General features: G+C 65.4%; 49 protein-coding genes (1 of these 49 running past the window's edge). 33 read left to right on the plus strand and 16 right to left on the minus strand.

Going from position 1 to position 57,671, the window contains the following annotated elements; translation table 11 throughout:
- From ACMG4O_RS07265 to ACMG4O_RS07280, 4 genes are all read left to right on the plus strand, one after another.
- Nucleotides 1-307, plus strand: the end of a protein-coding gene (locus ACMG4O_RS07265; RefSeq protein WP_414434763.1) for an aldo/keto reductase. The gene continues 656 nt to the left of window position 1, outside the view; only the last 307 of its 963 coding nucleotides appear in the window; its start codon lies off the left edge, out of view; its stop codon occupies nt 305-307.
- 4 nt (nt 308-311) lie between these two features.
- A complete protein-coding gene (locus tag ACMG4O_RS07270) occupies nt 312-1,607 on the plus strand; it encodes an NTP/NDP exchange transporter (RefSeq protein WP_335629591.1) in 1,296 nt (431 codons plus the stop codon).
- 106 nt (nt 1,608-1,713) lie between these two features.
- A complete protein-coding gene (locus ACMG4O_RS07275) occupies nt 1,714-2,169 on the plus strand; it encodes a hypothetical protein (RefSeq protein WP_414434764.1) in 456 nt (151 codons plus the stop codon).
- An 8-nt stretch (nt 2,170-2,177) separates the two neighbouring features.
- Nucleotides 2,178-3,434, plus strand: coding sequence for a cytochrome-c peroxidase (locus tag ACMG4O_RS07280; RefSeq protein ID WP_414434765.1), 1,257 nt, complete (start codon nt 2,178-2,180; stop codon nt 3,432-3,434).
- Here ACMG4O_RS07280 and ACMG4O_RS07285 read toward each other — a convergent pair.
- On the minus strand, nt 3,412-4,320 hold the full coding sequence (locus ACMG4O_RS07285) for a LysR family transcriptional regulator (protein WP_142948559.1): 909 nt from the start codon (nt 4,318-4,320) through the stop codon (nt 3,412-3,414). The two genes, ACMG4O_RS07280 and ACMG4O_RS07285, sit on opposite strands and share 23 nt — an antisense overlap.
- Nucleotides 4,321-4,497: 177 nt before the next feature.
- Here ACMG4O_RS07285 and ACMG4O_RS07290 point away from each other — a divergent pair, with 177 nt between their 5' ends.
- From ACMG4O_RS07290 to ACMG4O_RS07325, 8 genes are all read left to right on the plus strand, one after another.
- A complete protein-coding gene (locus tag ACMG4O_RS07290) occupies nt 4,498-5,685 on the plus strand; it encodes an acyl-CoA dehydrogenase (protein WP_414434766.1) in 1,188 nt (395 codons plus the stop codon).
- Complete coding sequence (locus ACMG4O_RS07295; RefSeq protein ID WP_414434767.1) at nt 5,682-6,929, plus strand: CaiB/BaiF CoA transferase family protein; 1,248 nt, start codon at nt 5,682-5,684, stop codon at nt 6,927-6,929. Before ACMG4O_RS07290 ends, ACMG4O_RS07295 begins: the two co-directional genes overlap by 4 nt.
- 49 nt (nt 6,930-6,978) lie before the next feature.
- Nucleotides 6,979-8,616, plus strand: coding sequence for a VRR-NUC domain-containing protein (locus tag ACMG4O_RS07300; RefSeq protein ID WP_414434768.1), 1,638 nt, complete (start codon nt 6,979-6,981; stop codon nt 8,614-8,616).
- The gene (locus tag ACMG4O_RS07305) at nt 8,613-10,898 is read left to right on the plus strand and encodes a helicase C-terminal domain-containing protein (RefSeq protein ID WP_414434769.1); all 2,286 of its coding nucleotides are present in this window, start codon (nt 8,613-8,615) and stop codon (nt 10,896-10,898) included. Before ACMG4O_RS07300 ends, ACMG4O_RS07305 begins: the two co-directional genes overlap by 4 nt.
- Before the next feature lie 187 nt (nt 10,899-11,085).
- Nucleotides 11,086-17,316: a carboxypeptidase regulatory-like domain-containing protein gene (locus ACMG4O_RS07310; protein ID WP_414434770.1), complete on the plus strand. Its 6,231-nt coding sequence runs from the start codon at nt 11,086-11,088 to the stop codon at nt 17,314-17,316.
- Complete coding sequence (locus tag ACMG4O_RS07315; protein WP_414434771.1) at nt 17,313-20,462, plus strand: transglutaminase domain-containing protein; 3,150 nt, start codon at nt 17,313-17,315, stop codon at nt 20,460-20,462. The genes ACMG4O_RS07310 and ACMG4O_RS07315 overlap by 4 nt, the downstream gene beginning before the upstream one ends.
- The gene (locus ACMG4O_RS07320; RefSeq protein WP_142948566.1) at nt 20,459-20,869 is read left to right on the plus strand and encodes a hypothetical protein; all 411 of its coding nucleotides are present in this window, start codon (nt 20,459-20,461) and stop codon (nt 20,867-20,869) included. Before ACMG4O_RS07315 ends, ACMG4O_RS07320 begins: the two co-directional genes overlap by 4 nt.
- 128 nt (nt 20,870-20,997) lie before the next feature.
- Nucleotides 20,998-21,432 (plus strand): DUF3617 family protein, encoded by a 435-nt coding sequence (locus ACMG4O_RS07325; RefSeq protein ID WP_228547993.1) that lies wholly within the window; start codon nt 20,998-21,000, stop codon nt 21,430-21,432.
- 20 nt (nt 21,433-21,452) lie between these two features.
- On the opposite strand, the gene ACMG4O_RS07330 is transcribed toward ACMG4O_RS07325, so the two are convergent.
- From ACMG4O_RS07330 to ACMG4O_RS07355, 6 genes are read right to left on the minus strand one after another with little or no spacing between them, the layout of a single operon-like run.
- On the minus strand, nt 21,453-22,232 hold the full coding sequence (locus ACMG4O_RS07330; RefSeq protein WP_142948568.1) for a crotonase/enoyl-CoA hydratase family protein: 780 nt from the start codon (nt 22,230-22,232) through the stop codon (nt 21,453-21,455).
- 37 nt (nt 22,233-22,269) lie between these two features.
- A complete protein-coding gene (locus ACMG4O_RS07335; RefSeq protein WP_142948569.1) occupies nt 22,270-23,547 on the minus strand; it encodes an MFS transporter in 1,278 nt (425 codons plus the stop codon).
- Entirely contained in the window at nt 23,548-24,681 is a 1,134-nt protein-coding gene (locus tag ACMG4O_RS07340) for a thiolase family protein (protein ID WP_414434772.1), read from the minus strand.
- Nucleotides 24,678-26,078: an MATE family efflux transporter gene (locus ACMG4O_RS07345; protein WP_414434773.1), complete on the minus strand. Its 1,401-nt coding sequence runs from the start codon at nt 26,076-26,078 to the stop codon at nt 24,678-24,680. Before ACMG4O_RS07345 ends, ACMG4O_RS07340 begins: the two co-directional genes overlap by 4 nt.
- A gap of 5 nt (nt 26,079-26,083) precedes the next feature.
- Complete coding sequence (locus tag ACMG4O_RS07350; RefSeq protein ID WP_067604838.1) at nt 26,084-26,518, minus strand: PaaI family thioesterase; 435 nt, start codon at nt 26,516-26,518, stop codon at nt 26,084-26,086.
- Nucleotides 26,519-26,554: 36 nt separating this feature from the next.
- Nucleotides 26,555-27,127, minus strand: a complete 573-nt coding sequence (locus ACMG4O_RS07355) for a TetR/AcrR family transcriptional regulator (RefSeq protein ID WP_142948571.1) — start codon at nt 27,125-27,127, stop codon at nt 26,555-26,557.
- 221 nt (nt 27,128-27,348) lie between these two features.
- Between ACMG4O_RS07355 and ACMG4O_RS07360 the strand changes: the two genes are divergently transcribed.
- A complete protein-coding gene (locus ACMG4O_RS07360) occupies nt 27,349-27,732 on the plus strand; it encodes a DoxX family protein (RefSeq protein ID WP_067610125.1) in 384 nt (127 codons plus the stop codon).
- 103 nt (nt 27,733-27,835) lie between these two features.
- Here ACMG4O_RS07360 and ACMG4O_RS07365 read toward each other — a convergent pair whose 3' ends face one another.
- Together ACMG4O_RS07365 and purT are read right to left on the minus strand one after the other, a co-directional pair.
- Complete coding sequence (locus tag ACMG4O_RS07365) at nt 27,836-28,237, minus strand: NINE protein (RefSeq protein ID WP_142948573.1); 402 nt, start codon at nt 28,235-28,237, stop codon at nt 27,836-27,838.
- 36 nt (nt 28,238-28,273) lie between these two features.
- Complete coding sequence (purT, locus tag ACMG4O_RS07370) at nt 28,274-29,455, minus strand: formate-dependent phosphoribosylglycinamide formyltransferase (protein WP_414434774.1); 1,182 nt, start codon at nt 29,453-29,455, stop codon at nt 28,274-28,276.
- 339 nt (nt 29,456-29,794) lie between these two features.
- On the opposite strand from purT, the gene tadA reads away from it, so the two are divergent.
- Nucleotides 29,795-30,247 (plus strand): tRNA adenosine(34) deaminase TadA, encoded by a 453-nt coding sequence (tadA, locus tag ACMG4O_RS07375; protein ID WP_414434775.1) that lies wholly within the window; start codon nt 29,795-29,797, stop codon nt 30,245-30,247.
- Here tadA and mltF read toward each other — a convergent pair.
- Complete coding sequence (mltF, locus tag ACMG4O_RS07380; protein WP_142948576.1) at nt 30,244-31,668, minus strand: membrane-bound lytic murein transglycosylase MltF; 1,425 nt, start codon at nt 31,666-31,668, stop codon at nt 30,244-30,246. The two genes, tadA and mltF, sit on opposite strands and share 4 nt — an antisense overlap.
- A gap of 290 nt (nt 31,669-31,958) precedes the next feature.
- Between mltF and purL the strand changes: the two genes are divergently transcribed.
- From purL to ACMG4O_RS07395, 3 genes are all read left to right on the plus strand, one after another.
- Entirely contained in the window at nt 31,959-35,876 is a 3,918-nt protein-coding gene (gene purL, locus ACMG4O_RS07385) for a phosphoribosylformylglycinamidine synthase (protein ID WP_414434776.1), read from the plus strand.
- 87 nt (nt 35,877-35,963) lie between these two features.
- Entirely contained in the window at nt 35,964-36,683 is a 720-nt protein-coding gene (locus ACMG4O_RS07390; protein ID WP_142948578.1) for a PaaI family thioesterase, read from the plus strand.
- Between the two features lie 27 nt (nt 36,684-36,710).
- On the plus strand, nt 36,711-37,034 hold the full coding sequence (locus ACMG4O_RS07395) for a YqfO family protein (protein ID WP_142948579.1): 324 nt from the start codon (nt 36,711-36,713) through the stop codon (nt 37,032-37,034).
- Nucleotides 37,035-37,204: 170 nt separating this feature from the next.
- On the opposite strand, the gene ACMG4O_RS07400 is transcribed toward ACMG4O_RS07395, so the two are convergent.
- Nucleotides 37,205-37,765, minus strand: a complete 561-nt coding sequence (locus ACMG4O_RS07400) for an NUDIX hydrolase (protein ID WP_067609799.1) — start codon at nt 37,763-37,765, stop codon at nt 37,205-37,207.
- A 203-nt stretch (nt 37,766-37,968) separates the two neighbouring features.
- Here ACMG4O_RS07400 and ACMG4O_RS07405 point away from each other — a divergent pair, with 203 nt between their 5' ends.
- The 4 genes from ACMG4O_RS07405 to rssA are packed head-to-tail and all read left to right on the plus strand — an operon-like array spanning nt 37,969 to nt 40,211.
- Nucleotides 37,969-38,550, plus strand: a complete 582-nt coding sequence (locus tag ACMG4O_RS07405; protein ID WP_370202275.1) for a CoA pyrophosphatase — start codon at nt 37,969-37,971, stop codon at nt 38,548-38,550.
- Complete coding sequence (locus ACMG4O_RS07410; protein ID WP_067611227.1) at nt 38,547-39,080, plus strand: gamma carbonic anhydrase family protein; 534 nt, start codon at nt 38,547-38,549, stop codon at nt 39,078-39,080. Before ACMG4O_RS07405 ends, ACMG4O_RS07410 begins: the two co-directional genes overlap by 4 nt.
- On the plus strand, nt 39,064-39,294 hold the full coding sequence (locus tag ACMG4O_RS07415) for a DUF1289 domain-containing protein (RefSeq protein ID WP_142948582.1): 231 nt from the start codon (nt 39,064-39,066) through the stop codon (nt 39,292-39,294). Before ACMG4O_RS07410 ends, ACMG4O_RS07415 begins: the two co-directional genes overlap by 17 nt.
- Complete coding sequence (gene rssA, locus ACMG4O_RS07420) at nt 39,291-40,211, plus strand: patatin-like phospholipase RssA (RefSeq protein ID WP_370202276.1); 921 nt, start codon at nt 39,291-39,293, stop codon at nt 40,209-40,211. The genes ACMG4O_RS07415 and rssA overlap by 4 nt, the downstream gene beginning before the upstream one ends.
- Nucleotides 40,212-40,283: 72 nt before the next feature.
- Here rssA and ACMG4O_RS07425 read toward each other — a convergent pair whose 3' ends face one another.
- The 3 genes from ACMG4O_RS07425 to ACMG4O_RS07435 are packed head-to-tail and all read right to left on the minus strand — an operon-like array spanning nt 40,284 to nt 43,212.
- The gene (locus ACMG4O_RS07425) at nt 40,284-41,558 is read right to left on the minus strand and encodes an HlyC/CorC family transporter (protein ID WP_414434777.1); all 1,275 of its coding nucleotides are present in this window, start codon (nt 41,556-41,558) and stop codon (nt 40,284-40,286) included.
- A gap of 57 nt (nt 41,559-41,615) precedes the next feature.
- Nucleotides 41,616-42,398: a response regulator transcription factor gene (locus ACMG4O_RS07430; protein ID WP_414434778.1), complete on the minus strand. Its 783-nt coding sequence runs from the start codon at nt 42,396-42,398 to the stop codon at nt 41,616-41,618.
- Nucleotides 42,399-42,408: 10 nt separating this feature from the next.
- Complete coding sequence (locus ACMG4O_RS07435; RefSeq protein WP_370211993.1) at nt 42,409-43,212, minus strand: cytochrome C assembly family protein; 804 nt, start codon at nt 43,210-43,212, stop codon at nt 42,409-42,411.
- A 166-nt stretch (nt 43,213-43,378) separates the two neighbouring features.
- On the opposite strand from ACMG4O_RS07435, the gene ffh reads away from it, so the two are divergent.
- The 5 genes from ffh (at nt 43,379) to rplS (ending at nt 47,015) form a co-directional block, all read left to right on the plus strand.
- The gene (gene ffh / locus ACMG4O_RS07440) at nt 43,379-44,839 is read left to right on the plus strand and encodes a signal recognition particle protein (RefSeq protein ID WP_414434779.1); all 1,461 of its coding nucleotides are present in this window, start codon (nt 43,379-43,381) and stop codon (nt 44,837-44,839) included.
- Nucleotides 44,840-44,993: 154 nt separating this feature from the next.
- A complete protein-coding gene (gene rpsP / locus ACMG4O_RS07445; protein ID WP_142948588.1) occupies nt 44,994-45,254 on the plus strand; it encodes a 30S ribosomal protein S16 in 261 nt (86 codons plus the stop codon).
- A 24-nt stretch (nt 45,255-45,278) separates the two neighbouring features.
- The gene (gene rimM, locus ACMG4O_RS07450; protein ID WP_414434780.1) at nt 45,279-45,827 is read left to right on the plus strand and encodes a ribosome maturation factor RimM; all 549 of its coding nucleotides are present in this window, start codon (nt 45,279-45,281) and stop codon (nt 45,825-45,827) included.
- A 27-nt stretch (nt 45,828-45,854) separates the two neighbouring features.
- Nucleotides 45,855-46,640 carry a tRNA (guanosine(37)-N1)-methyltransferase TrmD gene (gene trmD / locus ACMG4O_RS07455; protein WP_414434781.1) on the plus strand — a complete coding sequence of 262 codons (786 nt, stop codon included), beginning with the start codon at nt 45,855-45,857 and terminating at the stop codon, nt 46,638-46,640.
- A gap of 15 nt (nt 46,641-46,655) precedes the next feature.
- Entirely contained in the window at nt 46,656-47,015 is a 360-nt protein-coding gene (rplS, locus tag ACMG4O_RS07460; protein ID WP_142948591.1) for a 50S ribosomal protein L19, read from the plus strand.
- Between the two features lie 144 nt (nt 47,016-47,159).
- Here rplS and ACMG4O_RS07465 read toward each other — a convergent pair whose 3' ends face one another.
- Complete coding sequence (locus ACMG4O_RS07465) at nt 47,160-47,411, minus strand: GlsB/YeaQ/YmgE family stress response membrane protein (RefSeq protein WP_142948592.1); 252 nt, start codon at nt 47,409-47,411, stop codon at nt 47,160-47,162.
- 147 nt (nt 47,412-47,558) lie between these two features.
- Here ACMG4O_RS07465 and xerD point away from each other — a divergent pair, with 147 nt between their 5' ends.
- The 7 genes from xerD to ACMG4O_RS07500 all read left to right on the plus strand — a co-directional run bounded on the left by xerD (nt 47,559) and on the right by ACMG4O_RS07500 (nt 56,235).
- Nucleotides 47,559-48,479, plus strand: a complete 921-nt coding sequence (gene xerD, locus ACMG4O_RS07470) for a site-specific tyrosine recombinase XerD (RefSeq protein ID WP_194855733.1) — start codon at nt 47,559-47,561, stop codon at nt 48,477-48,479.
- A 52-nt stretch (nt 48,480-48,531) separates the two neighbouring features.
- Nucleotides 48,532-49,278, plus strand: a complete 747-nt coding sequence (locus ACMG4O_RS07475; RefSeq protein ID WP_142948594.1) for a DsbC family protein — start codon at nt 48,532-48,534, stop codon at nt 49,276-49,278.
- Between the two features lie 128 nt (nt 49,279-49,406).
- The gene (alaC, locus tag ACMG4O_RS07480; protein WP_221929743.1) at nt 49,407-50,600 is read left to right on the plus strand and encodes an alanine transaminase; all 1,194 of its coding nucleotides are present in this window, start codon (nt 49,407-49,409) and stop codon (nt 50,598-50,600) included.
- A 17-nt stretch (nt 50,601-50,617) separates the two neighbouring features.
- Nucleotides 50,618-51,919: a homoserine dehydrogenase gene (locus tag ACMG4O_RS07485; RefSeq protein WP_142948596.1), complete on the plus strand. Its 1,302-nt coding sequence runs from the start codon at nt 50,618-50,620 to the stop codon at nt 51,917-51,919.
- A 19-nt stretch (nt 51,920-51,938) separates the two neighbouring features.
- Nucleotides 51,939-53,081: a threonine synthase gene (thrC, locus tag ACMG4O_RS07490; protein WP_142948597.1), complete on the plus strand. Its 1,143-nt coding sequence runs from the start codon at nt 51,939-51,941 to the stop codon at nt 53,079-53,081.
- Between the two features lie 323 nt (nt 53,082-53,404).
- Nucleotides 53,405-54,544 (plus strand): hypothetical protein, encoded by a 1,140-nt coding sequence (locus ACMG4O_RS07495; RefSeq protein WP_414434782.1) that lies wholly within the window; start codon nt 53,405-53,407, stop codon nt 54,542-54,544.
- A gap of 122 nt (nt 54,545-54,666) precedes the next feature.
- A complete protein-coding gene (locus ACMG4O_RS07500) occupies nt 54,667-56,235 on the plus strand; it encodes a BCCT family transporter (RefSeq protein WP_414434783.1) in 1,569 nt (522 codons plus the stop codon).
- A gap of 125 nt (nt 56,236-56,360) precedes the next feature.
- Here ACMG4O_RS07500 and ACMG4O_RS07505 read toward each other — a convergent pair whose 3' ends face one another.
- Complete coding sequence (locus ACMG4O_RS07505) at nt 56,361-57,581, minus strand: serine hydrolase domain-containing protein (protein WP_370202740.1); 1,221 nt, start codon at nt 57,579-57,581, stop codon at nt 56,361-56,363.
- Between the last annotated feature and the right edge of the window lie 90 nt (nt 57,582-57,671).

Below are 57,671 nucleotides of genomic sequence, written 5' to 3' on the forward strand. Positions count from 1 at the left end.
GGCGGCGGCGGAAACCGTCCTGCCGCTGGCCCGTGACAAGGGTGTGGCGGTGCTGATCAACCGCGCCTTTGACGACGGCAAGCTGTTTGGCCGGGTGAAGGACAAGCCGCTGCCCGGCTGGGCGCCGGAAGTAGGGGTGGAATCCTGGGCGCAGATGTTCCTCAAGTTCGCCATCAGCCACCCGGCGGTGACCTCGGTGATCCCCGCCACCAGCAAACCCAAGCATCAAAAGGACAACCTGCAGGCCGGCTACGGGCCGCTGCTCAGCGAGGCACAAACCCGGGAACTGATCGCGATGGACCTGTAGCGGCGTGAGCACCTTCGCCCGCTTGTTCAATCTGCACAGCCGGGAAGCGCCTTCGGTGCTTGCCGGTCTGTTGATGTTCTTCCTGCTGTTCACCGGTTATTTCATGCTGCGCCCGGTGCGCGAGACCATGGGCGTGGCCGGCGGCGTGGACAACCTGCAGTGGCTGTTCACCGGCACCTTCGTGGCGACGCTGGCGGTGCTGCCGCTGTTTGGCTGGCTGGCCTCGAGAGTGGCGCGGCGGCGCATCATGCCCTGGGCCTACGGTTTTTTCGTCGCCAACCTGCTGCTGTTCGCCGCGGTTTTCCTGCGCTGGCCGGAAAACCCCTGGGCGGCGCGCAGTTTTTATATCTGGTTGTCGGTGTTCAACCTGGTGGCGATTTCCCTGGCCTGGAGCGTGCTCGCCGACGTGTTCTCCACCACCCAGGCCAAGCGCCTGTTCGGCATGATCGCCGGCGGCGCCAGCCTGGGCGGGCTCACCGGGCCCGGCCTGGGGGCGCTGCTGGTGGCGCCGGTGGGCCATGTGGGCCTGCTGATGCTGGCGGCCCTGTTGCTGGCGGCGAGCGCCGGCGCCGGGGTATGGCTGTACCGTTGGCGCGACCGCAATCCCTTGCCGGCCGGGACGCGGTCGCAGGAGGAAAGCCGCCATGTGCCGCTCGGCGGCAACCCCTTCGAGGGCGCCGCCGAGGTGGCCCGCACCCCGTTTCTGATCGGCATCGCCGTGTTCGTGGTGCTGCTGGCCAGCGTCAGCACCTTTCTCTACTTCGAGCAGGCGCGGCTGGTGGCGGAGCACTTCCCGGACCCCACCCGGCAGACCCAGGTGTTCGGCCTGATCGATACCGTGGTCCAGGGGCTCGCCATTCTCACCCAGATTTTCCTCACCGGGCGCATTGCCCAGCGCCTGGGCATCGGCGTGCTGCTGGTGGCGGTGCCGGTGGTGATCGCCGCCGGCTTCCTGTGGCTGGCGCTGGCGCCCACTTTCGCGGTGTTCGTGGTGATCATGGTGGCGCGCCGGGCCGGGGAATACGCGCTGGTGCGGCCCGGCCGGGAGATGCTCTACACCGTGGTGCCGCCGCAGCAGAAGTTCAAAGCCAAGAACTTCATCGACACTGTGGTCTATCGCGGCGGCGACGCGGTCAGCGGCTGGGTCAAACGGGCGCTGGATCTGCTCGGTGAGCTGCCGGGGCTGGCCATGTTCATCGGCGCCGGCATTGCCCTGACCTGGGCCGGCACCGGCTTTCTGCTGGGGCGGGCCCAGCGGCGCCGGGAAGCGGATCCGGAGGCCCCGGCGCGGCGCTCTTGAAGCGCCGGCCGGGCCGCCGAAAACCGCCAGGGTAAACACGGCGTTTCACGGAAGGCTCACGCCGCCGTGACGACGATGACGGGTTTGGATCACCGGGAGCCCGATAATGATAACAGCGCGCCGCCTGCCCCTTTTGGCCTTGCTCTTCGCGATCCTCTGGTCGCCGTCCGTACTGGCCGCCGGAGGCGATGACGCCGCCGGCGCCGTGCCCGCCCAGGTGTTGAGCGAGCAGGGACGTTACCGGGTGGAAGTGCGCCAGGTGCCCGAGCCGCTGCCCGAGGGCGAGCACTTCAGCCTGGGGTTACGGGTGGTGAGCATGGATAACCCCGACGCGCCCCTGGACGCCTCCGCCGTCTCCGTCGAGGCGGGCATGCGCCACGGCCGTGAAGACGGCTTCGCCCACGGCATGCAGTCCGAACCGCAAGTGAGCGCCCGCGACGGCCTGATCCTGGTGGAGGGGCTGTACTTCCATATGGGCGGTGCCTGGACCCTGCAGGTCGCCATCGACGGTGACGACGGCGAAGACCGGGCCTGGCTGACGCTGCCCTGCTGCGGGGGATGAGCCGGCCCTTGAGAGGCGCCGCCCTGATCGCGGCGCTGGCCCTGGCCGTGACGGTGCCCTGGCTGGCCGCCGCTGGCGCCGGTGACACCGCGTTCACGGACGCCGAGCGGGCCGCGGTGCGGGCGCTGGCGGTGCCGCCGGGCCACACCCCGCCGGAAGTTCCGGACCCGGCGCTGGCGGAGTTCGGCCAGCGCCTGTTCTTCGACCGCCGGCTGTCCGGGGACGGCCGTTTTTCCTGTGCCTCCTGCCACCAGCCGGAACGCGCCTTCACGGACGGCCTGGCCCTGCCGGAGGCGGCCGGGCGCGGCCACCGCAATACTCCGACTCTGATCAACGTGGCGGACAACCCCTGGTTTCAATGGGACGGCGCCGCCGACAGCCTCTGGTCGCAAATGCTTCTGGTGATTGAGAACCCTCGGGAGCTGGATAACGACCGTCTGAACCTGGCGCATACGCTGTATCGAAATAAGGATTTGCGCGCCGCCTACCGGCGCCGCTTCGGCCCCCTGCCGCCGATGTCCGAGGGCACGCGTTTCCCGGCCCACGGCTCGCCCCAGGCCGCATCCGACTCGCCCGAAGGCCGGGCCTGGCGGCGCATGGCGGCGGCGGACCAGGAGGCGGTCAACCGGGTGATGGCCAATCTGGGCGTGGCGCTGGCCGCCTGGCAGCGGCGGCTGGTGCGCTATGATTCGCCGTTCGACCGCTTCGCCGCCGCGCTCGCCGACAACCCGGACCCGCCGCCGGACGACGCCTTCCCCGCCGCCGCCCGGCGCGGGCTCAAGCTGTTCGTCGGCGAGGCGCAATGCACGCTCTGCCACAGCGGCCCGGATTTCAGCAACCAGGCGTTCCACAACCTGGGCGTGCCGGTCACGGACCACCGGGACACCGGCCGGGAGCAGGGGCTGCGGCGCCTCGCCGCGAGCCCGTTCAACGCCGCCGGGCCCTACGCGGGCGATGACGGCGACGCCGACCGTCTGCGTTTCCTGCCACCGCCGGCAAGCCAGCGCGGCGCCTTCAAGACTCCCAGCCTGCGCAACGTGGCGCGCACCGCGCCGTATTTCCACGACGGGCGCTTCGCCACGCTGGAACAGGCGGTGCGGTTTTACCTGGAGCCACCGGACGGCGACACCCTGGGCAAGCGCGAAGACACCCTGGACCTGATCCCCGATCTCACCGACCGCCAGGTGGCGGATCTGGTCGCCTTCCTGAAAACCCTGAACAGCGCGCCGCTGCCCGAGGCCGTTACAGCGCCGCCGTCTCCTTAAACGCGGTAACCTCCGCCACCAGCCAGTCGCTGAACGCGCTCAGGCTGGGGTCTTCCGCTTTGCGCTCCGGCAATACCAGGTGGTAGGCCTTGGCGGTGCGGTAGCTGTGCTGAAACGGCACAACCAGCCGCCCGGCCTCCAGCTCCTGGCGGATCAGGAAGGGCGGAATCAGCGCCACGCCCATGTCCTGCATGGCCGCCTCGGCGAGCATGGAGAACAGCTCGTAGCGCGGGCCGGCCATGTCCTGGTCCACCCGCAGGCCCAGCGAATCAAACCATTCCCGCCAGGCGTAGGGGCGCGTAGTCTGTTGAAGCAGGGTCTGTTCGGCGAGCTGCTGCGGAGTGCGCACGCCGTTGGCGTTGAGCAGGCGCGGGCTGCACACCGGCACCGGCTCTTCGTGCATCAGCGCGGTGGTGCGGGTGCCGGGCCACTCGCCGTCGCCGAAGTAGATGGCGGCGTCGAATTCGGTGTCCGCGAACAGGAACGGTCGGGTGCGGTTGGTCAGGTTCACGGTGATGCCCGGGTGGGCGTCGTGGAAGCCGCGCAGCCGGGGCAGCAGCCAGCGGGTGGCGAAGGTGGGCACCACCGCCAGTTCCAGGGTCTGCCCGGGGCCGTGCTGGCCCATCACCGCCAGGGTGTCGCGCTCCAGATCGTCCAGGCGCGCGGTGACCCGGCGGCTGTAGGTACGGCCGGCCTCGGTGAGCTGCACGCCGCGCCGGGTGCGCCGGAACAGCTTCACGCCCAGGAAGTCCTCCAGGTTGGCGATCTGCCGGCAGATGGCGCTCTGGGTCAGGGCCAGCTCTTCCGCCGCCTTGGTGAAACTCTGGTGGCGGGCGGCGGCCTCGAAGCCGACCAGGGCGGTGGTGGCGGGGATTTTTCGGCGCATGATTCACTCGCTTGATATCAACAAGTGACAAAATAGCACAGGTTGGTGCAATTTTATCGTTTGAAAGCGGTGCGCCGTTCTCCCTAGGATGACGCCCAAATCCAATAATGACACCGGTTTGCGGCGCCCCGGGGCGTGACAGGCCGACTTTGGTTCGGAATGAAGAGGACGAATTCCATGGCACAGAACGCATCTTTTGATTGGGCCAGCCCGCTGCTGCTGGACCAGCAACTCACCGAAGACGAGCGCATGGTGCGCCAGACCGCCGAGCAATACGCCCAGAACAAGCTGGCGCCGCGTGTCCTGGAAGCCTTCCGCCATGAGAAGACCGACCCGGAAATCTTCCGCGAAATGGGCGAGCTGGGCCTGCTCGGCGCCACCATCCCGGAAGCCTACGGCGGCGCCGGCATGAACTATGTGTGCTACGGCCTGATCGCCCGCGAAGTGGAGCGGGTGGATTCCGGCTACCGCTCGATGATGAGCGTGCAGTCCTCCCTGGTGATGGTGCCGATCAACGAATTCGGCAGCGAAGAGCAGAAGCAGAAGTACCTGCCCAAGCTGGCCAGCGGCGAGTGGATCGGCTGCTTCGGCCTGACCGAGCCGGACCACGGCTCCGACCCGGGCAGCATGGCCACCCGCGCCAAGAAAGTGGACGGCGGCTACAGCCTCACCGGCAACAAGATGTGGATCACCAACAGCCCGATCGCCGACGTGTTCGTGGTGTGGGGCAAGACCGAAGACGGCAAGATCCGCGGCTTTATTCTGGAAAAAGGCTGGGAAGGCCTGTCCGCCCCGGCGATCCACGGCAAGATGGGCCTGCGCGCCTCCATCACCGGTGAAATCGTCATGGACAATGTGTTCGTGCCGGAAGAGAACATGTTCCCCGAAGTGACCGGCCTGAAAGGTCCGTTCACCTGCCTGAACTCCGCCCGCTACGGCATCTCCTGGGGCGCGCTGGGCGCCGCCGAGGACTGCTGGCACAAGGCGCGCCAGTACACCCTGGACCGCAAGCAGTTCGGCCGCCCGCTGGCCGCCAACCAGCTGATCCAGAAAAAACTGGCTGACATGCAGACCGAGATCACCCTGGGCCTGCAAGGCTGCCTGCGCCTGGGCCGCATGAAGGACGAAGGCACCGCGGCGGTGGAAATCACCTCCATCATGAAGCGCAACTCCTGCGGCAAGGCCCTGGACATCGCGCGGATGGCCCGCGACATGCTCGGCGGCAACGGTATCTCCGACGAGTTCGGCGTGATCCGTCACCTGGTGAACCTGGAAGTGGTCAACACCTACGAAGGCACCCACGACGTGCACGCGCTGATTCTGGGCCGCGCCCAGACCGGCCTGCAGGCCTTCACCGGCGAATGACCGGGACGCAAACGGGCGCCGCCAAGGGCGCCCTGGACGGCCTCCGCGTCCTGGATTTGTCGCGGGTGCTGGCCGGCCCCTGGGCCGGTCAGATCCTCGGCGATCTGGGCGCCGAAGTGATTAAAGTCGAGCGCCCCGGCCGGGGCGACGACACCCGCGCCTGGGGCCCGCCCTATCTCAACGACGGCCAGGGCGCGCCCACCTCCGAATCCGCCTACTACCTGAGCGCCAACCGCAACAAGCAGTCGGTCACCATCGACATCACCCGCCCGGAAGGCCAGCGGCTGGTGAAAGAGCTGGTGGCGGAAAGCGACGTGCTGTTGGAGAACTTCAAGGTCGGCGGCCTCAAGCGCTACGGCCTGGATTATGCGTCCCTGGCGGCGATCAATCCGCGCCTGATCTACTGTTCGATCACCGGCTTCGGCCAGGACGGGCCCTACGCGGAGCGGCCGGGCTATGACTTTCTGATCCAGGGCCTGGGCGGCCTGATGAGCATCACCGGCCAGCCGGACGGCGAACCCGGCGGCGGTCCGGTGAAAGCCGGCGTCGCCCTCACCGACATCACCACCGGCCTGTACGCGGCCATCGCGGCGCTGGCGGCGGTGAACCATCGCCACCAAACCGGCCAGGGCCAGCACATCGACATGGCCCTGCTGGACGTGCAGGTGGCCACCCTGGCCAACCAGGCGATGAACTTCCTCACCAGCGGCACCGCCCCCGGGCGCATGGGCAACGCCCACCCCAATATCGTGCCCTACCAGACGTTCCCCGCCGCCGACGGCGACATCATTCTCACCATCGGCAACGACGGCCAGTTCGCCCGCTTCTGCGAGGTCGCCGGCCGCCCGGAGTGGGCCAGCGACGAGCGCTACGCCACCAACGCCGCCCGGGTGGCCAACCGTGATACGCTGATTCCGGCCCTGCGCCAGACCACGGTGATGAAGACCACCGCCGAGTGGCTGCGCCTGCTTGAGGAAGCCGGCGTGCCCGGCGGCCCGGTGAACACCATCGAGCAGGTATTTCAGGACCCGCAGGTGCAACACCGGGGGCTGCGCATCGATCTGTCTCACCCGTTGACGAAAAGCGTGCCCCTGGTGGGCAGCCCCCTGCGCCTGTCCGGCTCGCCGGTGCGTTACGCCAGTGCACCGCCGCTGCTCGGCGAGCACACCGGCGACGTGCTGAGCCAGGTGCTGGGCCTGGACGCGGCCGCCATCGAACAGCTGCGGCGCGACGGCGTTATCTGACCGGAACGGACTGATTGGAGCGGGCACTGTCCATTGGTATGCTAGCCAAATGGACAGTGCCCCGATCGCCAACGTCACCCTGGACGACCCGTTTTACTACCTGCACCACTTCCACGAAGTGCTGAGCTGGGTGGCGTCCCGCCATGGCGATCTGCTGAACGACGACGAGCTGGCCTTCGTGTCGGCGTTTGGCGCACTGCCCCGGCCGGCCCGGGCGCTGCTGGTGCGCATGGTGATGCGCAAGGGCGAACACTTCCGGGCCGACAAACTGGTTTACCCGGAGATCGGCGACACCCTCAGCGCCGCCGCGCCGTTGATCGATCACGGCTGGCTGGCCCCGGCCCCGGCGCTGGACCTGCCGACCCTGTTCCGGTTGTTCACCAAGGCGGAACTGCGCCCTCTGTTGCGTGAGCCGCTGGCCGCCGCCGGGGTGCCGGCCTCGGCGCGCAAGGCCGACTGGCTGGACGCGCTCTCCGCGCACGAAGAGCTGTACCTGGCGCCGCCGGACACGCCGGTGTACCGCCTCACCCTGATGCCCCTGTGCGACCGCTTCCGGCTGATGTTCTTCGGCAATCTTTACCAGGAGTGGTCCGAGTTCGTGCTCAGCGATCTGGGCACCTTCCAGTACGAGCCGGTGAGTTTCAGCCAGGGCGTGCGGCCGTTTCAGAGCCGGCGGGACGTGGACGCCTACCTGCACCTGAACGCCTGCCGGGACCGGTTCCAGGCGGGCGACGCCCTGGAGGAGGTGGAAGCGGCGCTGCCGCCGGCGCCGGATAGCCCTTGGGCCCGGGAGCGCTGGGACCGGCTGTGTTTCAAGCTGGCGCGGGAGTGGGAGCGGGCCGGCGAACTGGAACGGGCCGGCGCGCTGTATCACCACTGCCGCCACCCGGGCGCCCGGGGCCGGCACCTGCGGGTGCTGGAGCGCCGGGAACAGTATGACGCCGCCCTGACCTTGGCCCGGGAAGCGGACCAGGCCCCGGAAAGCGAAGCGGAGCGCCAGCAACTGCGGCGCCTACTGCCCCGGCTGCACCGCAAGCTGGGCCTGCCCCGGCCAACCCCGGCGGCGCCGGCCCGGCCCCAGGTGCTGCACCTGTCCCTGCCGCCGGCGGCCAGTGTGGAGCAGGCGGCGGCGCTCGCCCTGGCCACGCCCGAGGCGCCGGTCCATTACGTGGAGAACAGCCTGATCCCGGGGCTGTTCGGGCTGCTGTTTTGGGACGCGATCTTCGCGCCGGTGCCCGGCGCCTTCTTCCACCCGTTCCAGAGCGGCCCGGCGGATTTGCACCACCCGGAGTTTCGCCATCGCCGCCGGGCCGAATTCGACGCCGGCTTCCAGGCCTTGGCGGACGGCGAGCACCGGGCGCGGATCCTGGCCCGCTACCGGGAAAAGTTCGGTCGCCTGTCGCCGTTCGTGCACTGGGGCCGGCTCTCCGAAGCGCTGCTGGCACAGGCGCTGGATTGCCTGCCCGCCGATCACCTTGCCCTGTGCTTTGAACGGTTGCTGGCGGACATCGCCGCCAACCGCGCCGGCCTGCCGGACCTGATCCAGTTCTGGCCGGCGCAGCGTCGCTACCGGATGGTGGAAGTGAAAGGCCCCGGCGACCGGCTCCAGGACAACCAGCGCCGCTGGCTGGATTTTTTCATCGCCCGCGACCTGCCGGTGGCGGTCTGCCAGGTGACGTGGCGATGACCGACGCCATCGGGACGCCCAACACCTACACTGTGGCGGTGCGCGCCCTGTGCGAGTTCACCGCCAAGGCCGGCGACCTGGACCTGCGGTTCACGCCGTCGCCCACCGCCCAGGAAGGCATCGCAGGCCACGCCGTGGTGGCCGGCCGCCGGGGCGAGGGTTACGAAAACGAGGTCGCGTTGAGTGGCGAGTTCAAACACCTGAAAGTGCGCGGCCGCGTCGACGGCTACGACCCCAAGCGCAACCGATTGGAAGAGGTGAAAACCTTCCGCGGTGATCTCGACCTGATGCCCGCCAACCACCGCGCCCTGCACTGGGCCCAGGCGAAAATCTACGGCTGGCTGCTGTGCGCCGAGCGGGGGCTGGACGAACTGGAACTGGCGCTGGTCTATTTCGACATCGTCAAACAGAAGGAAACCCCGCTGCGCGAAACCCACAGCGCGGAAGACCTGCGCGCCTTCTTTGAAACCCAGTGCGAGATATTCATTCACTGGGCCGACCAGGAACTGGCGCACCGCGAGGCCCGCGATCAGGCCCTAACCGGCCTGGCGTTTCCCCACGAACGCTTCCGGCCCGGGCAACGGGAACTGGCGGAAGCGGTGTATAAAAGCGCCAGCACCGGCCGCTGCCTGCTCACCGAAGCGCCCACCGGCATCGGCAAGACCGTCGGCACCCTGTTCCCGCTGCTCAAAGCCATGCCCGGCCAGAAACTGGATAAAATCTTTTTTCTCAGCGCCAAAACCCCCGGCCGCAAGCTGGCACTGGACGCGCTGGAAACCCTGGACCCGGCGCCCCTGCGCACGCTGGAACTGGTGGCCCGCGACAAAAGCTGCGAACACCCGGACAAAGCCTGCCACGGCGAATCCTGCCCGCTGGCGCAGGGGTTCTATGACCGGCTTCCCGCCGCCCGCGCCGCCGCCGCCAAAGAAACCCGGCTGACCCAGGGGCGCCTGCGCGAACTGGCCCTCGAACACAGCGTCTGCCCCTACTACCTGAGCCAGGAAATGGCGCGCTGGAGCGACCTGGTGGTGGGCGACTACAACTACTACTTCGACCTCAGCGCGCTGCTGCACGGCCTCACCACCAGCAACCAATGGCGCGTCGCCGTGCTCGCCGACGAAGCGCACAACCTGGTGGAGCGGGGCCGGGGCATGTACTCCGCCGAGCTGGATCAGGGCGCTTTCCGCGCCGTCAAAAAACAAGCGCCGGTGGCGCTCAAAAAAGCCTTCGAAAAACTGCACCGGCAATGGAACAGCCTGAACCGGGACAGCGAAGCGGACGACCCGCACAGCGACTATCAGGTGCAGCCGGAACCGCCCATCGCTTTTCTGAACACGCTGCAAAGCACCGCCGCCGCCATCACCGATTACCTGGCCGAGCAACCCTTCGCCCTGGACAGTGATCTCACCCGTTTTTATTTCGATGCGCTGCACTTTTTAAGGGTGGCGGAACTGTTCGATGACGACGCCTTTCTGTTCGATATTACCTGGCATCAAAGCCTGAAAGGCCGGCGCGCCAGCCGTCTCTGTTTGCGCAACGTGGTCCCCGCCGCGCTGCTGCGCCCGCGCTTTGAAAGCACCCGCAGCACGGTGCTGTTCTCCGCCACCCTGCGCCCGCCGCGTTACTACGCTGATCTGCTCGGCCTGCCGGACAACACTGCCTGGAGCGAAGTGGCGTCGCCGTTCCAGGCCGATCAGTTGCAAGTGCGCGTGGCGCGCCGTATCTCCACCCGCTTTCGCGACCGCCCGGCCTCGCTGATCCCCATCGCCGACCTGATCGCCGATCAATACCAGCAACGGCCCGGCAACTACCTGGCCTTCTTCAGCAGCTACGACTACCTGGACCAGGCCCTCGCCACCCTGCGCCAGCGCCACCCGGACCTCACCGTCTGGGCCCAGGACCGGCGCATGGACGAAGCCGCCCGCGACGCCTTCCTGGAACGCTTCCAGGCCCACAGCCAGGGCATCGGCTTTGCCGTGCTCGGCGGCGCCTTCGCCGAAGGCATCGACCTGCCCGGCGCCCGCCTGATCGGCGCCTTCGTCGCCACCCTCGGCCTGCCGCAAATGAACCCGGTCAACGAGCAGTTCAAACAACGCATGGCGGCCCTGTTCGGCGACGGCTACGACTACACCTACCTCTACCCCGGCCTGCAGAAAGTGGTGCAGGCCGCCGGCCGCGTGATCCGCACCGAAACCGACCGGGGCGTGGTGCACCTGATCGACGACCGTTTCGCACGCGGCGAAGTGAAGGCGTTGCTGCCGGTGTGGTGGACGGTGCAGTAACCCGCTGCCAGAGCATTCTGGAACCGAGTTCACACTTCGTTGCCGACTGGCTGATTTCTTACAGCCGGTGTAAGCGATCTCTTATGCATCTTGTTGGTTAGCTTTGCTAGTTTTGGCGGCTCTAGGTTTGCCGCTCTCGGTCCGTGGGGGATCAAAAGCGCAAGGAATAGCAATTTGGGGGTAGGGCATGGAGACGCCTTTTGCCGGACCTGGCTTCCGGTTTCGTGTTGTGTTTTTTCTTTTTGCCGTCCTGATGACGGTAGCAACGTCATCACCGGCGCACGCTGGTCTGGCGGAAGGCCGCAGCTGGCTGGCCAGTCAGGTCACCGACAATGGCGGCATGGCCGGAGACGCCAGCCTGGCTATCGGTTTTCAGGCCACCTCGGAGGCGGTGGCACTGTGGCGCGCGGCGGAATGGTCCGGCGGTGCGCTAATCGATGGCCTTCCGGCCTATCTGCAAACCGCGGAAGCGGACGCCAGCACGGAAAATCTGGCGCGGCGTTTGTTCATGGGGCTCGCTGCCAACGGTGTCGATGGCGACCTTCGTGATCGACTGCTGCGCCGCAAGGGCGAGCGTTCCGGGTTCGGTGCCTTCCCGGGCTACCAGCCCGATCCGCTTAGCACGGCGTTCGCTCTCGCCGCGCTGCGGCAGTACAACATCACCGGTGAGCCGGCGGCCCAGGCCATCGGTTTTCTGCTTGATAGCCAGAACGAAGACGGTGGCTGGGGCCTGGACGGGGAAAGCTCCCAGGTCCAGACCAGTGCCCTGGTAATGCAATCGCTGTGGGAGTTCCGGCGTGACTTCAATATCGCCGGCGCGCTTTCCGAGGCGCGTGGGTTCTTAAGCAACCGTCTGGCCAACGGCGCCGTGACCGACACGGAGAGCCTGGCCCTAGTACTGATTCCGCTACTGAACGAAGCGGTGGACCGGTCCCCTTACGATGACTGGGTGGCGGAACTGACGAGCCGGCAGAACCCCGCCGGCGACTTTGAGAGTGACACCTACATCACGGCTCTGGCGCTTCGGGCGCTGGCCTTGTCGGCGCAACCGCCGGCCGATCTCACGGTGCTGAACGGCACGATTGTCGACGCGGACAGCGGCCAGCCCTTGCCCGATGCGCTGATCGCCTTGCAAGGTCCACAGGACATCGACGCGCGCAGCGACCAGGCGGGCGCCTTTCGTTTTACCGATCTTCAGCGCGGCCATTACCGCGTAGAAATATCCCGTTCCGGCTATCGCACGCTGATTCTTAACACCGTGTTGGAGACCGGTGACAAGCGTGACCTTGGCGAGATCCGACTGGATGTGCGTGCCACCGACCCGGACACCGGCGAGCCGGTGACCACCGGGCTGATACGCGGGCAGGTTACCGACCGCCGCAGTGGCGCGCCGCTGTCCGGGGCAACCATTGCTCTGGCCGGTGGCACGTCGGTGATTACCGGCGCGGATGGACGCTATTTGCTGGACGAGGTCGCCGCCGGAAGCGTTGCGGTGTCCGCCTCGGCGCCGGGTTACGGGCAGGCCCAGGGCCAGGCCGAGGTGGTGGCCGGCCAGACACTGATTTTTTCCCCGGCTCTGGATCCCCAGCCAGACGGTGATGTGACCCTGTCCGGTACGGTGACCGCGCAAGAGGGCGGTGAGCCTGTCGCCGGGGCGATGGTAACGGCTCAGGTCGGTAACGAGAGCAAAAGCGCCACCACCGGCGCCGACGGCTTCTATCAGCTGGACGAACTGAACGACGGCGAACTGACGGTGACGGTCAGCGCCGGTGGCTTTCAGCCGGCGTCCGGCGTGGCGCAGGCCTCACCGGGCGCCGACATCACTTTTTCTCCGCGCCTCGTCGAGGAAGGCGCCCCCGGCGGCGAACAGCCCGGCGGCTTTACCGGCACGGTGGTGGACGCCATCACCGGGCGCGGCATCGAAGGCGCCCGGGTGCTGGTGGAAGGCGACAGCTATCAGGAAGAAAGCCTGACCGACCAGGACGGTGGCTTCCAGCTTGCAGGGCTGCCGAGCGGTGACGTGAGTTTGGAAGTCAGCATGGATGGCTACCTGCCACTGACCGGATCCGGTGCGGTGGAGGCCGGCTTCATCAATGATCTGGGTGAAGTGGCCATCACGCCTCGGGACGAAGCGGTGAACAGCGTGACCGGCCGTGTGGTGGACGTGCGCACCGGTGATCCGCTTCAAGGCGTGCTGGTGCAGGTCGGGCCGCCGGGGAGTGCCACAGTGAACGGCGAAGGGCTCACCGGCCAGGACGGTGCGTTCGAGGTGCCGGGACTGCTGCTCGCGGATTATGAAATCCGCTTCTCCCTGGATGACTATCAGGACAAGGCGTTCCCACTGGTGATGACCACCGGCGGCACGCTTGATCTGGGTGAAATCCGCATGCGTCATCCCGGCGTCGATGCGCTGCTTCCGGATCTTGCCGTACAGGGCCTGGATACCGCCGCGCTGACCTCGAATCAAGCCACCTTCGCCGCCGGCGGTACGCTGGGCGTCACGCTGATTAACCGGGGTAACAGCGATCTTACCCAACCGTTCGAAGTGATCGCGTTCAGTGATCTGGATGGCGACGGCGTCTGGGGTGTCGATAACGAGCCCGTACTGGGCAGCCTGGTTGTCGCCGAAGCGGTGGAAGTGGACACCGCCCTGGACCTGGAACTGGCCATCGAGGGGGATCTGCCGTTCAGGGACGCGCCGATTTCGGTGATGCTGGATTCAGAGCAATCGATCACCGAACTTTCCGAAAGCAATAACCTGGAAAGCACCGCCGGCGAGTGCGTGAACAATCAAAAGCCCTATCTGGACCTGGGGCTGTGCATGGATTCCTCCGGCAGCGTTAGCCGTTCGGAGTTCCAGCTGCAACTCGAGGGCACCGCGCGGGCCATCGAAGACGCGGATATTGTGCCCCGGGATGGCAGTGTGCGGGTGTCGGTGACGCAGTTCGCCAGCGGCGCCTACGTGGAATTGGATCCGGTCATTGTTGAAGAAGACAACGTCGCCGAAGTGGGCGATGCGATCCGCGCGATCAACAAGCGCGGCGGCGGGACCAGCATCCACAGCTGTATCGATCGTGCTTCGGACCTGATTACCAACGCGAGCCCGGCGGCCCCATTGCGTGTGATTGATGTCTCCACGGACGGGCAATCCAACCAGTCCCGTGCGGTGGCTGCCTCCGAGCGTGCCCGCCAGGCTGGTATTAGTGTGCTAAACGCAATCGGCGTGGGGTCTGGTGCGAACGAAAATCTGCTGAACACTATTGTCTTCCCCCAGCCCGCGGGCGGCGAGCGTGGTTTCGTCCTCACGGTGGATGGCTATGAAGAGTACATGGAAGGCATCGCCGGCAAGATTTCCAGAGAGACGCGCATCGCCGACCTTACGGTGGGTGCGCTGACCCTCCTCGACAACGGTAACGGGCAAACCGTCAGCCTCAGTGCCGTGTTGGGCAACGCCGGCTCGGCGGATATCTCCGAAACGGTCACGTTGACATTCTACAACGGCGATCCATCGGCAGGGCAGGTGATCGGTGACGTTGAGTATACCGGCGGCCTGGAATCCGGTACCCGTCAGACGGTGGTGTTGGAGGATATCGACGCGACCCTGTTGTCCGATGACGAGGTACAGGTCCGCGCGCAAATCAGCGGAGAGGTCTCCGAGTGCAACACCGGCAACAATACCGCCTCCGAGACCGTGTCCGCGCGCCTCGGCGAGGTCTCGCTTATGTTGTCGAGCCACACCCTGGCGCCGGGCGAGCAGCTGGAGCTGGACGCTTTGGTCACCAACAGCGGAGCGCTGCCGGCGGGCTACCAGGTGGCCTTGCATATCGAGGACAGCGACGGCGTCCGCGTGATCGGCTTCCCGGAACAAGGGGTCGCCGAGCTCGCCGCCGGCGAGGCGCAACGGGTGGTCGATCAATGGAACACCGGCGTTACCGTGGCCGGCCCTTACCGCGCGGTGGCTGTTCTTTACGCGGCCGATGGCCGCACGCTTGATACCGACAGCGCGGACCTGGTGATCCGGGAGGGCGGTGACTCACCCGTGCCGGTGGCTGATGTGCGCGTGGGTGCCGAGCGGGCGTCCTACCGGCTGGACGAGACCGCCGCTCTGGAGAGTCTGCTCGAAAATACCAGCGCCAGCACCCTGATCCAGAATGCCCGCTATCGGCTTGTGGTCAGCGGCCCTGATGGTGCCGTGCTTCTCAACGAGGAGCGACCGGTAAGTAGCCTGGCCGTGGCGCAGGTGCTGCCGTTCAGCGACGCGGTGTCGCTGGATAACACGCAACCCGGCACCCACAGCGTAGCCGGGACTCTGCTTAACGCCGATGGGGAAACGCTGGCGCGGGATCAGGCGACGTTTGATGTGGTCAGGGACCCGTTGGCTGCCGTGTCCGGCGAAGTCACCCTGGCGCAAGAGTGGGTGTATCAGGGCGACAGCCAGACCTGCCGCTACCGTGTCTCGTTCCCCGAAGGCGCCGATCTCCGCACCGTGACGGTCACGCGCACCCGACTTGATGTGGACAACCGTGAAACCCTGGCTACTGAAAGCGCCTCGGTCACCCTGAGTGGCGATGAACCTCTGACCTTCACGGATTCGTTCAGTACCGCGGGACGAACCCTGACCCGGCATGCCTGTGCATTGAGCGTAAGCCTGGACGGCGAGGTCCGGGAACTGGATCAGGCGTTGTTCCAGATTAAGGAGAAGCCGCTGTCGATCGAGACCGGTTTATACGCCTCCGATGCACCACGACTGCTGGTGCTGGCGGATCCGGTTCGTTCCACCTGTGAAGCCGTCACCGGTATCACTCTGAAGGCGGATTTCGAACAGCCGGTCCGGCCGCTGGATACGGTTAACGCCAAGGCGCTGGAAAGTCCGTTCCTGATTCGGGACCTGGAAACCGCCACCCCGCGCTTCTTCGACGGCGAGATGGATAACGACGGCGAGCGCCGCCTTGATCTGACGATCAGCGATCTCGATGCCGAGGGCGTTGAGGTGCGAATCGAGGGTGAGGACCTGGTGGAACGATTCGAGAGCAAGCACAGCCTTGAGGTGATGGTGGATTACCCGCGCTTCCTCTGGTTCCGGAACACTCTGACCACCGGAAAGCGGAAGTTTCATTGCGGCAAACCACCGGAGCCCGGCGATAACCTGGGCGATTTCCAGGTGGTGGACGTCTCGCTGGAGGAACGCGCCAGGAACGATCAGCGCGACAATAAGCTGGAGCAACCCGCGCTCGCCGAGCAGCGCGCCCGTCTGGACACCTTCCTGGCAAGCCGCGCACATACCCTGGTGGATTCATCAAAGGCGTTCCGGCGGCAGCTCCATGCCGGTCAGCACCACCAGTATCTACTGCTCGCCGATCGTGTGCCGCTGAATCACTGGGACGCCAAGTACCTGCGCGAAGCGGCAAACCGCGGCGAGGGCGTCATCCAGGCTTCCGGCGACCGGCCGCACCCGCTGCTTCTGACCACGGCCCTGGGCCTGAAGTCCGGTCACGGGCCGGGCCATAAGCCGCATCGCCCCCACACCATCACCTTGTTGGACAGCGCTCTGGCCCAGGCCGGTGAGCTGCCACTGCTTTTGCAGCGCCAGGTGCCGGCGACCCGTCTGCGCGGGGCGGATCTGGCCGGTTACTTCAAGTCGTCATCGCATCACAAAGGACGTCACGGCGGTCATCACCACGGTTGGCCGCATCCGGATCCCAACACCCCAGCGGTCACGCTCAATGAATACGGGGAAGGGCGCACGGTGTTCCTGGCCTTTGACTGGCTCGCGGAAATGACTGCCTCCGACCCCACCGGCGATGAACCCGGCGCCATGACCGCATTGATGGAGCAGGCCCTCGCCCACACCGCGCCGTCAATCCAAGAACCTGTGGCCGGTGAGCCGTTGCCGGTGCGTCTGACGGTTGAGAACACCGGCGCGGCCCTGGCTATGACCGTCAGCCTGGCCTGGGACAACGGCGCTGAGTTGTTGGACGCCGTGCCCGCCATGGGTAGCGATAACCAATGGCACTTCGACCTGGCCGCCGGGGAAAGCCGTGTCCTGCGAGCCTGGATCGGCTCCGGCAAGGATGATGAACATGTCCAGGTTGAAGCCGTCTTTGAAGGCCAAGATGCATCCGGCAACTCGGTGACGGCTTCAGAGCAGCTCACCCTGTCGTTGGACGACAGTGAGGCCAGCCTTGTGCAGGTCTATCGAGACGTTGGTACCGCGTACTGGCAGAGGCCCTGGGACATCGCTTTGAAGAAGGCGCTGATGGAACTGGGCGCCGCCAAGCATGCGTTGCACCACGGAAAGCGGGATAAGGCGCTGCGCTTCGCACTGAAAGCCACCTCGTCACTGGCGGCGTCACACCATTCGGAGGCCAGTGCGCTGCGGCTTGAGCTCGACCGGGCGATTCGGGGGATTCGCCCATGAAAACCACATACGGAAAAGGACCTTCTCTGGGGGAGACCATCATGGAACAGATTCGTCGCGCCGGTGCGCTGTGCCGCACCGTGGCCCTGGCAACCACTATTCTGCTACTTAACGCCGTGATCTGGCCGTCCTGGGCGATCGCCATCGAAACCGAGCGCCATAAGGAGCAGCAGGAACAGGCCCGCTGGGAAGCCCGGCATCAAACCTTCGATCAGGTCTTGCGCGGCATTCGTGACCAGGCGCGTGAGCAACAACAGACTATCAACGAGCGACTCGGCGAGAACTCCGGAATCATGGCACGCGCTGCCCGGGCGCTGGGGCTTGGCGACGAAGCGCTGGCTACGGAGCGCCTTGTCTGGCTGCAGGAAAAAGCGAAGGTGATGCACCAGCAAGCGTTGGCCGGTTTTGAAGAAACCGGGGCCCGGCTGGAGAAAACCAACGCCAGTGCTCGAATTCGCGACCGGCATGAGCGCGCAGTGGCGGACTATCGCCAGCGTTATCAACGTTTGCAGGAGCAACTGCGGTCGGTAACCGGCTCAGCGTCACTCGCCGCCCAGAGCGACGCCGCCGCGGAGCTGGTCGGTTTCCTGGAGCCGTTCCGCATGGAGAAGCCCCGTGACCCCTTCGACCCGAACAAGCTCCCCTGGCGAACCCCGGACCCGGACCAGACCCGCGCCCCCGCGAACAGCGCTTCCGAGTTAAGCCGCAGAACCGGGCTGCCCCTTTTCGATATGGGGACCCAGGTCGCCAGTTCATCGGCGTCCATGGACGGCATCCTGTTGGAAAGCGCGGTGGCCCCCGACGAGGAGCATCTGGCGAGCACCCTGGACGCGGATATCACGCCGGCCATCGAAGCGCTGGCGGAAGAGCTGAATCACGAGCCCGTGGCGATCTACCAGTGGGTGCGCAATAACATCGAGTTCGTTCCCAGCTACGGCTCCATCCAGGGTGCCGAATACACCTTGGAAAGCCGTCGCGGTAACGCTTTCGACACCGCCAGCCTTCTGATTGCGCTGCTGCGTGCCTCTGAAATACCGGCGCGCTACGCCATGGGCACCGTGGAAATACCCGCGGACCAGGTAATGAACTGGGTGGGTGGCGTCCGTGCTCCCGGCGCGGCCGGCAACCTGCTCGGCCAGGGCGGCATCCCGAATACAGCCATGACCCGTGGCGGCCGTGTCGACAGCTTCCGCTTGGAGCATGTCTGGGTGGAAGCCTGGGTGGACTTCCACCCGAGCCGTGGCGCGGACCATCGCCAGGGCGATAGCTGGATCCCAATGGATGCCAGCTTCAAGCAGTACGACTACGGTGACGGCATGGCGCTGGACCAGGAGGTGCCTTTCGATGCACAAGCGCTGGCCGACACCATCGAACAGCAAAGCACCATCAACGAAGAAGAAGGCTGGGTGCAGGGCGTGCCCGGCGGCGCCATTGAAGACAGCCTCGAAGACTATCGCGCGGAAGTGGAAGCCTACATCGACAGCCAGGCCCCGGACGCCACCGTAGGTGAAGTATTGGGGAGCAAAGGCATCAAGGAAGTGATTCACGAACAACTGGCCCCTTCACTGCCCTACCAGCGGATCACTCGCCAACTGACCACGCCGGAACTCTCGGATTCACTGCGCTGGAAGTTCAAGTACCAACTGCACACCGACGCCAACGGCTACAAAGGCACCGAGCTGTTCACTATTGAGGAGCCCACCGTGGGGCTCGCCGGCAGAAAGCTCTCCGTATCGTTCTCCCCGGCCACGCAGGAGGACGAAGACACCCTGGCCGGCTATTTGCCGCAACCGGATGAAAACGGCGACCTGGACCCGGGTGAACTTCCGGAGACCCTGCCCGGCTACCTGATCAACCTGAAAGCCGAGTTCGCCGTCGACGAAGACATCGTCGTCAACCCGGACGTGGAAGTTACCATGGGCTCCGGCCTGATCTCCGAGATGGGCTACTGGCAACCGGGCCGGGGCTGGGACACCTCGGAAAACAACCCGGTCGCCGGTGAATACCGCGCGCTCGCCCTGGACCTGCAAGGCATCAGCGCCCAGGCCGCGGACGATCTCGAAACCAGCCTGGAAGCCACCCGGGCCAAGCTGGATGCCGAGGACTACGCCGGCCTCACCAAGCAACAACTGGTGGGTGACATGCTTTACAGCACCATCCTCGGCTACTTCGCACTCAACGACATGCAGGACCAGATCGGCGAACGGCAAGCCAACAGCGTCGGCTACAGAGCGCCCAGCTACGGCCTTTTCAAAACCAGCCTGCAACCGCAATACTGGTTCGGCATGCCCCGCGACGTAAAAGCCAGCGGCCTGACCATGGATGTGGACCATATGAGCAGCATCCGCGTCGACAAGGACAATAACCGCGACCGCTGGGTCGCCGTGAACCGCGCCAATGGCGCCCGCATGTCCGCCATGGAGCACTTGGTGCCGGAAGAGATGTACAGCACCGACGACAACCCGGCCCACGGCATCAGCGCCGTAAAAGCCCTACAGCTGGCCGCGGCGGAAGGCCAGAAAATATGGACCATCACCCAGAGCAACCTGAGTCAGGCCATGGCCGCCCTCAACCTGAGCAGCTCCGTGGAAGCAGACATCCGCAACGCCGTCCGCACCGGCAAGGAAGTCACCGCCCACGAGGACACCATCAACTTCCACGGCCGTCCCTCCGCCGGCTACATGGTCATCGACCCCAAAACCGGCGCCGGCGGCTACCTTATCGCCGGCGGCGAGAACGGCGGATTCCTATCTGTAATCATAGCTGCTCTGTTGGGTTTCTTAGGGGGGATTACTATGAGTGGAAAAACTGGCCAGCCAGTTTTCTCAGAAAGACTAAGGACTTTGGCTAGGCAAGCAAGATACGTTTCTATACTCGGAGTGATATCCCTTTTTGTCGAGACTTTGGGCGCGCTGGGGGATGATTCGTTAAGTATTTCTAGCAAGATTGGTCGTATTTCAACCGCGATGTTTGCTTATGCGTCAACATCCATTGTGACGGCGGCTGCGTTTAGTGTTATTGGAGGGCCTGTTGCTGCTGCGATCGCGGGCCTAGTCTTTGCTGCTATCATAACAGTGCTTCTTATTAACTTTAATAGTAGGTATTTTTCGTCTAATCATATTAGATTTTTCAGAGGTTATGCGTGATATACGAAATAATCGCTTTTTTTTTGGCGGCCATTTCTTCACTCTCTCTCGTGATTTTTATGACTATGTGCTGGGCTAGATTCTGGCCCAGGGTTCCAAGTAAAGACACTGAAAAATTAGTAAACGAGGTGAAGGTTGGTGATCGTAGGGTTTGGATTGTTACTGTTAAATACCACTATTTTCATCAAGGTGAAAAATACGAAGGTAATACGTATTTTCTTTTTGGAGGACGTCCCTTTTCATCAAAAGAAAAGGCGGAGGAAGCGGAAATGCCAGATCGTGTATTCGTTTGCCCGGTCAGTGCGAATATCAGCTATCTAAGGCAGGACCAGAGGACATTTTGGTTCTTTTTGGGAGCTGCCATTTTCGGCTATATCGTGACTCCATTTATATTTTTATTGTCATGAAGGGCCATTGGAGCCGTGTGGGACAGACGTTTTCCGCACGTGGGCTGCCTCGTTCGGGGGATACTATGCGACGTTCGGCGGACCTACGATTGATTACATGATATACCGAAAGGAGAACAACCATGAGGATGTCGATTTCAAAGGCTTGTGTCGTGGCCCTGCTGATCACTGCGCCTGCACTGGTTTCGGCGGAAACGCCCAACATTAACCCTGGCCAGTGGGAATATGAGACCACCATGACGATGAGCGCCGGTGGCCAGGCGATGCCGGCCCGGACCATGAAGAACAAGGACTGCGTGCGCCAGGAAGACGTGACCGATCCGGACCTGTTCGGCGGTGATGAGCTGAAGGACTGTGAGGTGTCCGAGCTGGAGCAGAGCCGGTCACGGTTGCGTTATACGCTGAGCTGTCCGGGGCCGGACGGTTCGCCCTATACGATGTCGGCGGACCTCAAGCTCCAGGGCGACACCATGGAGGGCACCATGACGGGTGATATGAAGAGCCCCATGGGGCCGATGAACATGCGCATGGAGCTGAGCGGCAAGCGCATCGGCGACTGCTGAGTGTCGGCTGCTTCGGGGTTTTATTCGAACTCGCCGTGGCGGCCGGCGCCTTTGGCGAAGCGTTCGGCGCCGGCGATGGCTTCTTCGAAGACGATCGGGTAGCCGCCGGCGCCTTCGCGGGCCAGCGCGTCCGCCAGGGGCTGGTCCCATTGCTGGTAGGCGGAGAGCCGGTCGGCGCGCAGGCAGCGTTGTGGGAAGCCGGCGATGCTGTGGGCCAGGGCCTGGGCGCTTTCCAGGCCTTCGCCGTCGTCGACCACGCGGTTGGCGAGGCCCATGCGCAGGGCTTCGTCGGCGTGCACCGGGCGGCCGGTGAGGATCATGTCCATAGCGTGGCCCTGGCCGACGATACGCGGCAGGCGTACGGTGCCGCCGTCGATCAGCGGTACGCCCCAGCGTCGGCAGAACACGCCGAACACGGCGGAGGCCTCCGCCACCCGCAGGTCACAGAACAGCGCCAGCTCCAGGCCGCCGGCCACGGCGTAGCCGGAGACCGCGGCGATCACCGGTTTGCTGAGCAACATGCGCGACGGGCCCATGGGGCCGGGGCCGGTGCCTTTCGGTTCGACTTCGTTGCGGCGTTGCGGGTCGCCCAGGGCGGCCAGGTCGGCGCCGGCGCAGAAGTTGCCGCCGGCGCCGGCGAGCACCGCCACGCTGACGGTGTCGTCGTCCTCGAACGCCTGAAAGGCGTCGCGCAGGGCGTCGGCGGTGGGGCGGTCCACGGCGTTACGCTTGTCCGGCCGGTTAATAATGATCGTGCGGACCGGGCCGTCGGTTTCGACAAGGATCGGGGAAGCGGACACAAGGTTCTCCTGTTTCTGGGCTCCGCCGCAGTATCGCCTATCCGGCGCCCTTGGTGTACGCCGGGGGCGGCGAGGTTTCCGATTTGCGGATCAGGAACACCGCCAGGGCGGCGAGCACGCAGGCGGCGCCGGCGGCGAACAGCGCGGGGGTGTAGGTGAGCAGCAGGGTGCGCGACAGGCCCGCGCCGTAGGCCGCCACGGCGCCGCCGAGCTGGTGGCCGGCGAAGATCCAGCCGAACAGCATGCCGGCTTTTTGCGGGCCGAACGCCTGGCCGGCCAGCTTGATGGTGGGCGGCACGGTGGCGATCCAGTCGAGGCCGTAGAACATGGCGAACAGGCCCAGCCCGTACAGGGTGAAGTCGGAGTAGGGCAGCCAGAACAGGCTCAGGCCGCGCAGGCCGTAATACCAGAACAGCAGTTTGCGGCAGTCGAAGCGGTCGGACAGCCAGCCGGAGAGGATGGTGCCCACCAGGTCGAAGGCGCCCATCATCGCCAGCACCGAGGCGGCGGGCAGCGGCGCCATGCCGAAGTCGCCGCACAGGGCGATGAAGTGGGTCTGGATCAGGCCGTTGGTGCTCAGCCCGCAGATAAAGAAGGTGCCGAACAGCACCCAGAACACCCGGTTCTTAAGCGCGCCGCGCAGCAGCCGCAGCGGCTCCAGGAAAGACATCGGCGCGACGCCGGCGGCGGGCGGCGCTTCCACCGAGGTGTCGGCATGGGCGCCGAAGGGGCGCAGGCCCAGGTCGCGGGGATGGTCGCGCACCAGCAGCCATACCAGCGCCGCCACCAGCAGGCAGCACAGCACCACCGGCATCAGCGCCCAGCGCCAGCCCACCACCTCGATCAGCCAGGTGGCCAGGGGCAGGAACAACAACTGGCCGGTGGCGACGCTGGCGGTGAGCATGCCCAGCACCAGGCCGCGCCGCTGCTCGAACCAGCGGTTGGCGACCACCGCGCCCAGCACCAGGGCGATCAGCCCGGAGCCCAGGCCCAGCAGCACGCCCCACAGCAGAATCAGATGCCAGACTTCGCTCATTTGCGTGGACAGGCCCAGCCCGCCGGCCACGGACAGCAGCGCCCCGGCCATAATCGGGCGCAGCCCGAAGCGTTCTATAAACAGGGCCGAGAACGGCCCCATCAGCCCGAACAGCACGAAGCGGATCGCCAGCGCGGTGGAAATCTGCTCCGTGTTCCAGCCGAACTCTTCCCCCAGGGGGCGCAGAAACGCCCCCGGCAAACCCAGCGCCGCCGAGGCGGAAAGCATGGTCAGGAAGGTGACGCCGGCGATCACCCAGGCGTAGTGCCAGCGTCGCATTTACAGCGCTTCCAGAATGGTGGCCACGCCCTGGCCGCCGCCGATGCACTGGGTGGCGAGGGCGTACTTCACCTTTTCCCGTTGCAGCAGCGCCGCCGCCTTGCCGGTGATGCGCGCGCCGGTGGCGCCCAGCGGGTGGCCGATGGCCATGCCGCCGCCGTCCAGGTTGACGGTGGCCGGGTCCAGGTGCAGGTCGCCGATGCAGGCCAGCGCCTGGGAGGCGAACGCCTCGTTGATCTCCACCACGCCCAGGTCGTCGGCGTTCAGGCCGGCCCGCGCCAGGGCTTTGCGGGTGGCGGGAATCGGGCCCAGGCCCATCACCGCCGGGTCGCAGCCGGCGCTGGCCACGGCGCGGATGCGCGCGCTCGGCGTCAGGTTGTGGCGGGCGGCGAAGTCGTCGCTGGTGACCAGTACGGCGGAGGCGCCGTCGGTGAGCGGCGACGAGGTGCCGGCGGTGACCACGCCGTTTTCATCGAACGCCGGCGGCAGCTTGGCCAAGGCTTCCAGGGAGGTGTTGGGCCGGATGCAGCCGTCCTCGGTGACCCACTCGCCGGTACCGGTCTGGATGCGCACGATCTCGTCGCGCAGGCGCCCCTGCTCCCGGGCGTCGGCGGCCTTATGGTGGGATTCCAGCGCCATTTGCTCCTGTTCACCGCGGGGGATGCCGTAGCGTTCCGCCACGTTCTCGGCGGTGCGGCCCATGGACACATAGGCGTCGGTGTATTCCTGGAGCCAGGGGTTGGGTGAGAAATTAAAGCCGCCCTGCGGGACCTGGGTCATGGATTCCACGCCCACGCACAGAAAGGCGTCGCCCAGGCCGGCCTCGATGTTGGCGGCGGCGATATGTATCGCCGACATGGACGAGCCGCAGAAGCGGTTCACGGTCATGCCGCCCACGTCCTGGGGCAGGCCGCTGAGCAGGCCGACGATGCGTGCCAAGTTATTGCCCTGGGACGCCTCCGGGTAGGCGCAGCCGAGAATCACGTCTTCGAGCAGCGCCGGGTCCAGATCGGTGTGGGCGAGCAGCGCCTTGACCACCTGGCTGGCGAGATCGTCCGGGCGCACCCCGGCGAGCAGGCCCTTGTTGGCGAAGTGAAACGGGGATCGGGCATAGCCCGCGATGACAGCTTTCATGGTGTCTCTCCTGTTTGCGGTGCGCCCGGCGCCTGTCGCAACCAGGGCAAACCATTGAACAACGCCAGCGCCACCAGGGCGGCCACCATCACCGCGCACAGCGCGGCCAGGTTGCCTGGCAGCCAGCCGGCCACCAGTGTGCAACCGAGGGCCAGCACCGTCAGCCGCACGACGCTGGCGAACAGCGGCCAGCCCATGCGGCCGGCGCCTTGGGAAGCGAAATACAGCGCCAGGCCCACGCCCAGAAACGCATAGGCCGGGGCGACGATGCGCAGGTATAAGGCACCGGTGGCGATCGCCTCCGGGTCGTCGGTGAACAGGCCCAGCCAGGCGTGCGGGAACAGCGCCGCCGCCACGCCCACGGTTTCGGTGGTGATGGCCGCCACCGCCGCGCCGGTCCAGGCGATGCGCCGGGCGCGCTGGAATTGGCCGGCGCCCAGGTTCATGCCCACCATTGCCACCAGGGCGGTGCCGAAACCGAACACGATGGGAATCTGCAGATACTCGATGCGTATGCCCAGGCCGAAACCGGCCAGCGCTTCCATGCTGGTGCGTGCCACAAAGAAAGTGGCCACCACCACGCACAGATTCGACAGCACGGTGTTCAACGACGACCACAGACCGACGCCGAGGATCTCGCCGAACAGGGCGCGCCGCAGAGAATGGTGCAAACTCAGCCGCACGCCGCCGCGCCCACGGATCAGCGTGGCCGCGAGAATCACCGTGGCGATCAGGTAATAACCGGCCAGCGCCAGACCGGCGCCGGTGATACCCAGTGCCGGCACCGGGCCGAAGCCGAAAATCAGCACCGGCGAGAGCACCAGCAGCAACGGCACGCCGCCCACCATGACCAGCGCCGGCAGACGCATATTGCCGGCGCCGCGCAGTACCGCCGACAGGCCGTTCATCAGCCACAGGAATACCACGCCGGAGAACAGCGCGTTGGAATAGGCCACCGCCGCGCCCAGCGCCGCCCCTTCGCCGCCCAGCAGGGCATAGATGGGAGCAGCCAGGCCGATAACGATGGCGGAGCACACCAATCCGAAGACGCCGACGATGACCACCGCGTGCAGGGCGAGGGCGTCGGCCTTGTCCTGGTCGCCGGCGCCCAGCGAGCGCGCCACCGCCGAGGAGATGCCGCCGCCGATGCCGCCGGCGGACATCATCATCATTAGCATCACCAGCGGAAACACCAGGGCGGCGCCGGCCAGGGCGTCCACGCCCAGCAGGCCGACGTAGTAACTTTCCAGGAAATTGGCCAGTGCCTGGGCCAGCATCACCACCAGGTTGGGGGCCGCCAGCGCCAGCAGGGTGGGCAGCACCGGCGCCTCCAGAATCATCCGGGTGCGCGCATTCGGCAGGGCGCGCGGCGGGCTCAGGGTGGCGGCCTGGTTCACGGTGGTCACCGCTGCATGATCAACAGGGTGGAGGTGGCGCTGGCGTAGAGCTTGCCATTGCGGTCGGTGAGGCGGGCTTCGGCGAAGCCGAGGCGGCGGCCCAGGGTGATCACCGTGCCTTCGGCGCGGACCGGGCCGGTGTCCTTGGTCATGCCCCGGTGGTAGGCCACTTTCAGTTCCGCCGTGGTATAGGCCTGGTCGGCGTCCAGGCTGGCGTGCACCGCGCAGCCGCAGGCGGAATCCAGCAGGGCGGCGGCGTAGCCGCCGTGCACCGAGCCGATCGGGTTATAGACTTTCTCCGAGGGCGTGCCTTCGAACACGGCGCGGCCTTTTTCCACTTCCACCAGGGTGAAATCCAGGGTGTCGCCGATGGCCGGGTTACGCTTCTCCCGCATCAGCATTTGCAGGGTTTCCAGGCCGTTCAGTGCGGCTTCGCTCATGGTTTTACTCCAATGTTCGAGTTAAAAAATCCGGGGTTAGTGCGTGCCGGGCAGCTGTGCGGCCACGGCGTCTAGGAATTCTTCGGAAAGCGCCGGGTCGTCCACCGCCCGGGACAGCACCAGCGCACCCACCATGGCGGCGCAGGCGGCCACCGCCTTCTGCCGGCGGGCGGCTTTGGCGCGGGTGGGAAGGGCATTGCCGAGCAGGTCGATAAAGCGCTTTACGCTGCCGGTGAAGGCGGCGCGCACCGGCGGGCTTTGTCGCGCGGCATCGCCGGCCAGGGCGGCCAGCACGCAGCCATCCCCGGGGGCGTCGCGGTGGCGTTTGGACAGGTAGCGGCGGGCCAGGGTGTCCATGGACGGCCCGTCGCTGTCGCTGACCAGCCGTCGCCAGCGTCGCCCGGTGACGCCGATGGCGTACTCGCAGGCTTCCGCCATCAGCTGTTCCTTGGAGTCGAAATGGCCGTAGAAGCCGCCGTGGGTCAGGCCGGCATTCTTCATCAGTTCGGCCACGCCGATGCCGTCGAAGCCCCGTTCGCGAAACAAACGGGCGGCCTGGTGGACAATCTGCTCACGGTTGGCGGCGGCCTGTTCCTTGCTGACTCTCATGCTGGACCTCTTGCGCTTGGCGGTCGCTTTTTGATGATGGGTGTCATTTATATAATGATGATGACCATCATGTAAATAGGCCGCGTGAAGAAAAGTGCGCCGACGGACTGAGACCGGACTGTGCATGAATAGCGAAAGTGTGGGCCGGCTGCTTTTCTTTTCTCCGGCAAAACCGTTCAATAGGTGGCAATAACGATGACTTCTAAAAGCGAGGAGGGAATATGCAAAACGCCGATTTGGGCAAATTGATTCTGCGCCTGACCCTGGGGCTGCTGTTGTTGCTGCACGGCATCGCCAAGCTGGAAAGCGGCGTGGGCTGGATTTCCGGTTCGTTGCAGGGTTATGGGCTGCCGGGTTTTCTCGCCTATGGGGTGTTTATCGGTGAAGTGATCGCCCCGGTGATGATCATCATCGGCTATTACACCCGGATCGGCGCGGTATTGATCGTGGGCAACATGCTGGTGGCGCTGCTGATGGCGCACATGAACGAACTGTTCGCGCTCAGCAAAACCGGCGGTTGGGCGATCGAGCTGCAGGCGTTCTATCTGTTCAACGCGGTGGCGCTGTTCTTCCTCGGCTCCGGCAAATACGCCATGAAAAACTGAAAGAAAAAAATTATGGGAGCGGGCCTCGCCCGCGAAAGGGTGGCAAGAGCCACCCGGCGGGATTCCAGAGACGCGTGGAATCCCGCCGGCCTGCATACCCCCTTTAAAGCGACCCGTGCATCATGTTCTTGCTGCTGATCTGCCCGTTCAGGGTCCAATAGTCATAGAGAATCCCCAGCCCGAACAGACCCACCGTCAGCAGGTAGATGATGCCGGTGATCCATTTGCCCATGTAGAACCGGTGCAGGCCGAACACGCCGAGAAACGTCAGCAAAATCCAGGTGATGTTGTAGTCCGTGGGCCCGGAGCGGTAGCGGATGTCCGCGGACTCATCCATGCCGGGAATCAGAAACAGGTCGATGATCCAGCCGATAAAAAACAGGCCCAGGGTGAAGAACCAGATGGTGCCGGTGATCTGCCGTCCGTAGTAGAAACGGTGGGCGCCCATGAAGCCGAAGATCCAGAGCAGATAGCCGATGATCTTGCTGTGCGTATCCCGATACATGAAAAACCTCTCCGTTGAATTGAAAACGCCGGGCCGTTATAGCTCGACCTTGATGGCGGCAATCACTTTGTTCGCTTTGACGCGGGCGCGTTCCACGCTGTCGGCGCGGGCCACGGCGACGCCCAGGCGGCGGCTGCCGCTGACTTCCGGCTTGCCGAACAGACGCAGGTCGGTATCCGGCTGCGCCAGGGCCTCGTCCAGATTGCCGTAGCGCATGTCGGTGGACTCGCCTTTCACCATCAGCACCGAGGACGCGGATGGCCCCCGCTGTTCGATCAGCGGCACCGGCAGGCCGAGAATGGCGCGGGCATGCAGCGCGAACTCCGACAGGTCCTGGGACATCAGCGTCACCAGGCCGGTGTCGTGGGGGCGCGGTGACACCTCACTGAACCACACCTGATCGCCTTTGACGAAGAACTCCACGCCGAACAGGCCGCGCCCGCCCAGGGCGTCGGTGACCGCTTTGGCCTGCCGTTCCGCCTCCACCAGGGCGGCGTCGTTCATCGGCTGCGGCTGCCAGGACTCGCGGTAATCGCCGTCCTCCTGGCGGTGGCCGATGGGCGCGCAGAACGAGGTGCCGTCCCGGTGGCGCACGGTCAGCAGGGTAATCTCGTATTCGAAATCCACGAACCCTTCCACGATCACTCGGCCCTGGCCGGCGCGGCCGCCGGACTGCGCGTAGTCCCAGGCGGCGTCGATGTCCTGCTCCTGTTTCACCAGGCTCTGGCCCTTGCCGGAGGACGACATCACCGGTTTCACCACACAGGGCAGGCCGATATCACGCACCGCCGCCAGGTACTCCTCCCGGTTGCCGGCGAAACGGTAGGGCGACGTGTTCAGGCCCAGCTCTTCCGCCGCCAGCCGGCGGATGCCTTCGCGGTTCATGGTCAGGCTGGCGGCGCGGGCGGTGGGCACCACGGTGACGCCTTCCTGCTCCAGCTTGAGCAGCTCGTCAGTGGCGATGGCCTCGATCTCCGGCACGATGAAGTGCGGCCGCTCCTGTTCCACCACGCCCCGTATCGCGGCGCCGTCGAGCATGTCGATCACGTGGCTGCGGTGGGCCACCTGCATGGCCGGCGCGTTGGCGTAGCGGTCCACGGCGATCACTTCACAGCCCAGCCGCATCAGCTCGATGCTGACCTCTTTGCCCAGTTCGCCGGAGCCCAGCAGCAGCACGCGAGTGGCGCCGGGCGCATGGGGGGTGCCCAGAGTGGTCATGGTGGCGGCTCCTTTTTGCATAGGGTTGCGTCGCCCGGGGGCGCATCGAGGCATGATTGTAGCTGAAAGCGGCAGCTTTTTTAGCTTCAAGCTACGGAGTGCCTTGTGGGAGCGGGCCCTGCCCGCGAAAGGCAAGCAAAGCTTGCCGGCAGGATTCCAGAGACATTGCTAGAGCGACCAAGCAGGCCTCTGGAATCCCGCCGGGTGGCTAGTGCCACCCTTTCGCGGGCGGGGCCCGCTCCCACAATAGCCTCGCCCGTCATGCATGCGAGGCTTGCCGCTTCCGGGCGGCGACCAGGAACCGTACCATGTCGGCAAGCTGAAACGGAGAAGCCCGCGATGGCCCAAGACGATGAATTCTGGATGGCCCGGGCGCTGACGCTGGCGGAAAGCGCCGCCGGGGAAGGGGAGGTGCCGGTGGGCGCGGTGGTGGTGCGCGACGGCGAGGTGATCGGCGAAGGCTGGAACCGGCCGATCATCGCCCATGATCCCACCGGCCACGCGGAAGTGAACGCCCTGCGTGACGCCGCCGCTCGGGCGGGCAATTACCGGCTGTCCGGCGCCACCCTGTACGTCACCATTGAGCCCTGCACCATGTGCTTCGGCGCCTTGATGCACGCCCGCATCGCGCGGCTGGTGTACGGCGCCCGGGAACCCCGGGCCGGGGTCTGTGAAAGTCAGCTGGGTCTGCCCGAGCGCGGTTTCTACAACCACCGCATTGAAGTGACCGGCGGCGTTTGCGCGGAGCAAGCCGCGCAATTGCTGCGCGACTTCTTTCGGCAGCGCCGCTAGTCCGCCAGGGCCACCATGTTCGCGCGGTGGCGGTCGGAGTTGTTGGCCCACACCAGCAGGTCGTAGTAGCGGCGGATATGGCGCACGTATACCGCCGCCTGGCCGCCGGGGGCGGCGCCGTAGCGCAGCTGGTTCACGTAGGCCGGGTCGTCGAGCAGGGTGAGGCGGGTTTTCACGTCCTGCCACAGGTCCGGGTTGTCGCCCTGGCGCTCGGTGAGCACGCGGGCGTCTTCCAGGTGGCCCATACCCATGTTGTAGGCGGCCAGCGCCATCCAGGTGCGGTCCGGTTCCTGGATGCGGTCCGGCACCCGGTCGTGCAGCTTACGCAGGTAGGCGGCGCCGGCACGGATGCTCTGGGCCGGGTCGGTGCGGTCGGAGACGCCCATTTCCCGGGCGGTGCGGTTGGTCAGCATCATCAGGCCCTCGACCCCGGTGGGGGAGATCGCCTGGGCGTCCCACAGGGATTCCTGATAGGCCATCGCCGCCAGCAGGCGCCAGTCGAAGCCGGCGTCCACGGACGCTTCCTGGAACTGGGCGGTGTAGCTGGGCAGGCGGTCGTCCATATGGCGGATAAAGCTGCGCGCCGCGTACAGGTTGAACTGGTCCACATGGCCGTAGAAACGGTTCGCCAGCCGGGTGGTGGTGCCGTCCGCCTTGGCCTGGGTCAAAAAGCGCTGCGCCGCCAGATAGAGGCTGCGGTCGTCGTTGGCGCGGAACGCCCACGCCAGGCCCTGATCCACGCTCAGGGTGAAGCCGGACGCCAGGTCCGGAAACAGTGAGCGGTGGATCGCATAGGCGTTGGAGTTGATCAGGGCGTAGTCGCCGTCGCCTTGCTCGACCAGGGCCAGCAACTGCTCGGCGGTGGCGTTCTCCACCTGCTCGAAGCTCAGTTCCGGGTGGTCCAGCTGCGCCGCCACCAGCATGTCCGCGTGGCGGCTGCCGGCGCGCACCAGCACCTCCTTGCCGATCAGGTCGGTGATCTCGGCGGGGCGCTGGTCACCCAGGCGGTACATCACCAGGGTGTCCACGTTCTGGTAGGGGGTGCTGTAGCGCAGCGCTTGGTCGCCGTCGTGGCCGGCCAGCAGGGCGGATGCGGCCAGATCGGCCTTACCGCGGCGCACCGCGTACTTAAGGTCGGAGGTGCTGTCCACCTCCAGCAGGCGCAGTTCCACGCCCAGGCGCTCGGCAAAGCCGCGCGCCAGCTCGTATTCCATGCCGGTGAGGCCGTTGGGGTCACGGTAGACGGTGGTCAGTGAGGGCCGGGTGGCCACCACCAGCTCGCCCCGCGCCTGGACACGTTCCAGGGCGGTGGGGGTGGGGCGCATCGCCACCATCAGCCCGACCGCGCCAAGCAGCGCGAGCGGGGCGATAAGCTGTCGGCCGGGGCGGAGGAAACCGCGAAGCCGTTGTAGCACTGTCATATCCGTTGATACCTCTGCTGGGTGTACTCCAGACAGGTCGGTACGGCCCGTGCCGTCCATCGCCGGACCCGGAAATCGGGGCGCTCGCCCCCGGGTCGGCTGTGACCTACATCACGTGTGCGCGGCGAATCTACCATCGGAACTGGTCAAAAATCCATCATTTTTGTCCAACAATCATATTTGCTTGCATCTTTGCGGCCCCCGCGGCGCGCGCATAGGAATTCGGGCGGCCATCCCTTATCATTGCGATCCTTATTTCTCCCCCTGCACGTAAAGGAAAAGCCGACCCCATGCTGATCCTCCCCGGTAGCCCGGCCCTATCCGCGTTTAGAAAGGAAAAACTGCTGGAGGCTCTGCCCCAGGCAGAGGCTCTGTCCGCCCGTTTCGTGCACTTCGTGGAGCTGTCTCCAACGGAGGGCGACGCCGGGCTGGATGAGCGCGAGCGCCAGGTGCTCGACAGCCTGCTGGAATACGGCCCCAGCCTGGAAGACGCGGCCGTGGAAGAGAGCGGCAGTGAAACCTTCGTGGTGGTGCCCCGCCCGGGCACGGTGTCGCCGTGGTCGTCCAAGGCCACCGACATCTGCCACAACGCCGGCCTCGCCAAGGTGGCGCGGGTGGAGCGCGGCATTGAGTACCGGCTCAAGCTCAACGGTCCGGCGGACCGGGGCGAGCTGGCGGCGGCGTTGCACGATCGCATGGTGGAAGCCGTGCTCGACCGGCTGGAGGACGCCGAGGTGCTGTTCACCCACCACCGGCCGCGCCCGCTGACCAGCGTGGACGTGATCGGCGGCGGCCGCGAGGCGCTGGCCACCGCCAACGGCGAGCTGGGCCTGGCGCTGGCGGAGGATGAAATCGACTACCTGGCGGAGCGCTTCACCGCCCTGGGGCGCAACCCCTCGGACGCCGAGCTGATGATGTTCGCCCAGGCCAATTCCGAGCACTGCCGCCACAAGATCTTCAACGCGGACTGGACCATCGACGGCCAGGAGCAGGACCTCAGCCTGTTCGCCATGATCCGCAACACCTACAAGCACGCCAGCGAGGGCGTGCTCAGCGCCTACAGCGATAACGCGGCGGTGGTGGCCGGGCCGGTGGCGGACCGCTTCTACCCGGACCCGGGCAACGCCGGTTACCCGTGTGAGTACCGCTACCGCAACGAGCCGGTGCACATGCTGATGAAGGTGGAGACCCACAACCATCCCACCGCCATCGCCCCACGCCCCGGCGCGGCCACCGGCGCCGGCGGCGAGATCCGCGACGAGGGCGCCACCGGCCGCGGCGGCAAGCCCAAGGCCGGCCTCACCGGCTTTTCCGTGTCCAACCTGTGCATCCCCGGTTTCCGCCAGCCCTGGGAAGACGACTACGGCCGCCCCGGGCGCATCGCCTCGCCGCTGGACATCATGATCGACGGGCCGCTGGGCGGCGCCGCCTTTAATAACGAGTTCGGCCGGCCCAACCTGTGCGGCTACTTCCGCACCCTGGAAATCCAGGCGCCGGGCGTGGCCGGCGACGAGCGCCGCGGCTACCACAAGCCGATCATGATCGCCGGCGGGCTGGGCAACGTCCGCGACGGCGACGTGCACAAGAAACCGATTCCGCCGGGCGCCAAGATCATCGTGATCGGCGGCCCGGCCATGCTGATCGGCCTGGGCGGCGGCGCCGCCAGTTCCATGGCCAGCGGCGAATCCGACGAAGCGCTGGATTTCGCCTCGGTGCAGCGCGACAACCCGGAAATCGAGCGCCGCGTCCAGGAAGTGATCGACCGCTGCTGGGCGCTGGGCGAGCACAATCCGATTGTGTCGATCCACGACGTGGGCGCCGGCGGCCTGTCCAACGCGCTGCCGGAGCTGGTCCACGACCACGACCGGGGCGCCAAACTGTCGCTGCGCGCCATCCCCAGCGCCGAACCGGGCATGAGCCCGGTGGAAATCTGGTGCAACGAAGCCCAGGAGCGCTATGTGCTGGCGGTGCTGCCGGAGGACCTGGAGCGCTTCGAGGCGCTGTGTGAGCGCGAGCGCGCGCCGTTCGCGGTGCTCGGCGAGGCCACCGAAGCGGAACACCTGGAGGTGGCCGACGACCACTTCGGCGATGCGCCGGTGGACCTGCCCATGGATCTGCTGTTCGGCAAGCCGCCGAAAATGCAGCGCGGCTACGACCGGGAAGATTTCGAGCGCCAGCCGTTCACCACCGAAGGCATTGAGCTTAAGGACGCCATCGAGCGGGTCATGCGCCTGCCCACGGTGGCCTCCAAGAATTTCCTGATCACCATCGGCGACCGGTCGGTGACCGGCCTGGTGCACCGTGATCAGATGGTCGGCCCCTGGCAGGTGCCGGTGGCCGACTGCGCGGTGACCGCCACCGGCTACAACCAGCGCACCGGTGAAGCCATGGCGATGGGCGAGCGCACCCCGGTGGCGCTGGTCAACGCGGCCGCCTCCGGCCGCATGGCGGTGGCGGAAACCCTCACCAACCTGGCCGGCGCCCACATCGGCTCGCTGGGCCAGATCCGCCTGTCCGCCAACTGGATGGCCGCCGCCGGCCACCCGGGCGAGGACCAGGCCCTGTTTGAAACCGTGAAAGCGGTGGGCATGGAGCTGTGCCCGAAGCTGGGCATCGCCATCCCGGTGGGCAAGGACTCCCTGTCCATGCGCACCCTGTGGCAGGAAAAAGGCATCGACAAGAGCGTGGTGGCGCCGCTGTCGCTGATCGTCTCCGGTTTCGCCAACGTCACCGACATCGGCCTGACCGCCACGCCGCAGCTCAAAACCGGCCTGGACAGCGAGCTGCTGCTGATCGACCTGGGCCGCGGCAAGAACCGCCTGGCCGGCTCGGCGCTGGCCCAGGTGTTCGGCAAGGTCGGCGATGTGGCGCCGGACCTGGATGACGCCGACGATCTGATCGCCTTCTTCGAAGTGACCCAACGGCTGCTGGCGGAAGAGCGCCTGCTCGCCTACCACGACCGCTCCGACGGCGGCCTGTTCACCACCCTGGCGGAGATGGCGTTCGCCGGCCGCACCGGCGTGGACATCGTGCTGGACAACATCGCCGGTGACGGCCCTGAGGCCGTGGCGGCGCTGTTTGCCGAGGAGGCCGGCGCGGTGATCCAGGTGCGCGCCGCCGACGTGCAGGCGGTGCGCCAGCGTTACCAGGACGCCGGTCTGGGCGGCTGCGTGCACAGCGTCGGCACCGTCAACGACGAGGACGTGGTGCGCCTGCGCCTGGGCGGCGCGGTGTTGCGCGAACGCCCGCGCTGGGGCCTGCAGCGGCTGTGGTCGGAAACCAGCTACCGGATTCAGGCGCTGCGCGACAACCCGGACTGCGCCCGCCAGGAGTTCGAATCGATCGCCGATTCCAACGACCCGGGCCTGAACGTGCGGCTCACCTTCGACATGAGCGAGGACGTGGCCAGCCCGTTCATCAACACCGGCGCCCGCCCCAAGGTGGCGATTCTGCGCGAGCAGGGCGTTAACGGCCACATGGAAATGGCCGCCGCCTTCGACCGGGCCGGGTTCAGCGCCATGGACGTGCACATGAGCGACTTGCTCGCCGGCCGCGTCAGCCTGGATGACATGAAAGGCCTGGTGGCCTGCGGCGGCTTCTCCTACGGCGACGTGCTGGGCGCCGGCGAGGGCTGGGCCAAGAGCATTCTCTACAACCCGGGTCTGCGCGACGCCTTCAACCGCTTCTTCTTCCGCGAGGACACCTTCTCGCTGGGGGTCTGCAACGGCTGCCAGATGCTGTCCAACCTCAAGGATCTGATCCCCGGCGCCGAGCACTGGCCGCACTTCGTGCGCAACCTGAGCGAGCAGTTCGAGGCGCGCACCTCGTTGGTGGAGATCCAGGACTCGCCGTCCGTATTGCTGCGTGACATGGCCGGCACCCGCCTGCCGATCGCCGTGGCCCACGGCGAAGGCCGCGCCGAGATCAGCGACCAGGACCTCAACCGCAACATCGAACAGCGGCTGCTGGCATTGCGCTACGTGGACAGCCTGGGCAACCCGGCGGAGCAGTACCCCGCCAACCCCAACGGTTCCGCCCAGGGCGTCACCGGCTTCACCTCCCGCGATGGCCGGGCCACCATCATGATGCCGCACCCGGAGCGGGTGTTCCGCGTGCTGCAGAACAGCTGGATCCCGGATGATTGGCGCCGGTTTGAGAACGGGCCCTGGTATCGGTTGTTTGCCAACGCCCGGAAATGGGTCGGGTGAAGGCAGTTAATAGTTAAGAGTTAATAGTTAACAGTGGAAAGCGAAGTCAAAAGACTGGGCGCTTTTGCGGGATTGGAGTGGGGGAGTATGGCGGACGAGATGTATAACTATTTTGATATGTTGATCGCGGAGTCGCCGGAGCCGACGGCGGTGTCCGAGCGGCGTCGGGAGCTGGCCAGCGAGTTGAAGGCGATCAGTGAGCAGTTGATACGTCTGGACGCGGATGAGGCGGCGCTGGCGGAGTACACTGAGCAGGCGCGGGCGTTGCGTGAACGCCTGGAAGGACATGGCCATCGCAGCATGCGCGATATTCTTGGCCGGCTGATTGTCGGCAAGGGCAGCCGCCAGGACGCGCTGGATATGGCCGACTTTGAAATCCTGACCGGCCAGGCGACGCCGCTGTCGCCGCCGCTGGAGCTGTGGCTGGACGGCGACACCGTGCGCGGCCGCGCCACCTTCGGGCGGCTGTTCATGGGCCCGCCGGGCAAGGTGCACGGTGGCGTGCTGTCCCTGGCCCTGGATATGCTGATGGCCAAGTGTCAGGATTTCGTCACCGGCCTGGGCATGACCGGCACGCTCAACATCCGCTATATGGCGCCCACGCCGCTGAATACGGAGATCCGCTTTGAGTCCCGCGTGACCAAAGTGGAAGGCCGCAAGCTGCTCACCGAAGCCAAGGTGTTCGCCGGCGACACCCAGACCGTGTCCGCCACCGGCGTGTGGATTTCATCCCAGGGCAACTATCAGTTGCGCGACGCCTATGCGCACCTGGCCGAGCCCGCCGACAACGACCGCGAGACCGCCTGAACCCGGGCGGTCCGCCAGGGAGGCCCGATGACCGTCTACAAGCTTTGTTTCTACGTCCCCGAAGAGCATGCCGAAGCGGTGAAGAACGCCGTCTTCGAGGCCGGCGCCGGCCGCATCGGCAACTACGATTGCTGCAGCTTTCAGGTTGCCGGCCAGGGGCAGTTCCGGCCCCTGGAAGGCAGCGACCCCTACATAGGCGGCCAGGGCGAGATCGAAACGGTGCGCGAATTCCGGGTGGAAACCATTTGCATGGAAGACCACCTCAAAGCCGCCCTCAGCGCTCTGCGTCTCGCCCACCCCTACGAAGAGCCCGCCATCGACCTGTGGCGGCTCGAGGACCTGCCTGGTTAGGTTCGGACCAGCGTGCGGGCTTTGTGCGAGCGGGCCCAGCCCGCGAAAGGCCGGCGAATGCCGGCCGGCAGGATCCCAGAGAGCTCTCTAACGGCAGCACAAACAAGGTCTCTGGAATCCTGCCGGGCGACCTGGGTCGCCCTTTCGCGGGCAGACCCGCTCCCACAAGTTCAGCCGTCCAGCGAAGGTTTGCGCTTCAAAGGCGGGATGTCCTGGGTGCGCACCGGAAACTCATTGCCGTTCGCGCGGTCCTGGATAAAGAACTTCAGCGTCCGGCCGATGGTGGGGAAGGCGAGCTCGTCCCAGGGAATCTCATCCTCGGAGAACAGGCCGGCGTCGGCGCTTTCGTCGCCCACGCCGTAGTCGCCGTTGACCATCTCGCTGAGGAAGAACATGTAGACCTGGTTAATGTGCGGCAGGTTGAACACCGTGTACAGGTCGCCGATCGCCACGGTGGCGCAGGCTTCTTCCCAGGTTTCCCGGGCGGCGCCTTCCTGCAGGGTCTCGCCGTTTTCCATATAGCCGGCGGGCAGGGTCCAGTAGCCGACCCGCGGCTCGATGGAGCGTTTGCAGAGCAGGAAGCGGCCTTCCCAGACCGGGATCGCGCCGACCACGATCTTCGGGTTCTGGTAGTGGATCACGCCGCAGTGGTTGCACCAATAGCGGGGCCGGTTATCCCCTTCGGGGATGGAGAACAGAATCTCTTCGCCGCAATGGCTGCAATATTTCATTGATGCTCTCGCCTGCTTATGGAACCTCATCGGGGCGCCTGGCCGCCGGCCGGCATGATGAGGAAACGACAGCCTAATGGCTTGGCGGTGGATCGGCAATTAGGGCGTTTTCACGGGCTCCGCCGTGAATAGAGGGCATCCGGCCTTGCCCGGTGCGCGAGGCCTGTTCAAACTGGTGTTTGAAATAAAACTGGGAGTACCCCGTGCTAGAAAAACTCCGGCAGCGCATGTCGGCCTACCCTTTCAATGATTTACCGGTGGATTTGCCGGAAGCGGCCGTGCTGATGCCGTTCGTGGACCAGCCCGACCCGGAACTGATTCTCACCGTCCGCGCCCAGGGCATGCCCACCCACGCCGGCGAGGTGGCGTTTCCGGGCGGTAAACGGGACCCCGGCGACCGCGATCTGTTGCACACCGCCCTGCGTGAAAGCCATGAGGAGGTGGGGCTGGCCCAGCGTGAAGTGGAGGTGATCGGCCAGCTGTCGCCGCTGGCGTCCCGGTTCGGCATGAAGGTGACCCCGTTCGTGGGCGTGGTGCGGGCCGGGGTGGATCTGACCCCCGAGCCCGGCGAGATCGAGACCATCTTCCAGGTGCCGTTGAGCTTCTTCCTGGAAGAAGAGCCGGAGCTGTCGCCGCCGATCGACTTTTACGGCCGCCGCCTGTGCATGCCCAGTTATTATTACGAGGACAAGCGGATCTGGGGGCTGACCGCCTTTATGATCCTGGATTTGATCAATCATGTGTACGACGCCGATGTGCGTTTCGACCTGACGGGTGAAAAATGATCTATAAACTGGAAGGCCGCCGCGTGGAAATGCGGGGTGAAGGCCAATGGGTGGCGCCCAACGCCACGGTGATTGGTTCGGTGGTGCTGGGCGCCAACAGCAGCGTCTGGTTCGGCGCGGTGATCCGCGGCGACAACGACCTGATCGAGATCGGTGACAACACCAACGTGCAGGAAAATTCCGTACTGCACGTGGACCCGGGCGTGCCGATGAAAATCGGCAACGGCGTCACCGTCGGTCACAAGGTCATGCTGCACGGCTGCACCATCGGCGATAACAGCCTGATCGGTATCAACGCGGTGGTGCTGAACAAGGCGAAAATCGGCAAGAACTGCATCATCGGCGCCCACGCCCTGGTGCCCGAGGGCATGGAAATCCCCGATAATTCCCTGGTGATGGGCGCGCCGGCCAAGGTGGTCAAGGAGATCTCCGACGGCCACAAGGCGATGCTGACCATGAGCAGCCAGCACTACGCCGCCCACGCCAAACACTTCGATGAGCACCTGGAAGTCGATGAGCGCTTTCAATAACCGGCCGGAATTCCCGGAAGCCCCGGTGTCGCCCTGCGTATCGATCTGCGCCCTGGACGGGGACGATATCTGCGTGGGGTGCTTCCGCACCGGCCGCGAGATCAGCTATTGGGGCCTGCTGCCCGTGGAAGAGCGCCGCGAGGTGCTGGTCCGCTGCCAGCAGCGCATGGCCGGCGAACCGGCGCCGTGCATGGTGACGAAGGAGCAGCCGTGAGCGAGACGGAGCAGCCGTTATTGCCCGCCCGTCCCCGGGTGGGGTTGGCGCTGGGCAGCGGGTCCGCCCGGGGATGGGCGCACATCGGCATTATTCAGGCGCTGGAAGAGCGCGGCATCGAAATCGACGTGGTGGCGGGCACCTCCATCGGCGCCCTGGTGGGCGGCGCCTACGTCAGCGGCGCGCTGAAGGAGTTCGGTGACTGGGTGCGCACCCTGACCACCAAGGACGTCTTCGGACTGATGGATTTCACTTTCTCCGGCGGGGTGGTGAAGGGGGAAAAGCTGTTCGGCTTTTTCGAGAAGCTGCACAGCAACCCCAATATCGAAGACCTGGAAAAGCGGTTCGTCACCGTGGCCACGGACATGAAAAGCGGCCGCGAAGTGTGGATCAGCAAGGGGCCGGTGCTGGACGCCGCCCGCGCCTCCTGCGCGCTGCCCGGGCTGTTCTCGCCCCTGCAGCACCAGCGGCGCTGGATGCTGGACGGCGGCCTGGTCAACCCGGTGCCGGTGTCGGCGGCGCGGGCGTTCGGCGCCGACGTGGTGATCGCGGTGAACCTGAACGCCCAGCTGGTGGGTGCGCACCTGTCCCGCCAGACACCGCCGGAGGGTGGCGACAGCGACGAGGACCGCAGCCTGTGGCAGAAGATGACCCACTACTTCTCATCCCAGGACGGCGGCCCGCCGGGCTTCTTCGATGTGGTGGCGTCCAGCGTCAATATCATGCAGGACCGCATCACCCGCTCGCGGATGGCCGGCGATCCGCCGGAAGTCACCCTGATTCCGCTGCTGGAGGATTTCGCCCTGATGGACTTCCACCGCGCCGGGGAAGCCATTGATGAGGGCTACCGGCTGGTGGAGCGGCATGAGGGGGATATTTTTGCTTGGGTGGGGGCGCCGGACGCGGACAGAGTGTAGGTCTCTGGGATCCTGCCGGCCGGCGCAGCCGGCCTTTCGCGGGCGGGGCCCGCTCGCACAGGGGTGCCGGTTTTAGGGGGCCTCGGGCTCGTTTGAGGCGTGGCGTACCTTGGCGGCCTTCACCATGTTGTCCTTCACCTGCAGGATTTCGATCAGGTAGTCGCCGATGCGGATCGAGATGTTGGCGTCGGGGATGTCCTGCAGGTATTCCAGGATCAAGCCGTTGAGCGTGCGCGGTCCGCCGGTGGGCAGGTCCCAGTCCAGTGAGCGGTTGATCTCGCGCAGGTGGGTGGCGCCGTCGATCACATGGCTGCCGTCCTCCTGGGGGTGGATGTCCTGGCTGGTGGCGGCCAGGTCGGTGGTGAATTCGCCGACGATCTCCTCGAGGATGTCCTCCAGCGTCACCAGCCCCAGCACGTCGCCGTATTCGTCCACCACGATGCCGATGCGCCGCCGCGCGTTCTGGAAATTGATCAGCTGACGGTTCAGCGACGTGCCTTCCGGCACGAAGTAGGGCTCCACCGTGTGCTGCATCAGCTCCGCTTTGTTGATGTCTTCCTTGAGCAGCAGCCGGCTCAGTTTGCGCAGGTGCAGCAGGCCCAGCATGTTGTTGGGGTCGCTGCGGTAGACGGGCAGCCGGGTGTGCTGGCTGGCGCGCAGGGTGGACATGATCTCGTCCATGTCGTCGTCGATATCCACGCCCACCATCTCGTTGCGCGGGATCATGATGTCTTCCACCGTGACGCTTTCCAGATCCAGGATATTGAGCAGCATCTTCTGGTGCTTTTCCGGGATCAGGCCGCCGGCCTCGTTGACCACGGTGCGCAGCTCCTCGGGGCTGAGGTGGTCGTCGTCGCTGTTGCGGGTCTGGGCGCCGGCCAGCTTCAGGAACACCATGCTGATGCCGTTGACCAGCCACACCAGCGGCGCCAGCAGCACCTGCAGGGGCTTGAGCACCACGCTGGCGGGGAAGGCGATGCGCTCCGGCTTGAGCGCGGCGTAGGTTTTCGGGGTGATCTCCGCGAATACCAGCATCACCAGGGTGATCACCACCGGTGCCACCGCCGCGCCGCTGTCGCCCAGCCAGCGGATCGCCAGGATCGCCGCCACCGTGGCGGCGAAGTTGTTGACGAAATTGTTACCGATCAGGATCACCGACAGCAGGCGGTCGGTGCGGCGCAGCAGGCTCTCCACCCGCACGGCGGCGCGGTGCCCCTGGCGGGCCAGATGCCGCAGGCGATAGCGGTTGATCGCCACCATGCCGGTTTCACTGCTGGAGAAGAAGGCGGAGCCGAGAATCAGGATGATCAGGGCGGTGATCAGCCACCCGTCGGAGAAACTGTCCAAGAGGAAGTCGTTTCGTTGCTTATTGGCAGCACATTGTTTGGGGTCGGCGGTGGGCTGTCAACTGTGTCCCAGCCACAGGGCGGTCAGCTCCGCGCGGCTGCGCACATTGAATTTGCGGAACAGGGTTTTCACGTACTGGTGGGTGGTGTGCGGGCTCTGGCCCATGGCCTCGGCGATGTTTTTCTCGGCGCTGCCGGCCAGCATATGCTTGAGCACGCCGCGCTCGGTGGGGGTGAGCGGGGCGTCGGCCATCAGCTGGCCGTAGCTGAGGTGGATCTGCCGGTTCAGCCAGCCCAGGCTGCGCAGGGCGTAACTGGCGACGTCCAGGTCCTGCGGGGCGAAATCGGGCTGGCCGCGCAGCCGGTCGAACATAAAGTAGCTTTCCACGTCCTCGTTCACCGGCATCACCACGAACAGGCGGTCGGTGATGCCGCGCCCCAGATAATGGTGGATGTAGTGGTCGCCGGAGTAGAACCCCTCGGAGACGTGGTCCACCAGCAGGGTGGCGCGGAAGTCGCCGGCACGGCGCACATGGTTGTAGGTGGATTCGTCCGGGATGCCTTTGTCGAGCCGTTTCACCGCGCCGGTGTAGGCCTGCTGGTCCGCCGGCAGCTCGCCGTGGAAGAACACCGAACGCGCCCGCCAGCCCAGCAGCGGGTCGTTGTGGGCGTCGTCGGCGAGGCGCAGGGAGGAGAGCCACAGGCCGTGGCGTGAGTCGATCAGCGCGCTGATCTCGGTGAACAGTTTGTTCAGGCAGACTTCGGGGGCGGAGGCGGGCAGTTCGGCCATCTCGTCCCACAGGCGGTGGATGGCGGTCCGTGTCTCCTCATCGATGTGCATCCCGCCCTCCCTAGGTTTTGTCGAGAATCACTTCCAAAACCAGTTGGGAGCCGAAGAACGCCACCACCAGCACCGCGAAGCCCGCCAGGGTGAAGCGCACCGCCGTGCGGCCGCGCCAGCCGCGCAGATGGCGGCCGCTCAGCAGCACCGCGAAAATCACCCAGGAGACCAGCGTCAGCACGGTCTTGTGCACCAGGTGCTGGGCGAACAGGTCGTCCACGTACATAAAGCCGAACAGAATCGCCAGCGTCAGCAGGCTCTGGCCCAGCCAGATGGTGTCGAACAGCATCGACTCCATCACCTGCATGGGCGGGAACAGGCGCATCACCCCGCGGATATGGCCGTCCTTGAGCTGGCGGTCCTGGACCATCAGCAGCAGGGCCTGGCAGGCGGACAGCACCAGCACCGCGTAGGCGAGGATCGAGAGCAGCACATGCAGGCCGATGCCGTGCTCCAGCGGATGGGCGTTGTAACCGGTGTCGATCCACAGGCTGGCGGGGATGATCAATGCCGCGAACGGAAACACCAGCGCGCCGATCCACTGAAACGGCCGGTACAGGCTGGACACCAGCACCAGCCCGGCGCCCACCGCCGCCATGCAGGAGGCCACCGAGAACAGGCCCAGGCGCAGCCCCTGGTCGGTGACCAGCAGGAAATACAGCCCCACGGCGTGGGTGGCCACCGCCAGACCGCCGGGCAGCATCAGCACCGCCCGTGACGGCGCCGCCTGACCGCGGAACTGGCGGTACAGCAGCAGCGACGAGAGCGCGTATAAAAAAGTGGCGATCAGGCCCAGGGCCTCGGCAGCAGTCATAGGGTGCGATTTCTCCGAAAAAGCCGCCGAAGTCTGGCACAGGTCCCGGTGCTTTTGAAGCGCCAGCCATGACGGGCGGGGCATCGGTGCCCTATAATCGGCGGCCTGTCGTCTCGGCGTGCGCGGTCAGCGCCGCCGAGCGCTCGAAATCTGGAGGTTGATGATCATGTTCGAGAATCTCACGGACCGCCTGGGCCAGTCACTCAAAGGCCTGGCCGGCCAGGGGCAGCTCACCGAAGACAATATCCGCGACACCCTGCGCGAGGTGCGCAAGGCGCTGCTGGAGGCCGACGTGGCCCTGCCGGTGGTCAAGGAGTTCGTGGAACAGGTCAAGGAAAAGGCCCTCGGCCAGGAGGTGTTGAAGAGCCTTAACCCGGGCCAGGCGTTCGTCAAGATCGTCAACGACGAGCTGGTGCACACCATGGGCGACGCCAACGACGCCCTGAATCTGGCCTCCAAGCCGCCGGTGGTGATCATGATGGCGGGCCTGCAGGGCGCCGGTAAGACCACCTCGGTGGCCAAGCTGGCGCGTTTCCTCCAGGAGCGGGAAAAGAAGAAGGTGATGGTGGTGTCCGCCGACGTCTACCGCCCGGCGGCCATCGACCAGCTGCAGACCCTGGCCGGCGAGGTGAAGGCGGAATTCTTCCCCTCCACCGGTGACCAGGACCCGGTCGACATCGCCAACAACGCCCTGGCGTCGGCGCGCAGCAAATATATGGACGTGCTGATCGTCGATACCGCCGGTCGTCTGCACGTGGACGAGCAGATGATGGGCGAGATCAGCCGTCTGCACGGCGCCATCAGCCCGGCGGAGACCCTGTTCGTGGTCGACGCCATGACCGGCCAGGACGCCGCCAACACCGCCCAGGCCTTTAATGAGGCGCTGCCGCTCACCGGCGTGATCCTCACCAAGGCGGACGGCGACTCCCGGGGCGGCGCGGCGCTGTCCGTGCGCCACCTCACCGGCAAGCCGATCAAATTCATCGGCATGGGCGAGAAAACCGACGCCCTGGAGCCCTTCCACCCGGACCGGATCGCCAGCCGCATTCTCGGCATGGGCGACGTGCTGTCGCTGGTGGAGCAGGCCGAGCGCACCCTGGACAAGAAGAAAGCCGACAAGATCGCCAAGAAGTTCAAGAAAGGCCGGGCGATGGACTTCGAGGATCTGAAGGACCAGTTCCAGCAGATGCGCAACATGGGCGGCATGGCCAGCCTGCTCGACAAGCTGCCCGGCATGGGCGGCATGATGGAGGCGGCCCAGAACCCGGCCTCCATGAAACAGATGAAGCACATGGAAGCCCTGATCGACTCCATGACCCCCAAGGAGCGCCGCAACCCGGACGTGATCAAGGGCTCGCGTAAGAAGCGCATCGCCGCCGGCGCCGGCCTGGAAATCCAGGACCTCAACCGCCTCATGAAGCAGCAGAAAATGATGGCGAAGATGATGAAGAAGATGCGCGGCAAGGGCGGCATGAAGAACATGATGCGCGGCATGGAAGGCATGATGGGCGGCGGCTCCGGCGGTCCCGGCGGCGGCATGCCCCCGGGCGGCATGGGCGGCGGCGGTGGCATGCCGCCCATGGGCGGTGGCGGCGGTGGTCTGCCCCCCATGGGAGGCGGCCGCTAGGGCTTTATCTCGGCTGCGGATGGGCGTACAATCCGCACCCTTCGCGACCCGACCGGGCCTTTTTCATGGCGCCGGGCGGGTTTTCAAGCGGATACGATGGCCAGCGGCGGGCGCCGCGGGCCGGGAAACCGGATTGAATTAAGGTAATTGAATTATGGTAGTTATTCGTCTCGCCCGCAGTGGCGCCAAGAAACGTCCCTTCTATCACATCGCCGTGGCCGACAGCCGCACTTCCCGCGATGGCCGTTTCATCGAACGTCTGGGCTTCTACAACCCGATCGCCCGTGGCGGCGAAATCCCGCTGCGCATTGATCTGGCCAAGGTTGACGCCTGGGTCGCCGAGGGTGCTCAGCCCTCCGAGCGCGTTAAGGCGCTGGTCAAGAAAGCCCGGAAAGAAGCCGAGAAAAGCGCGTAAGGCGCGCGTAGCGAGCGCCTGAAGATGGCGGCAGCCGATAACGCCCTGACATCCGAGCAGGTGTTGGTGGTGGGCCGCGTAATGGCGGTCCACGGCGTCCAGGGGTGGGTGAAGGTGTATTCCCACACCGACCCGATGGAAAACATCTTCGAGTATCAGCCCTGGTATATGCGTCGCGGCGAGCACTGGCTGCCGGTGACGCTCACCGGCAAGCGCCGGCAGGGCAAGGGGCTGGTGGCCGGCGTGCAAGGTTGCAACGACCGGGACCAGGCCCAGCAAGAGCTGGTCGGGCGGGACATCGCCGTCCCCCGCGACCTGCTGCCCCGCTCCGGCGGGGGCGATTATTACTGGCGCGATCTGATCGGCCTGCGGGTGAAACTCGCCGACGGCCGGGATCTGGGCCGGGTGCACAGTTTAATGGAAACCGGCGCCAACGATGTTCTGGTGGTGCGCGGCGACGGCGACAGTCTCGACCGGGAAGAGCGGTTGCTCCCCTGGTTGCCCGAGCAGGTGATTCTGGATGTGGATCTGGAGCACGGCGAGATGCGGGTGGACTGGGACCCGGAGTTTTAGCGAAGCGGCTCTAACGGGGGCACGGCCATGCGGATAACGCTGATCACCCTGTTCCCGGAGATGGCGCGGGCGGTCACCGACTTCGGGGTTACCCGGCGCGCGGTGGAGAACGGCCAGCTGGTGCTGGACACGGTGAACCCGCGGGATTTCACCGAGGACCGCCACCGCACCGTGGACGACCGCCCCTTCGGCGGCGGCCCCGGCATGGTGATGAAGGTGGCGCCGCTGGAAAAGGCGCTCACCCACGCCCGGCAACGGGCCGGCGGTGGCAGGGTGATCTACCTGTCGCCCCAGGGGCGGCCGCTGACCCAGGCGAAAGCCGAAGCGCTGGCGGCGGAGCCGGAACTGATTCTGCTTGCCGGTCGCTACGAAGGGGTCGATGAGCGATTGTTGGAAGCGTCGGTGGACGAGCAGATCTCCATCGGCGACTACGTGCTCAGCGGCGGTGAACTGCCGGCGCTGGTACTGATCGACGCGGTGACGCGTCTGCTGCCCGGAGTGCTCGGGCATCAGGATTCGGCGGCCCAGGATTCGTTTTCCGGTGATATGGAAAACCTGCTGGACTGCCCGCACTACACACGGCCCGAGCTGTATCAGGGCCGGTCGGTGCCTGAAGTTCTGCTCAGTGGCGACCACGAACGGATCCGCCGCTGGCGTTTGAAGCAGGCACTGGGACGCACCTGGCGGTGGCGTCCCGAACTGCTGGAGGCCCGCCGGGAGCGGGGCTTGAGCAAGGAAGAGAGCGAGTTGCTCGACGAATACATCCGCGAGTTCAAAGCGCGGGACGACGGGCAGCAATACAGCGATCAATGAACCGAGGAGCCTGCCATGAGCGGCAAAAAACCCCTGATTCAGGAAATCGAACAGGCACAGCTGAAAACCGATGTGCCCGAGTTCGGCGCCGGTGACACCGTCACCGTGCAAGTGAAAGTGAAAGAAGGCACCCGTGAGCGTCTGCAGGCGTTCCAGGGTGTGGTCATCGCCCGCCGTAACCGCGGTCTCAACTCCGCCTTCACGGTGCGTAAGGTGTCCCACGGCGTGGGCGTTGAGCGGGTGTTCCAGCTGCACAGCCCGATCATCGATTCCATCGAAGTGAACCGTCGCGGCGACGTGCGTCGCGCCAAGCTGTACTTCCTGCGTGACCGCTCCGGTAAGTCCGCGCGGATCAAGGAAAAAATCCGCAAGTAATCGAACTTGCGGTTGTGCCGCCGCGAGCCATGTCGTCTCAGCCTTTGCTGTAGGGCAATTCGGAGACGACCTCTGGTCCGGCGGACGCTCCCAAAAAAAGGGCCACCCCAGGGTGGCCCTTTTTTATGCGGCTTGCGGCTGCCTCTATTTAGACACCGCCCGGAACACCGCCAGAATCACCAGAGCGCCGATCACTGCGGTCACCAGGCCGCCCAGGCTGAACGAGCCCACCGGGCCGCCGATGCCGGCCATGGCGCCCAGCCAGCCGCCGACGATCGCGCCGATAATGCCGAGAATAGTGGTGAGAATAAATCCCCCGCCGTCGCGGCCGGGCATGATCCATTTGGCGATGATGCCCGCCAAAAGCCCCAGTACGATCCACGATAAAATGCCCATAAAACGTTCTCCTTGGCCGATTCATTGATCACTTTCAGTATGCCTGCGCAAGCCCGGTGGGGCCGGTAATAAAAGGTAAAACCGGAACGTGAAAAGAGCGCGAGGACGGCGATTGTGTTTTCCGCCGCGATTGCCAATACTCGCGGCATGAACTCTCCCCGCACGCCCCTCAGCGACACCGACCGGACCCTGGTCGACGCTTGGCTGGACAACCAGTGGCTGGAGCGCGGCCTGAGCCGCCACACCCTGGAAAGCTACGGCCGTGACCTGCGCCAGTTCGGCGAATGGCTCGCCGGCGGCGGGCGGAGCCTGGGGGGCTGTGACCGGGAACGCCTGCTGAGCTTCCTGGCCGACCGGCACCGCCAGGGCGTCGGCGCACGCTCGGTGGCGCGCCAGTTGTCCGCGTTGAAAAGCTTTTTCCGCTGGATGAAACGGGAGGGGCGCATCGCCGAGGACCCGACCCTGAACGTGGCCCGCCCGCGCACCGGCCGGGCCCTGCCGAAGACCCTCTCCGAGGCCGACGTGGAGGCCCTGTTGCGCGCCCCGGACCTGGACGACAGCCTGGGCCTGCGCGACCGCGCCATGCTGGAAGTGTTGTACGCGTCCGGGCTGCGGGTGTCGGAGCTGGTCGGCCTGACACTCAGCCAGGTGAACCCCCGCCAGGGGCTGGTGCGGGTGATCGGCAAGGGCGACAAGGAACGGCTGGTGCCGCTGGGCGAGGAGGCGCTGCACTGGCTCGAACGCTACCTGCGCGATGCCCGGCCGGCGCTGCTGGGCGAGCACCGCGAAGTGTTGTTCCCGAGCCGGCGCGGCGGCTTCATGACCCGCCAGACGTTCTGGCACCGCATCAAGCAGCTGGCGGTGCGCGCCGGGGTGCAAAAGCCGCTATCGCCCCATACACTGCGACATGCCTTCGCCACGCATTTGCTCAACCACGGCGCCGATCTGCGCGTGGTGCAGATGCTGCTGGGGCACAGTGACCTGTCCACCACGCAGATTTACACCCACGTCGCGCAACAGCGGTTACAAGAGGTGTACCAACAACACCACCCGCGCTCGGGAACCTGAGGGCGGCCCCGGGCTCCAACTGGCCTGGGACCCGAACAACTGGAGAACAATGATGAAAGCGATTGTAAGTGCCCGTATGGCGACCCTGGCGGCCACGCTGCTGGCCGTATCCGCCGTCGCCCAGGGCGCGGGGGAGATCGACGAGAAAACCTTCAAGAGCAACTTCCAGGACGCCTTTCCGCGCACTGAAATCACCGATATCCAGCCCGCCGCCGAGGGCCTGGTGGAAGTGGAGCTGAACGGCCGCGAGATCATCTACGCCTCCGATGACGGCCGCCTGGTGTTCACCGGCGACGTGATCGAGCTACGCGACACCGGCCCGGTCAACCTCAAGGAAGCCCGCTACCAGAAAGTGCGCAACGCCGGTCTCGCCGACCTGGACCCGGACGCGTTGATCACCTATCCGGCCAAGGGCAAGGAGAAGGCCGAGATCTACGCCTTCACCGACATCACCTGCGGTTACTGCCGCAAGATGCACCGCCACATCGAGGAATACAACGACGCCGGCATCACCGTGCATTACCTGGCGTTCCCCCGCGGCGGCCCGCAGGCCGGCAGCGCCGAGGACATGCGCCACATCTGGTGTGACGCCAACCCCGACGAGGCGCTCACCGCCGCCAAGCTGAATAACACCATCTCCGACTCCGAGCTGGCCGAGTGCGCCGCCGCCGTGGACGAACAGTACCAGCTGGGGCTGGAATTCGGCGTGCGCGGCACCCCCGCGGTGTACACCGCCGAAGGCGCCCAGCTGGGTGGCTACGTGACCCCGCAGCAGCTTAACCAGCGCCTCGGTCTGTAGCCGGGCCGCCCGCTCCAGGCCCCGCCATACGGCGCTTTGCGGCGCCGTTCACCGGTTCTTTACATTGACGGCGCAGGGTTGCGCCGTTAATGTGTCCGGCTTCCAATGACCCCGCCCAAGGTGACGCCGTGGAAGCTGACTTTCAGCGCATCAAGCGCCTGCCCCCCTATGTCTTCAACATCGTCGGCGAGTTGAAGATGGCGGCCCGTGCGCGCGGCGAGGACATCATTGATTTCGGCATGGGCAATCCGGATCAGCCCACCCCGAAGCACATCGTCGACAAGCTCACCGAGACCGCCCAGCGCGGTGATACCCACCGCTATTCGCAGTCCAAGGGCATTCCCCGTCTGCGCAAGGCGATCACCGACTGGTACCAGCGCCGCTACGACGTCAGCCTGGATCCGGAAACCGAAGCCATCGTCACCATCGGCTCCAAGGAAGGCCTGGCGCATCTGGCGCTGGCCACCATGGGCCCCGGTGACACCGTGCTGGTGCCCAATCCCAGCTATCCGATCCATCCCTACGGCTTCGTGATCGCCAACGCGGACATCCGCCACGTGCCGCTGGTGCCCGGTGTGGATTTCTTCGAGGAGCTGGTGCGCGCCATCAAGGAAGCCTGGCCCAAGCCGAAACTGCTGGTGCTGAATTTTCCGGGCAACCCCACCGCCCAGTGCGTGGAGCTGGAGTTCTTCGAGAAGGTGGTGGCCATCGCCCGCGAGTACGGCATCTGGGTGGTGCACGACATCGCCTATGCGGACATTGTCTTCGACGGCTACCAGGCGCCCTCGATTCTGCAGGTGGAAGGCGCCCGTGACGTGGCGGTGGAGTTCTTCTCCCTGTCCAAGAGCTATAACATGCCCGGTTGGCGGGTGGGGTTCTGCTGCGGCAACCCGCAACTGATCCAGGCCCTGGGCCGGATCAAGTCGTACCTGGATTACGGCACCTTCACGCCCATCCAGGTGGCGGCCATCGCCGCCCTGGAGGGCGACCAGAGCTGCGTGGGCGAGATCCGCGACATGTACCAGCGGCGCCGCGACGTGCTTTGCGACGGCCTGAACGAACTGGGCTGGACGGTGGAGAAGCCCCGCGCCACCATGTTCGTCTGGGCGCGCATCCCCGAGACCTACCGGGCGATGGGCTCGCTGGAATTTTCCAAAAAGCTGCTTCAGGAAGCGGGCGTGGCGGTGTCACCGGGCATCGGCTTCGGTGAATACGGCGACGACCATGTGCGCTTCGCACTGATCGAAAACGAACAACGTACCCGGCAGGCGTTGCGCGGCATCAAGAAGATGTTCCGCGCCGACGGCGTGTCCGGCGAATGAAGAGAGAGGATGCCAAGGTGAATGCGGTAAAGGTCGGCATAGCAGGTCTGGGCACGGTGGGCTCCGGCACGGTCAACGTTCTGCAGCGTAACGCCGGGGAAATCGCCCGGCGCGTGGGCCGCCCGATCGAGATCGCGCATATCGGCGCCCGCCGCGACAATCCGGCGTGCGACATCAACGGTATCCGCGTGTCGCGGGATATCTTCGCGGTGGCCACGGACCCGGAAATCGACATTCTGGTGGAGCTGATCGGCGGCACCGACACCGCCCGCGAGCTGGTGCTCACCGCGATCAAGAACGGCAAGCACATCGTCACCGCCAACAAGGCGCTGATCGCCGAGCACGGCAACGAAATCTTCCAGGCCGCCCATCAGAACGGCGTGGACGTGGCCTTCGAAGCGGCGGTGGCCGGCGGCATCCCGATTCTGAAATCCCTGGGTGAAGGCCTGGCCGCCAACCACATCAACTGGGTGGCGGGCATCATCAACGGCACCGGCAACTACATCCTCACCGAGATGGAGCAGGGCGGGCGCGCCTTCCAGGAAGTGCTGGAAGAAGCGCAAAGCCTGGGCTACGCGGAAGCGGACCCGACCTTCGACGTGGAAGGCGTGGACGCGGCGCACAAGCTCACCATCATCGCCTCCATCGCCTTCGGTATTCCGCTGCAGTTTTCCAAGGTGTACATGGAAGGCATCAGCCGCATCACCATCGAGGATGTGAAGAGCGCCGCCCAGTTCGGTTACCGCATCAAGCACCTGGGCATCGCCAAGGACACCGGCCACGGCATTGAGCTGCGCGTGCATCCCACCCTGATTCCCCGCGAGACCATGCTGTCGGCGGTCAACGGGGTGATGAACGCGATCATGATCGACGGCGACGCCGTCGGCCCGACCATGTTCTACGGCGCCGGCGCCGGCGCCGAACCCACCGCCTCGGCGGTGGTGGCGGACATCATCGAAATGGGCCGCGCCTTGACCGTGGACCACGACGAGCGGGTGCCCTACCTGGGCTTCCACGCCGACCAGATGTCCGACGACCCGATTCTGACCATCGACGATGTGTCCTGCAGCTTCTACCTGCGCCTGCACGTTCAGGACAAGCCCGGCGTGCTGGCCAACATCACCCGTATCCTCAGCGACAACCACATCAGCATCGAAGCCATGGTGCAGAAGGAAACCGAGGAAGGCCTGGTGCCGATCGTGATGATGACTCACAAGGTGCTGGAAGGGGATATGAACGCGGCCCTGGCGGCGATCGCCGCCCTGGACACCGTTGATAACAGTATTATGCGCATCCGCGTGGAAACGCTGGACGCCTGACGCTTAAGAGAGATACGACATGCCATTCCGTGACCGCTATACCGGCCTGATCAACCGTTACCGTGACCACCTGCCGGTTAACGACGACACGCCGTTGATCAGCCTGGGCGAGGGCAACACGCCGCTGATCCGCCTCAAAAACATTCCCCGCCTGCTCGGCAAGGACGTGGACATCTACGTCAAATACGAAGGTCTCAACCCCACCGGGTCGTTCAAGGACCGGGGCATGACCATGGCGGTGACCAAGGCGGTGGAAGAGGGCAGCAATGCCATCATCTGCGCGTCCACCGGCAACACCTCCGCGGCGGCGGCGGCCTACGCCGCCCGCGCCGGCATCACCGCCTTCGTGATCATTCCGGAAGGCAAGATCGCCATGGGCAAACTGGCCCAGGCGATGATGTACGGCGCCGTAATCATGCAGATTCGCGGCAACTTCGACCAGGGCATGGAACTGGTCAAGCAGGTGGCCGAGAAGGCGCCGGTGACCATCGTGAACTCGGTCAACCCCTTCCGCCTGCAGGGTCAGAAAACCGCGGCCTTCGAAATCATCGAAGAGCTCGGCCGCGCCCCCGACTACCACTGCCTGCCGGTGGGCAACGCGGGCAACATCACCGCCCACTGGATCGGTTACTGCGAATACTCGTCCAGCAAAACCGACATCGTTACCGAGGCGTGCGCGTTCTGCGAAGGCCACTGTCGCTACGCCGGCGGCCCGATGATCGGCGACCGGCCGAAGATGGTGGGTTACCAGGCGGCGGGATCCGCCCCGTTCCTGCGCGGCGAGCGGGTGTCCGACCCGGAAACCGTGGCCACCGCCATCCGTATCGGCAACCCGCAGTCCTGGGACAAAGCCTGGAAAGTGAAGGAAGAGTCCGGCGGCTGGTTCGACGAACTCAGCGACGAGGAAATTCTCGCCGCCCAGAAGCTGCTCGCCGAGAAAGAGGGTATTTTCTGCGAGCCCGCTTCCGCCGCTTCCATCGGCGGTGCCATGCGAGACATCAAATCCGGCAAGATCGCCGAAGGGTCCACCGTGGTGTGCACGCTCACCGGTAACGGCCTCAAGGATCCGGACACCGCCATCGAGCAGTGCAAGGATTCCCGTATGGTGACCATCGATGCGGAGCTGGACGCGGTTCGTGACGCCATCGTCAAGAATATGTGAAGCGCGGTTAAAATCATCCGGCGTCCGTTGAAGGGACGCTTTTAAAAGGAGGCGCGGCACCGAAAGGGCCGCGCCTTTTCTGTTTTTTGCACAAGCGAATTCAGTCTCGGCCTTGAAACCTGACACCGAATGGAGGATATATAAAGCATCCTTGAACGCTCTGCGGTAATAAGTTCATTGGATTTTTCAATTTTTTTATATTGCTGGAAAGCCAGAGACAATAAGGGTTTTTTGGCGAAAGTCTGAGCAAGAAGAAGGTCATCGGTTTGACATCAGGTCAGTGATCTTTAGGCTGCGTAATGACTTCTGCTGGGGAGACCATAATGAGAAAGTCTATTTTTGCGAAGTCCGCACTGGGCTTGTTCGCGGCGACCGCCGTATGCACACCGATCACGGCCACCGCCGGGGCGGAATTGAGCGCCGGCGTTTGGTGGGTTTATCAGAACGTAACCAATTCTGATTTCAATTCGGCCTCGTTCAGCGAGGATCTCGATAACGAAACCGGCGGCAACTTCGCCGATCCGGCGCTGATTCTGTATGCCGATGACGACGGCAGTCACGGTCCTTGGCATTTCAGCGCGGAAACCCGCATTGGTACCGGTTCCTTTACCAGCCCTGCTAATAACAACAGCGGGGACAACTTTACCATTCACAAAGCCTGGATCGGTTACGACCTGACCGAGGACGCCAGTCTCAAGCTGGGTAAAAGCCAGGTGCCGTTCGGTTGGAAAACCGCTAATTTCTGGCCCGGCGACGGCCTGCAAGGCGGCTATGGCGACCAGATGGACGTGGGCCTGAAACTGAGCGGTGACGCCGGCGCCATCCATTACGACGCCGCCTATTATCACCAGGACGACTGGGGCGAAGACAGCACCGACACCGTTGACGACAACGGTCACTGGGGCAGCAGCGCCACCTACCGCAAGATCAAGACCGGCGTGCTGAACGTCGACTGGAACTTCCTCGAGCATCACACCGTCGGCGCCTCCGCCCAGTACGGTCGCATGCAGGACCTGGTGCCGGTGGCCGCCGGTAATCCGTCCGCCAGTAACGACGAAGGCGTTCACCAGGCCTACGATCTGCACTACATGTTCGAGATGGACAACTGGTCCGCGAAGTACCGCTTCATCAGTGTCGAGCGTGATTTCGACGGCATGGACGCGCTGCTTGCCTCCGCTGACGCACCGGTGGACGACAAGATCGAAAACCAGCGTCACGTGGTGGAAGTGGGCTACAACCACAACAACTGGTTCTACTATGTGGACGCCGGTGTGGCCAGCACCGACACCACCGGCAACGACGCCGATGACGTCCAGTTCATCGCCCCCGGTGTTCGTTACCAGTACGGTCCCGGCTGGATCTACTTCGAATACCTGCAGTCCGACGGCGACATCAATGCCTATGGCGATGTCTACGAATCGGATTTCGATGCGGTCTACGTCGCCTTCGATTTCTACTTCTGAATCCAATGCCGTCAAGCCGGCCGCGGGCCGGCTTCAGGGTTCGGCCCCGCCGAACCGACCGCGCGGCGCCGCCTGTCTGGTTCTGAGCCGGCGCCGCGTGACACGGAAAATGGAGCTATGCCATGAGCGTGGAATACGAAACAGACTATGAAGTGGGTCAGGATAATGTGCAGGTCCTCGGCATGGACATGCACAATCCGGTCTTCTTCATCAGTGCGGTACTGATCCTGGTATTCGTGATCGGTACCATTATTTTTCCCGCCGAGGCCAAGACGGCCCTCGACGGTGCCAAGGGCTGGACCATCGACAACTTTGACTGGTTGTTCATGGTCGGCGCCAATATTTTCGTTTTGTTCTGTATCGCCCTGATTTTTCTTCCCGTCGGTAAGATCCGCCTGGGTGGCAAGGACGCCCGGCCGGATTTCTCCACCCTGTCCTGGTTCGCGATGCTGTTCGCCGCCGGCATGGGCATCGGCCTGATGTTCTGGAGCGTGGCGGAGCCGGTGGGTTACTACACCGACTGGTTCGGCACCCCTCTGAACGTGGAGCCCAACACCCCGCAAGCGAAAGACATGGCGCTGGGCGCGGTGATGTACCACTGGGGTCTGCACCCCTGGGCGATCTACGGCGTGGTGGCGCTGTCCCTGGCGTTCTTCGCCTACAACAAAGGCATGCCGCTCACCATCCGTTCCGCCTTCTACCCGATTCTGGGCGAACGCTGCTGGGGCTGGGCCGGCCACGTCATTGATGTGCTGGCGGTGCTGGCGACCATCTTCGGTCTGGCCACCTCACTGGGCCTGGGCGCCAAACAGGCCGCCGGTGGCATGCATTTCCTGTTCGACACGCCCAACGCCATCAACGTGCAGATCGCGATCATCGTCGGTGTTACCGCCGCGGCGGTGATTTCCGTAATGCGCGGCCTGGACGGTGGTGTGAAACTGCTGAGTAACATCAACATGGGCCTGGCGGCGCTGTTGCTGCTGTTCGTGATGATCGCCGGCCCCACTCTGCTGATCTTCACCAGCATGGGGCAGACCGCCGTGGATTATGTGGTCAACATCATTCCGCTGAGCAACTGGGTCGGCCGTGAAGACCAGGGCTTCCTGCACGACTGGACCGTGTTCTACTGGGCCTGGTGGATTTCCTGGTCACCGTTCGTGGGCATGTTCATCGCCCGCGTTTCCTATGGCCGTAGCGTTCGTGAGTTCCTGACCGCGGTACTGCTGGTGCCCACCCTGGTGACCGTGGTGTGGATGGCCACCTTCGGCGGCTCCGGCCTGCATCAGACCATCAACGGCATCGGTGAGCTCGCCAACGGCGTCGGCGATTCCTCCCTGGCACTGTTCCAGATGCTGGCGGAACTGCCGCTCACCGCGATCACCTCCTTCCTGGCGATCGTGCTGGTGCTGGTGTTCTTCATCACCTCCTCGGACTCCGGGTCGCTGGTGATCGACTCCATCACCGCCGGCGGCAAGCTCGACGCGCCGGTACCCCAGCGTGTGTTCTGGGCGATCATGGAAGGCCTGATCGCCGGTGCCCTGCTGTACGGCGGTGGCGAGCAGGCGCTGAACGCGCTGCAGGCCGGCGCCATTACCACCGGCCTGCCGTTCACGGTGGTGCTGCTGGTGATGTGCTTCAGCCTCTACAAGGGCCTGTCGGCGGAGCGCAAGCTGATGACCGCCAACCCCTGAAGGCTTCCCGCAAGCCGCAAGAAAAAAGCCCGGCCTCAGCGCCGGGCTTTTTTTTTCCGCTGATTATTCCGGTGTTCGGTGCTCCGTATCCGCGACCCAGGCTGGAGAGATACGAGCGTCGCGGCTTATCGGGTGTGGCGGTTGATGGTGTACTGCAGATTGAGCAGGGCAGGGAGATGCGGCCCGATCAACCCCTTGCCGGTGGTCAACAGGGCGCCGGCCAGATCCCGGTCCGGGTCCGCCCAGCAGTAAATGCTGATGAACCCCAGGTGCCCGAAGGCGCGCGGCGCCGCCGGGCCGAACAGGCCGATACCGCGATTGCCCAGCATAAAGCCCGGCGAGAACGTCAGCGGCAGCATCAGCGTGCGGTCCACCCGGGGCCGCCGCGAAGCGGGCGCCAGCGCCGCCGCCACCGTCTCCGGTTTGAAGATTTGCCGGTCGCCCCAGCGGCCGCCATTGAGCAGCATCTGGAAAAAGCGGCTGGCCTCCTCGGCGGTGGCGTACAGGTTGCCCGCGGGCACCACCGCCTGCTGGAAGCGCTCGTCGTTGGTGACTTCCACCACCTCATCGAAAGTGCCGCCCACCGCGTAGTTCAGAAACAGGTCCACCAGCTTCATCGGCACCCCGGTGGCCACGTCGCGGGCGCGCTCGGGGCCGGTGGCGCCGAAGGTGAAGTAGCGCATGCCCATGGGCTGGCGCACCACCCGGTCCAGGGTCTGGTTGAGCCCCTCGCCGGTAACCTTCTCCACCACCGCGCCCAGGATGAAACCGGCGGTGATGGCGTGGTAGGACTGGTTGCCCAGGGTGCTGGGCCGGGCTTCGCAGAGCAGCTTCACGATCTCGTCGGGCCGGTACAGGATGTCCGGCTCCACCGCCTGCTCCGGGCGCGGAATGCCGGCCCGGTGGGTGAGCATATGGCGCAGGGTGGTGTTCTGCTTGCCGTGGCAGCCGTACGCCGGCAGGTAGCGGCTGACCGGGTCGTCGAGATGCAGCTGGCCCTGTTCCGCCAGATGATGCACCAGCATGGCGGTGATCGATTTTGAGGCGGAAAACAGGCACACCGGGGTCTCGGTGGTGAGCAGGCGCTCGCTCACCGGGTCGGCGTAGCCGATTGCCCGGTCCAGGAACACGCTGCCCCGGCGGCGCAGGCTCAGCGCGATGCCGGGGCTCATGCCGCCCCGGTAGAGCCGCCGCGTGGCCCGCCAGATCGCCTCGACCCGGTCGTCGTCGAGCCCGGCCTCGGCGGCGGGCGCTTCGCTGCCCCGGGCGGTGATCGGCGCCAGATCGCGGGGGATCGGGGTGCGTTGCGGGGAAAGAAGGCGGCTGAGGCGGGGGCGTAGGGCCATGGGCAATCCGGTATCCGTGGTTGATCCGGCCATTGTCCATGGCCGCCAATCGTGGACAATGGCTGAAACAACCACTCCGGCGGCGGCTCT

The organism is Alloalcanivorax venustensis (assembly GCF_047495515.1).
Classification (GTDB): Bacteria; Pseudomonadota; Gammaproteobacteria; order Pseudomonadales; family Alcanivoracaceae; genus Alloalcanivorax; species Alloalcanivorax venustensis.

Coding starts and splice junctions, on each gene's coding strand:
- ACMG4O_RS07410 (WP_067611227.1), top strand. CDS start 38,547: ATGATCTATAAACTGGAAGGCCGCCGCGTGGAAATGCGGGGTGAAGGC.
- ACMG4O_RS07315 (WP_414434771.1), top strand. CDS start 17,313: ATGAAAACCACATACGGAAAAGGACCTTCTCTGGGGGAGACCATCATG.
- ffh (WP_414434779.1), top strand. CDS start 43,379: ATGTTCGAGAATCTCACGGACCGCCTGGGCCAGTCACTCAAAGGCCTG.
- rimM (WP_414434780.1), top strand. CDS start 45,279: ATGGCGGCAGCCGATAACGCCCTGACATCCGAGCAGGTGTTGGTGGTG.
- ACMG4O_RS07465 (WP_142948592.1), bottom strand. CDS start 47,411: ATGGGCATTTTATCGTGGATCGTACTGGGGCTTTTGGCGGGCATCATC.
- ACMG4O_RS07475 (WP_142948594.1), top strand. CDS start 48,532: ATGAAAGCGATTGTAAGTGCCCGTATGGCGACCCTGGCGGCCACGCTG.
- ACMG4O_RS07295 (WP_414434767.1), top strand. CDS start 5,682: ATGACCGGGACGCAAACGGGCGCCGCCAAGGGCGCCCTGGACGGCCTC.
- ACMG4O_RS07395 (WP_142948579.1), top strand. CDS start 36,711: ATGACCGTCTACAAGCTTTGTTTCTACGTCCCCGAAGAGCATGCCGAA.
- ACMG4O_RS07500 (WP_414434783.1), top strand. CDS start 54,667: ATGAGCGTGGAATACGAAACAGACTATGAAGTGGGTCAGGATAATGTG.
- purT (WP_414434774.1), bottom strand. CDS start 29,455: ATGACCACTCTGGGCACCCCCCATGCGCCCGGCGCCACTCGCGTGCTG.
- ACMG4O_RS07300 (WP_414434768.1), top strand. CDS start 6,979: ATGGACAGTGCCCCGATCGCCAACGTCACCCTGGACGACCCGTTTTAC.
- mltF (WP_142948576.1), bottom strand. CDS start 31,668: ATGACAGTGCTACAACGGCTTCGCGGTTTCCTCCGCCCCGGCCGACAG.
- thrC (WP_142948597.1), top strand. CDS start 51,939: ATGCCATTCCGTGACCGCTATACCGGCCTGATCAACCGTTACCGTGAC.
- ACMG4O_RS07335 (WP_142948569.1), bottom strand. CDS start 23,547: ATGCGACGCTGGCACTACGCCTGGGTGATCGCCGGCGTCACCTTCCTG.
- ACMG4O_RS07495 (WP_414434782.1), top strand. CDS start 53,405: ATGAGAAAGTCTATTTTTGCGAAGTCCGCACTGGGCTTGTTCGCGGCG.
- ACMG4O_RS07350 (WP_067604838.1), bottom strand. CDS start 26,518: ATGAGCGAAGCCGCACTGAACGGCCTGGAAACCCTGCAAATGCTGATG.
- rplS (WP_142948591.1), top strand. CDS start 46,656: ATGAGCGGCAAAAAACCCCTGATTCAGGAAATCGAACAGGCACAGCTG.
- ACMG4O_RS07505 (WP_370202740.1), bottom strand. CDS start 57,581: ATGGCCCTACGCCCCCGCCTCAGCCGCCTTCTTTCCCCGCAACGCACC.
- ACMG4O_RS07305 (WP_414434769.1), top strand. CDS start 8,613: ATGACCGACGCCATCGGGACGCCCAACACCTACACTGTGGCGGTGCGC.
- ACMG4O_RS07340 (WP_414434772.1), bottom strand. CDS start 24,681: ATGAAAGCTGTCATCGCGGGCTATGCCCGATCCCCGTTTCACTTCGCC.
- ACMG4O_RS07355 (WP_142948571.1), bottom strand. CDS start 27,127: ATGAGAGTCAGCAAGGAACAGGCCGCCGCCAACCGTGAGCAGATTGTC.
- ACMG4O_RS07285 (WP_142948559.1), bottom strand. CDS start 4,320: ATGCGCCGAAAAATCCCCGCCACCACCGCCCTGGTCGGCTTCGAGGCC.
- ACMG4O_RS07310 (WP_414434770.1), top strand. CDS start 11,086: ATGGAGACGCCTTTTGCCGGACCTGGCTTCCGGTTTCGTGTTGTGTTT.
- ACMG4O_RS07390 (WP_142948578.1), top strand. CDS start 35,964: ATGGCGGACGAGATGTATAACTATTTTGATATGTTGATCGCGGAGTCG.
- ACMG4O_RS07325 (WP_228547993.1), top strand. CDS start 20,998: ATGTCGATTTCAAAGGCTTGTGTCGTGGCCCTGCTGATCACTGCGCCT.
- ACMG4O_RS07290 (WP_414434766.1), top strand. CDS start 4,498: ATGGCACAGAACGCATCTTTTGATTGGGCCAGCCCGCTGCTGCTGGAC.
- tadA (WP_414434775.1), top strand. CDS start 29,795: ATGGCCCAAGACGATGAATTCTGGATGGCCCGGGCGCTGACGCTGGCG.
- rpsP (WP_142948588.1), top strand. CDS start 44,994: ATGGTAGTTATTCGTCTCGCCCGCAGTGGCGCCAAGAAACGTCCCTTC.
- ACMG4O_RS07400 (WP_067609799.1), bottom strand. CDS start 37,765: ATGAAATATTGCAGCCATTGCGGCGAAGAGATTCTGTTCTCCATCCCC.
- ACMG4O_RS07365 (WP_142948573.1), bottom strand. CDS start 28,237: ATGTATCGGGATACGCACAGCAAGATCATCGGCTATCTGCTCTGGATC.
- ACMG4O_RS07415 (WP_142948582.1), top strand. CDS start 39,064: ATGAGCGCTTTCAATAACCGGCCGGAATTCCCGGAAGCCCCGGTGTCG.
- trmD (WP_414434781.1), top strand. CDS start 45,855: ATGCGGATAACGCTGATCACCCTGTTCCCGGAGATGGCGCGGGCGGTC.
- ACMG4O_RS07435 (WP_370211993.1), bottom strand. CDS start 43,212: ATGACTGCTGCCGAGGCCCTGGGCCTGATCGCCACTTTTTTATACGCG.
- xerD (WP_194855733.1), top strand. CDS start 47,559: ATGAACTCTCCCCGCACGCCCCTCAGCGACACCGACCGGACCCTGGTC.
- ACMG4O_RS07430 (WP_414434778.1), bottom strand. CDS start 42,398: ATGCACATCGATGAGGAGACACGGACCGCCATCCACCGCCTGTGGGAC.
- purL (WP_414434776.1), top strand. CDS start 31,959: ATGCTGATCCTCCCCGGTAGCCCGGCCCTATCCGCGTTTAGAAAGGAA.
- ACMG4O_RS07275 (WP_414434764.1), top strand. CDS start 1,714: ATGATAACAGCGCGCCGCCTGCCCCTTTTGGCCTTGCTCTTCGCGATC.
- ACMG4O_RS07360 (WP_067610125.1), top strand. CDS start 27,349: ATGCAAAACGCCGATTTGGGCAAATTGATTCTGCGCCTGACCCTGGGG.